60 protein-coding genes and 1 riboswitch (1 of these 61 running past the window's edge) are annotated in these 45232 nt (G+C 48.7%); of the genes, 56 read left to right on the top strand and 4 right to left on the bottom strand.

Annotation, left to right across the window (positions count from 1 at the left end; translation table 11 throughout):
* The 38 genes from BMW43_RS12895 to BMW43_RS12710 all read left to right on the top strand — a co-directional run.
* A partial coding sequence (locus tag BMW43_RS12895; RefSeq protein ID WP_500684730.1) for an EF-Tu C-terminal domain-related protein occupies positions 1-406 on the top strand: 406 nt, incomplete at its 5' end.
* A 179-nt stretch (positions 407-585) separates the two neighbouring features.
* Complete coding sequence (gene rpsJ, locus BMW43_RS12890) at positions 586-897, top strand: 30S ribosomal protein S10 (protein ID WP_054259337.1); 312 nt, start codon at positions 586-588, stop codon at positions 895-897.
* 14 nt (positions 898-911) lie between these two features.
* On the top strand, positions 912-1553 hold the full coding sequence (gene rplC, locus BMW43_RS12885; protein ID WP_091748140.1) for a 50S ribosomal protein L3: 642 nt from the start codon (positions 912-914) through the stop codon (positions 1551-1553).
* 76 nt (positions 1554-1629) lie between these two features.
* Positions 1630-2256, top strand: a complete 627-nt coding sequence (rplD, locus tag BMW43_RS12880) for a 50S ribosomal protein L4 (RefSeq protein WP_091748138.1) — start codon at positions 1630-1632, stop codon at positions 2254-2256.
* Positions 2256-2543 carry a 50S ribosomal protein L23 gene (gene rplW / locus BMW43_RS12875; protein ID WP_091748135.1) on the top strand — a complete coding sequence of 96 codons (288 nt, stop codon included), beginning with the start codon at positions 2256-2258 and terminating at the stop codon, positions 2541-2543. The genes rplD and rplW overlap by 1 nt, the downstream gene beginning before the upstream one ends.
* A gap of 30 nt (positions 2544-2573) precedes the next feature.
* Positions 2574-3401: a 50S ribosomal protein L2 gene (rplB, locus tag BMW43_RS12870; RefSeq protein ID WP_091748132.1), complete on the top strand. Its 828-nt coding sequence runs from the start codon at positions 2574-2576 to the stop codon at positions 3399-3401.
* A gap of 22 nt (positions 3402-3423) precedes the next feature.
* Complete coding sequence (rpsS, locus tag BMW43_RS12865; RefSeq protein ID WP_091748129.1) at positions 3424-3705, top strand: 30S ribosomal protein S19; 282 nt, start codon at positions 3424-3426, stop codon at positions 3703-3705.
* Between the two features lie 45 nt (positions 3706-3750).
* The gene (gene rplV / locus BMW43_RS12860) at positions 3751-4083 is read left to right on the top strand and encodes a 50S ribosomal protein L22 (RefSeq protein WP_091748127.1); all 333 of its coding nucleotides are present in this window, start codon (positions 3751-3753) and stop codon (positions 4081-4083) included.
* 21 nt (positions 4084-4104) lie between these two features.
* Positions 4105-4773, top strand: coding sequence for a 30S ribosomal protein S3 (gene rpsC / locus BMW43_RS12855; RefSeq protein ID WP_091748124.1), 669 nt, complete (start codon positions 4105-4107; stop codon positions 4771-4773).
* Entirely contained in the window at positions 4773-5231 is a 459-nt protein-coding gene (rplP, locus tag BMW43_RS12850; protein WP_091748121.1) for a 50S ribosomal protein L16, read from the top strand. The genes rpsC and rplP overlap by 1 nt, the downstream gene beginning before the upstream one ends.
* On the top strand, positions 5221-5424 hold the full coding sequence (gene rpmC / locus BMW43_RS12845; RefSeq protein ID WP_091748118.1) for a 50S ribosomal protein L29: 204 nt from the start codon (positions 5221-5223) through the stop codon (positions 5422-5424). The genes rplP and rpmC overlap by 11 nt, the downstream gene beginning before the upstream one ends.
* A gap of 91 nt (positions 5425-5515) precedes the next feature.
* A complete protein-coding gene (rpsQ, locus tag BMW43_RS12840; protein WP_091748115.1) occupies positions 5516-5773 on the top strand; it encodes a 30S ribosomal protein S17 in 258 nt (85 codons plus the stop codon).
* Between the two features lie 71 nt (positions 5774-5844).
* Positions 5845-6213 carry a 50S ribosomal protein L14 gene (rplN, locus tag BMW43_RS12835; RefSeq protein ID WP_091748112.1) on the top strand — a complete coding sequence of 123 codons (369 nt, stop codon included), beginning with the start codon at positions 5845-5847 and terminating at the stop codon, positions 6211-6213.
* An 18-nt stretch (positions 6214-6231) separates the two neighbouring features.
* A complete protein-coding gene (rplX, locus tag BMW43_RS12830; protein WP_091748109.1) occupies positions 6232-6570 on the top strand; it encodes a 50S ribosomal protein L24 in 339 nt (112 codons plus the stop codon).
* A gap of 26 nt (positions 6571-6596) precedes the next feature.
* Positions 6597-7136 carry a 50S ribosomal protein L5 gene (gene rplE / locus BMW43_RS12825; RefSeq protein ID WP_091748106.1) on the top strand — a complete coding sequence of 180 codons (540 nt, stop codon included), beginning with the start codon at positions 6597-6599 and terminating at the stop codon, positions 7134-7136.
* 15 nt (positions 7137-7151) lie between these two features.
* Positions 7152-7337: a type Z 30S ribosomal protein S14 gene (locus tag BMW43_RS12820; protein ID WP_054259351.1), complete on the top strand. Its 186-nt coding sequence runs from the start codon at positions 7152-7154 to the stop codon at positions 7335-7337.
* Between the two features lie 30 nt (positions 7338-7367).
* A complete protein-coding gene (gene rpsH / locus BMW43_RS12815) occupies positions 7368-7766 on the top strand; it encodes a 30S ribosomal protein S8 (RefSeq protein ID WP_091748103.1) in 399 nt (132 codons plus the stop codon).
* 25 nt (positions 7767-7791) lie between these two features.
* On the top strand, positions 7792-8340 hold the full coding sequence (gene rplF / locus BMW43_RS12810; RefSeq protein ID WP_091748100.1) for a 50S ribosomal protein L6: 549 nt from the start codon (positions 7792-7794) through the stop codon (positions 8338-8340).
* Positions 8341-8368: 28 nt separating this feature from the next.
* The gene (gene rplR / locus BMW43_RS12805; RefSeq protein WP_091748097.1) at positions 8369-8737 is read left to right on the top strand and encodes a 50S ribosomal protein L18; all 369 of its coding nucleotides are present in this window, start codon (positions 8369-8371) and stop codon (positions 8735-8737) included.
* Between the two features lie 17 nt (positions 8738-8754).
* Positions 8755-9255: a 30S ribosomal protein S5 gene (gene rpsE / locus BMW43_RS12800; RefSeq protein ID WP_091748094.1), complete on the top strand. Its 501-nt coding sequence runs from the start codon at positions 8755-8757 to the stop codon at positions 9253-9255.
* Positions 9256-9274: 19 nt separating this feature from the next.
* Complete coding sequence (gene rpmD / locus BMW43_RS12795; protein ID WP_091748091.1) at positions 9275-9460, top strand: 50S ribosomal protein L30; 186 nt, start codon at positions 9275-9277, stop codon at positions 9458-9460.
* A gap of 22 nt (positions 9461-9482) precedes the next feature.
* Positions 9483-9923 (top strand): 50S ribosomal protein L15, encoded by a 441-nt coding sequence (gene rplO, locus BMW43_RS12790; RefSeq protein ID WP_091748088.1) that lies wholly within the window; start codon positions 9483-9485, stop codon positions 9921-9923.
* Complete coding sequence (gene secY, locus BMW43_RS12785) at positions 9924-11180, top strand: preprotein translocase subunit SecY (protein WP_091748085.1); 1257 nt, start codon at positions 9924-9926, stop codon at positions 11178-11180.
* A 16-nt stretch (positions 11181-11196) separates the two neighbouring features.
* The gene (locus BMW43_RS12780; RefSeq protein ID WP_091748082.1) at positions 11197-11850 is read left to right on the top strand and encodes an adenylate kinase; all 654 of its coding nucleotides are present in this window, start codon (positions 11197-11199) and stop codon (positions 11848-11850) included.
* Positions 11847-12593: a type I methionyl aminopeptidase gene (map, locus tag BMW43_RS12775; protein ID WP_091748079.1), complete on the top strand. Its 747-nt coding sequence runs from the start codon at positions 11847-11849 to the stop codon at positions 12591-12593. Before BMW43_RS12780 ends, map begins: the two co-directional genes overlap by 4 nt.
* 11 nt (positions 12594-12604) lie before the next feature.
* Positions 12605-12892 (top strand): KOW domain-containing RNA-binding protein, encoded by a 288-nt coding sequence (locus tag BMW43_RS12770; protein ID WP_245732438.1) that lies wholly within the window; start codon positions 12605-12607, stop codon positions 12890-12892.
* A gap of 24 nt (positions 12893-12916) precedes the next feature.
* Positions 12917-13135: a translation initiation factor IF-1 gene (gene infA, locus BMW43_RS12765; protein ID WP_091748077.1), complete on the top strand. Its 219-nt coding sequence runs from the start codon at positions 12917-12919 to the stop codon at positions 13133-13135.
* 92 nt (positions 13136-13227) lie between these two features.
* The gene (gene rpmJ / locus BMW43_RS12760) at positions 13228-13341 is read left to right on the top strand and encodes a 50S ribosomal protein L36 (protein WP_054259363.1); all 114 of its coding nucleotides are present in this window, start codon (positions 13228-13230) and stop codon (positions 13339-13341) included.
* Between the two features lie 16 nt (positions 13342-13357).
* Positions 13358-13732, top strand: a complete 375-nt coding sequence (gene rpsM, locus BMW43_RS12755) for a 30S ribosomal protein S13 (RefSeq protein ID WP_091748074.1) — start codon at positions 13358-13360, stop codon at positions 13730-13732.
* A gap of 14 nt (positions 13733-13746) precedes the next feature.
* A complete protein-coding gene (gene rpsK / locus BMW43_RS12750; protein ID WP_054259365.1) occupies positions 13747-14139 on the top strand; it encodes a 30S ribosomal protein S11 in 393 nt (130 codons plus the stop codon).
* Between the two features lie 26 nt (positions 14140-14165).
* Positions 14166-14792 (top strand): 30S ribosomal protein S4, encoded by a 627-nt coding sequence (gene rpsD / locus BMW43_RS12745; protein ID WP_091748071.1) that lies wholly within the window; start codon positions 14166-14168, stop codon positions 14790-14792.
* An 89-nt stretch (positions 14793-14881) separates the two neighbouring features.
* A complete protein-coding gene (locus tag BMW43_RS12740) occupies positions 14882-15841 on the top strand; it encodes a DNA-directed RNA polymerase subunit alpha (RefSeq protein ID WP_091748068.1) in 960 nt (319 codons plus the stop codon).
* Positions 15842-15854: 13 nt separating this feature from the next.
* Positions 15855-16193, top strand: a complete 339-nt coding sequence (rplQ, locus tag BMW43_RS12735) for a 50S ribosomal protein L17 (protein ID WP_091748065.1) — start codon at positions 15855-15857, stop codon at positions 16191-16193.
* A 229-nt stretch (positions 16194-16422) separates the two neighbouring features.
* A complete protein-coding gene (locus BMW43_RS12730; RefSeq protein ID WP_091748062.1) occupies positions 16423-17256 on the top strand; it encodes an energy-coupling factor transporter ATPase in 834 nt (277 codons plus the stop codon).
* Positions 17247-18113: an energy-coupling factor transporter ATPase gene (locus BMW43_RS12725; protein WP_091748059.1), complete on the top strand. Its 867-nt coding sequence runs from the start codon at positions 17247-17249 to the stop codon at positions 18111-18113. The genes BMW43_RS12730 and BMW43_RS12725 overlap by 10 nt, the downstream gene beginning before the upstream one ends.
* Entirely contained in the window at positions 18107-18928 is an 822-nt protein-coding gene (locus BMW43_RS12720) for an energy-coupling factor transporter transmembrane component T family protein (protein WP_091748056.1), read from the top strand. Before BMW43_RS12725 ends, BMW43_RS12720 begins: the two co-directional genes overlap by 7 nt.
* A gap of 14 nt (positions 18929-18942) precedes the next feature.
* Positions 18943-19719, top strand: coding sequence for a tRNA pseudouridine(38-40) synthase TruA (gene truA, locus BMW43_RS12715; RefSeq protein ID WP_245732437.1), 777 nt, complete (start codon positions 18943-18945; stop codon positions 19717-19719).
* A 319-nt stretch (positions 19720-20038) separates the two neighbouring features.
* Positions 20039-21391, top strand: a complete 1353-nt coding sequence (locus BMW43_RS12710) for a sn-glycerol-1-phosphate dehydrogenase (RefSeq protein WP_091748053.1) — start codon at positions 20039-20041, stop codon at positions 21389-21391.
* Between the two features lie 247 nt (positions 21392-21638).
* Here BMW43_RS12710 and BMW43_RS12705 read toward each other — a convergent pair whose 3' ends face one another.
* On the bottom strand, positions 21639-22145 hold the full coding sequence (locus BMW43_RS12705) for a hypothetical protein (RefSeq protein WP_091748050.1): 507 nt from the start codon (positions 22143-22145) through the stop codon (positions 21639-21641).
* Positions 22146-22156: 11 nt separating this feature from the next.
* Positions 22157-24082 carry a BglG family transcription antiterminator gene (locus BMW43_RS12700; protein WP_091748047.1) on the bottom strand — a complete coding sequence of 642 codons (1926 nt, stop codon included), beginning with the start codon at positions 24080-24082 and terminating at the stop codon, positions 22157-22159.
* A 365-nt stretch (positions 24083-24447) separates the two neighbouring features.
* On the opposite strand from BMW43_RS12700, the gene BMW43_RS12695 reads away from it, so the two are divergent.
* From BMW43_RS12695 to BMW43_RS12665, 7 genes are all read left to right on the top strand, one after another.
* Positions 24448-24888 carry a PTS sugar transporter subunit IIA gene (locus tag BMW43_RS12695; RefSeq protein WP_177173590.1) on the top strand — a complete coding sequence of 147 codons (441 nt, stop codon included), beginning with the start codon at positions 24448-24450 and terminating at the stop codon, positions 24886-24888.
* Positions 24889-24890: 2 nt separating this feature from the next.
* A complete protein-coding gene (locus BMW43_RS12690) occupies positions 24891-25394 on the top strand; it encodes a PTS sugar transporter subunit IIB (RefSeq protein WP_091748041.1) in 504 nt (167 codons plus the stop codon).
* Between the two features lie 52 nt (positions 25395-25446).
* Entirely contained in the window at positions 25447-26244 is a 798-nt protein-coding gene (locus BMW43_RS12685) for a PTS mannose/fructose/sorbose/N-acetylgalactosamine transporter subunit IIC (RefSeq protein WP_245732435.1), read from the top strand.
* Between the two features lie 16 nt (positions 26245-26260).
* On the top strand, positions 26261-27091 hold the full coding sequence (locus BMW43_RS12680) for a PTS system mannose/fructose/sorbose family transporter subunit IID (protein ID WP_218140677.1): 831 nt from the start codon (positions 26261-26263) through the stop codon (positions 27089-27091).
* Between the two features lie 477 nt (positions 27092-27568).
* Positions 27569-28009: a 50S ribosomal protein L13 gene (gene rplM, locus BMW43_RS12675; RefSeq protein ID WP_091748032.1), complete on the top strand. Its 441-nt coding sequence runs from the start codon at positions 27569-27571 to the stop codon at positions 28007-28009.
* A 23-nt stretch (positions 28010-28032) separates the two neighbouring features.
* Entirely contained in the window at positions 28033-28425 is a 393-nt protein-coding gene (rpsI, locus tag BMW43_RS12670) for a 30S ribosomal protein S9 (RefSeq protein ID WP_091748029.1), read from the top strand.
* 163 nt (positions 28426-28588) lie between these two features.
* Positions 28589-28762, top strand: a riboswitch (cobalamin riboswitch).
* 15 nt (positions 28763-28777) lie between these two features.
* Entirely contained in the window at positions 28778-30214 is a 1437-nt protein-coding gene (locus BMW43_RS12665; RefSeq protein WP_091748165.1) for a PepSY-associated TM helix domain-containing protein, read from the top strand.
* A gap of 111 nt (positions 30215-30325) precedes the next feature.
* On the opposite strand, the gene BMW43_RS12660 is transcribed toward BMW43_RS12665, so the two are convergent.
* The gene (locus BMW43_RS12660) at positions 30326-31129 is read right to left on the bottom strand and encodes a transglycosylase domain-containing protein (RefSeq protein ID WP_091748026.1); all 804 of its coding nucleotides are present in this window, start codon (positions 31127-31129) and stop codon (positions 30326-30328) included.
* A 312-nt stretch (positions 31130-31441) separates the two neighbouring features.
* On the opposite strand from BMW43_RS12660, the gene BMW43_RS12655 reads away from it, so the two are divergent.
* Positions 31442-32158, top strand: coding sequence for an N-acetylmuramoyl-L-alanine amidase (locus BMW43_RS12655; protein WP_245732431.1), 717 nt, complete (start codon positions 31442-31444; stop codon positions 32156-32158).
* A gap of 198 nt (positions 32159-32356) precedes the next feature.
* Entirely contained in the window at positions 32357-33193 is an 837-nt protein-coding gene (locus tag BMW43_RS12650; protein WP_091748021.1) for a class III extradiol dioxygenase subunit B-like domain-containing protein, read from the top strand.
* 333 nt (positions 33194-33526) lie between these two features.
* Here the strand turns inward: BMW43_RS12650 and BMW43_RS12645 are convergent, their stop codons facing one another.
* Entirely contained in the window at positions 33527-34339 is an 813-nt protein-coding gene (locus BMW43_RS12645; protein ID WP_394349565.1) for a YitT family protein, read from the bottom strand.
* Between the two features lie 366 nt (positions 34340-34705).
* Between BMW43_RS12645 and argC the strand changes: the two genes are divergently transcribed.
* The 9 genes from argC to cdaA form a co-directional block, all read left to right on the top strand.
* Positions 34706-35737 carry an N-acetyl-gamma-glutamyl-phosphate reductase gene (gene argC / locus BMW43_RS12640; RefSeq protein ID WP_091748016.1) on the top strand — a complete coding sequence of 344 codons (1032 nt, stop codon included), beginning with the start codon at positions 34706-34708 and terminating at the stop codon, positions 35735-35737.
* Positions 35738-35799: 62 nt separating this feature from the next.
* Positions 35800-37008: a bifunctional glutamate N-acetyltransferase/amino-acid acetyltransferase ArgJ gene (argJ, locus tag BMW43_RS12635; protein WP_091748014.1), complete on the top strand. Its 1209-nt coding sequence runs from the start codon at positions 35800-35802 to the stop codon at positions 37006-37008.
* A 72-nt stretch (positions 37009-37080) separates the two neighbouring features.
* A complete protein-coding gene (gene argB, locus BMW43_RS12630) occupies positions 37081-37974 on the top strand; it encodes an acetylglutamate kinase (protein WP_091748012.1) in 894 nt (297 codons plus the stop codon).
* Positions 37975-38061: 87 nt separating this feature from the next.
* Complete coding sequence (locus BMW43_RS12625; RefSeq protein ID WP_091748009.1) at positions 38062-39255, top strand: acetylornithine transaminase; 1194 nt, start codon at positions 38062-38064, stop codon at positions 39253-39255.
* Between the two features lie 438 nt (positions 39256-39693).
* The gene (gene argF / locus BMW43_RS12620) at positions 39694-40629 is read left to right on the top strand and encodes an ornithine carbamoyltransferase (protein WP_091748006.1); all 936 of its coding nucleotides are present in this window, start codon (positions 39694-39696) and stop codon (positions 40627-40629) included.
* Between the two features lie 48 nt (positions 40630-40677).
* The gene (locus tag BMW43_RS12615; RefSeq protein ID WP_091748003.1) at positions 40678-41886 is read left to right on the top strand and encodes an argininosuccinate synthase; all 1209 of its coding nucleotides are present in this window, start codon (positions 40678-40680) and stop codon (positions 41884-41886) included.
* Between the two features lies 1 nt (position 41887).
* The gene (argH, locus tag BMW43_RS12610) at positions 41888-43303 is read left to right on the top strand and encodes an argininosuccinate lyase (protein ID WP_091748000.1); all 1416 of its coding nucleotides are present in this window, start codon (positions 41888-41890) and stop codon (positions 43301-43303) included.
* Positions 43304-43441: 138 nt separating this feature from the next.
* Positions 43442-44512 (top strand): branched-chain amino acid aminotransferase, encoded by a 1071-nt coding sequence (locus tag BMW43_RS12605; RefSeq protein WP_245732430.1) that lies wholly within the window; start codon positions 43442-43444, stop codon positions 44510-44512.
* A 308-nt stretch (positions 44513-44820) separates the two neighbouring features.
* On the top strand, positions 44821-45232 hold the 5' portion of the coding sequence (gene cdaA, locus BMW43_RS12600) for a diadenylate cyclase CdaA (RefSeq protein WP_091747996.1). It continues 410 nt past the right edge of the window; the window shows 412 of its 822 coding nt (coding positions 1-412); the start codon lies at positions 44821-44823; its stop codon lies beyond the right edge, outside the window.

Below are 45232 nucleotides of genomic sequence, written 5' to 3'. Positions count from 1 at the left end.
AATGTTCCGCAAACTGCTTGATTCGGCAGTAGCTGGCGACAACATCGGCGCTCTGCTGCGCGGCGTGGAAAGAAAAGACATTGAACGCGGTCAGGTATTGGCTAAACCGGGTTCGATTAAACCGCATACGAAATTCAAAGCAGAAGTATATGTACTGTCGAAAGAAGAAGGCGGCCGTCATACTCCGTTCTTTACGAACTATCGTCCGCAGTTCTACTTCCGTACAACTGACGTAACGGGAGTAGTAAACCTGCCGGAAGGTGTGGAAATGGTAATGCCTGGCGACAACATCCAGATGTCGATCGAGTTGATTACACCGATCGCGATGGAAGAAGGACTGCGCTTCGCAATTCGTGAAGGCGGCCGTACGGTTGGCGCCGGTGTCGTAACTGCTATCGACGCATAAGACGAAGTAAAAGGCTGTTTTACGGCCTGATGTAAGGGCGACCTGTAGGGGCGCCCTTATATCAGGAATAAATACAAAGTTCCTAGGCGATGACGTGGGAGGTTGCCCGCGTAGTTTGCGGGGAAATTTTCACGGAGAATGTCCGTTCAATGAAACCGGGCGATAAGGAGGAAATAGTAATGGCTAAACAACAAAAAATCAGAATTCGCCTCAAGGCTTATGATCACAAAGCATTGGATCAGAGCGCGGCAAGAATTGTTGATACTGCAAAAAGAACCGGTGCGTCCGTATCCGGTCCCATACCACTTCCCACGGAGAAAAATATTTTCACTATTTTGCGTTCACCCCATGTCAATAAAGATTCGCGTGAGCAATTTGAAATGCGTACGCATAAACGCTTAATTGACATCGTAGAGCCGACTTCGAAGACTGTAGACGCATTGATGCGCCTCGACCTTCCGGCTGGTGTGGATATCGAAATTAAGCTGTAGAGGAGGTGGCAAACATGGCTAAAGGACTTTTAGGAAAAAAATTAGGTATGACACAAATTTTTACTCCGGAAGGCAAAGTTGTTCCGGTAACTGTATTGGAAGCAGGACAAACCGTTGTGCTTCAAAACAGAACGGTCGAAAACGACGGCTATAATGCAGTGCAACTGGGCTATGGCGCTGTTAAAGATAAAAAGGTTACCAGGCCGCTGAAAGGGCATTTTGCCAAAGCCGGTGCAAAACCGGTGAGATTTATCCGCGAAGTAAGACTTCCTGCTGCTTCGGAATATACAGTAGGTCAGTTTATCGGTGCCGACGTGTTTAGCGCAGGTGAGCTGGTAGACGTAACCGGCACAGCAAAAGGCAAGGGATTTGCCGGCGGTATTAAACGCCATAACTTTAGACGCGGTCCCATGGCTCACGGTTCGAAATCGCATCGTGAACCTGGTTCAATCGGTCCCCGGATGAGCGGCGGCGGCGGTAAGGTATTCAAAGGTAAAAAACTTCCCGGCCAGATGGGCGGACAGAAGGTAACCGTACAGCGCTTAAGTGTGGTAAGAGTGGACAATGAACGCAACCTGATTTTGATCAAAGGTGCCGTTCCTGGACCTAAGGGAAGTTATGTTGTGATCAGAAATACCGTAAAACCTTCAAAATAAAATTTAGGGTTCGGTGGTTTACAGGCGTCAAGCCTGTAGATTCCGGGCCTCGAACCACGAAAGGAGGATGTGCTATATGCCGAAAGTAGCAGTATATAATATCGCCGGTCAACAGACTGGTGAAATAGAGTTAAATGAAAATGTTTTTGGCGTGGAAGTAAATGAAGCTGTTTTGCACCAAGCTGTGGTTATGCAACTTGCCAGTCAGCGTTTGGGCACAGCTGCTACAAAGACTAGAGGAATGGTACGCGGCGGCGGTAGAAAACCGTGGAAACAAAAGGGTACAGGCCGGGCTCGTGCCGGCAGCACCCGTTCCCCGATTTGGGTAGGCGGCGGTACCACGTTTGGTCCGCAACCCCGTTCTTACGCTTTTAGAATGCCTCGTAAACAACGTCGTCTGGCCATCAAGTGTGCACTCAGTGCAAAAGTGAAAGCCGAAGAACTGGTTGTTGTGGAAGCCATTGATTTTGCACAGCCTAAGACAAAAGACGTTGTGAAATTGTTGAGTGATTTTAAAGCGGTCGACAGCAAAGCGCTGATTGTTACCGGCGAAGCGTTGGAGAACGTAGAAAAATCGTCCCGCAACATTCGCGGAGTCAAGGCCATTGCTTCTACTGGAATCAATGTATATGATATTCTCTACCATGACAAAGTGCTCATCACGAAAGATGCGGTTAATCGCATCGAGGAGGTGCTGGCATAATGGCAAACGCACGCGACATTCTAATCCGTCCGTACATTACGGAAAAATCGACCGCTTTAATGGCTGCCGACAAATATACCTTTATTGTACCCTTGAAGTCCAATAAAGTGGAAATTCGTCAGGCTGTAGAAGAGGTATTTAAGGTAAAAGTGCTTGCTATAAATACCATCCGTGTTCCGGGTAAAACCAAACGGATGGGCAAAACGGCAGGCAAACGTCCTGACTATAAAAAAGCAATTGTGAAACTGGCTCCTGGCGAGCGTATCGAATTCTTTGAAGGTGTATAACCTAAAAACTGTAAAAAAGGAGGGGCAAACATGGCAGTAAAAAGTTTCAAACCCTATGCTCCGGGTAGAAGGTTTATGACTGTGGCTAATTTCGAAGAAATTACCACCGATAAACCAGAGCGTTCTCTTGTGGAACGACTGCAAAAACATGCCGGGCGTAATCAGCAAGGCCGTCTGACGGTAAGACATCAAGGCGGCGGCCATAAGCGCCTGTATAGAATAATCGATTTTAAACGTAATAAAGACGGCATTCCGGCAACTGTAGCAACGATTGAATACGATCCGAACCGTTCGGCCCGTATTGCACTACTCAACTATGCCGACGGTGAAAAACGTTATATCCTGGCTCCCAACGGGCTGAAAGTCGGAGATAAAGTGATGAACGGCCCGGAAGCCGACATCAAAGTAGGCAATTCGCTTCCTTTGAAGAATATTCCGGTCGGTACTCAGATTCACAATATCGAAATGAAAATCGGTAAGGGCGGCCAAATGGTTCGTTCGGCCGGTGCATCGGCTCAGTTGATGGCAAAGGAAGGCAACCATGCGCTGCTTCGTCTGCCGTCCGGTGAGTTAAGAAAAGTTCATGTGAACTGCAAGGCTACTATTGGCCAGGTTGGCAATTTGGAGCATGAAAATATTACGATCGGTAAAGCCGGACGTTCGCGCTGGCTTGGCATTCGCCCGGCAAACCGCGGCGTAGCGATGAACCCGATTGACCATCCGCATGGCGGTGGCGAAGGACGTTCGCCTGTGGGCCGCAAACATCCTGTTACTCCTTGGGGTAAACATGCTATGGGTGCTAAGACCCGCAGAAAGAAATCGTCCGATAAGCTCATCGTTAAGAGACGGACAAAATAGGTAGAGAAGGGAGGACAATTGAGTGTCGAGATCCACAAAAAAAGGACCTTATGTCCATGAAAGCCTGCTGAAAAAGGTTGACGCTTTGAATGAAAAAAGTGACAAAAAGGTTGTTAAAACTTGGTCACGCAGCTCCACCATTCTTCCTAGTTTTGTCGGACATACAATAGCGGTTCATGACGGACGGAAACATGTTCCGGTATATGTCACGGAAGATATGGTAGGCCATAAACTGGGTGAGTTTGCACCTACCCGTACGTTTAAAGGCCATGGTGACAACGAAAGATCAACATCGCTTAGATAATTGGAAGCTTGTTTAGTTAAAGAGTTGCCGAAAGGGGGCTAACACATGGAAGCGAAGGCAATTGCCAGATATATTCGCATTTCACCGCGTAAAATCCGTATTGTAATGGATTTGATTCGTGGTAAAAACATTGGTGAAGCATTGGCTATATTGAAATACACGCCGAAAGTCGGTGCCGACGTAATCGAGAAAGTACTGACTTCCGCTGTGGCAAATGCGGAGCATAATTTTGATATGAATTCGGATAAACTGTATGTTTCTGCTGCATACGTAGATCAAGGTCCTACTTTAAAACGTATTCATCCGAGATCTCGCGGGCAAGCTTTTAAAATTTTAAAGCGCAGCAGCCACGTGACAGTAGTTGTAAAAGAGAGATAACTGGCGAAGGAGGGAAACTAAGTGGGTCAAAAAGTTAATCCGCATGGACTTAGAATCGGTGTTATCAAGACTTGGGACGCCAAATGGTATGCCGACAAAGACTATGCAAAAAACTTGCATGAAGATATAAAAATTCGTGAATACCTGAAAGAAAAAGCGTTTGCTGCTGGCATATCCCAGATTCTTATAGAACGTGCGGCTAACCGCGTTAAAGTGACTATTCACACTGCAAAACCAGGTATGGTGATTGGCCGTGGCGGCGCCGGGATCGAGGAGCTTAAAAAAGGCTTAAGAAAGCTGACTGACAAACAAATCGATCTTAACATCGCAGAAATTAAACAACCGGAATTGGATGCTACTCTGGTAGCTGAAAATATCGCATCACAGCTGGAAAGACGTATCGCTTTCCGCCGTGCTATGAAACAGTCGGTAACCCGCACCATGCGTCTTGGCGCTAAAGGGATTAAAGTAATGGTTGGCGGACGTTTAGGCGGCGCTGAAATCGCCCGCAGCGAAAGCTACCGTGAAGGAAGCATTCCCCTGCATACATTGAGAGCCGATATTGACTATGGCACTGCTGAAGCTCATACTACTTACGGCCGCATCGGTGTAAAAGTCTGGATCTACAAAGGTGAAGTTTTGCCTGAAGTGAAGAAGACCGCTGCCGCTGTTGAAGGGAGCGTTGAGTAATGCTTTTGCCAAAAAGAGTGAAACATCGCAAACAATTTCGTGGTCGTATGAAGGGTAAAGCCAATCGCGGCAATACCGTCAGCCATGGCGAATTCGGCTTGCAAGCTCTTGAACCGGCCTGGATTACCAACCGGCAAATTGAAGCAGCCCGTATTGCTATGACCCGTTATATCAAACGTGGCGGTAAAGTTTGGATTAAAATATTCCCTGATAAGCCGATTACGGCAAAACCGGCTGAAACCCGTATGGGTAGCGGCAAAGGTTCACCGGAATACTGGGTAGCGGTAGTAAAACCCGGCCGTGTTATGTTTGAAATGGACGGCGTAACTGAAGAAGTGGCTAAAGAAGCTATGCGTCTGGCCGCTCATAAACTTCCTATTAAAACGAAGTTCGTCAAACGGGAAGAGGCAGAGGTATCGGCAGAGCAAGAAGTAGGTGGTGAAGTAGATGAAGGCTAATGATATCCGTGAAATGAGTGCGGCTGAACTGACTCAGAAGCTTTCCGGACTTAAAGAGGAATTATTTAACCTGAGATTCCAACTTGCTACCGGTCAATTAGAAAACCCGATGCGGATTCAGGAAGTAAAGAAAACCATAGCCCGCATCAAAACTGTACAACGTGAGCAGGAATTAAAGGCTGAGCAAGCATAAAGTCCAGTTGTGCACGGACGTTTTCAAATAATAAGACAGGGTTGTCTTCCAGGAGGCAATCGCAAGTAGGACGGAAGGAGGCTGTAAGGACGTGACCGAAAGAAACGAACGCAAAACCCGTATTGGTAAAGTGGTTAGCGATAAGATGGAAAAAACGGTTGTAGTAGCGGTAGAACGCTTGGTACCGCATCCGTTGTATAAAAAAGCTGTGAAGAAGACAGTGAAATTCAAAGCCCATGATGAAAACAATGAAAGCCACACCGGCGACACGGTGGAAATCATGGAAACTCGTCCGTTATCGAAAGACAAACGTTGGAGAGTTGTAGAAATTATCGAAAGAGCAAAATAATGTCGATCCGCGGGTGTCCGATGCGCGTTACGTGACCCTCGCACCTCGCATTTCGTGAAGGAGGGATAAAGATGATCCAACAACAGACAATCCTCAATGTTGCTGACAATACCGGAGCTAAACAGATCATGTGCATCCGGGTATTAGGCGGTTCTTTCCGCAGATATGCCAATATCGGCGATGTTATTGTTGCAGCAGTTAAAGACGCATCTCCAGGTGGTGTAGTAAAAAAAGGTGATGTAGTGAAAGCTGTCGTTGTGCGCTCCAAAAAAGGCTTGCGCCGTGCCGACGGTTCCTATATTCGCTTTGATGAAAATGCAGCAGTAGTTATAAAAGATGATAAAAGTCCCAGAGGTACCCGTATTTTTGGGCCGGTAGCGAGAGAACTCAGAGAGAAGGACTTTATGAAAATTATCTCGTTGGCACCGGAAGTAATCTAAGTTAGGAGGTGTCCGTAAGTGGCTGAAGTCAATAAATTGCATGTAAAAAAAGGTGACACAGTGGTTGTGTTATCTGGTAAAGATAAAGGTAAAAAAGGAAAAATTATCGAAGCTTTACCGAAGAAGAGCAAAGTTATTGTAGAAGGCGTAAACACTGTGAAACGTCATACAAAACCAAGCCAAAAACTGCCCCAGGGTGGTATTGTGGTTAAAGAAGCTCCTCTTAACTCCTCAAAAGTCATGCTGGTATGCTCCGCATGTGACAAACCTACCCGCATCAAAAAAAGCGCATTGGCGAGCGGAAAATCTGTGCGTGTATGTAAAAAATGCGGCGAGATCATTGATAAAGAGAAATAAATCACGTGGAAAGGAGGTAACTACACATGGCTAGATTAAAAGACAAGTACAAAAACGAAGTAGCTAAAGCGATGATGGAGAAGTTTGGCTACAAAAATGTTATGGAAATCCCTAAGATTGAAAAGGTTGTTCTAAACATGGGCGTAGGCGAAGCCGTAGGTAATCCGAAGGTATTGGATGCAGCAGTGAACGATATGACGATCATTGCCGGACAAAAACCGGTTGTGACCCGGGCGAAAAAATCCATTGCGGCATTTAAAATCCGTGAAGGCATGCCGATCGGTGCTAAAGTAACCCTGCGCGGCGAGCGGATGTATCAGTTTTTGGATAAATTATTGAACGTAGCTCTTCCCCGTGTGCGTGACTTCCGTGGTGTAAGCCCTCGCGCTTTCGACGGACGCGGCAACTATACACTGGGTGTAAAAGAACAGCTGATTTTCCCTGAAATAGAATACGATAAAATTGACAAACTGCGTGGTATGGACATTATTGTTGTCACAACAGCTAACACGGACGAAGAAGCCCGCGAGCTGCTGCGGTTAATGGGGATGCCATTCAGCGCGTAAGAAGGAGGGAAATTTGTGGCTAAAAAGGCGTTAATTGAAAAATGGAAAGCCGAGCCGAAATTCAAAGTTCGTAAATACAACAGATGCAAAGTCTGCGGCCGTCCTCATGGTTACTTGCGTAAATTTGAAATGTGCCGTATTTGCTTTAGAGAATTGAGCTACAAAGGGGCTATTCCAGGGGTAACCAAGGCTAGCTGGTAAACTAGCGGAATAGGAAGGAGGTTATATAATATGGTAATGACCGATCCAATAGCCGATATGCTGACACGTTTACGTAATGCTAATTCGGTTTATCATGATAAAGTGGAAATTCCTGCATCGAAGATTAAACAGGCGGTTGCTGAGATCTTAAAAAGCGAAGGCTTCATTAAAGATTTCGAAGTAATCAAAGACGATAAGCAAGGCGTTTTGCGGGTGAGCTTGAAATATGGTCCGAACCGTGAGAAAGTAATCACCGGTATTAAACGGATTTCCAAGCCGGGACTCAGAGTGTATGCTAAGAGAGATCAATTGCCGCGCGTACTGGGCGGACTTGGCATCGCTATCGTGTCCACGTCGCAGGGAATTATGACTGACAAACAGGCGCGCCGCGATGGACTTGGCGGCGAAGTGCTTGCATACGTTTGGTAATTTTTGCAGTTAGGAGGTGCAGTATATGTCAAGAATTGGGAGAATGCCGATTGCGATTCCGGCAGGCGTAACCCTCAAGATAGATGGCAACTTGGTAACCGTAAAGGGACCTAAAGGCGAATTGAGCCGTGCCATTCACAGTGATATGATTTTGGAACTGGAAAACGACACTCTTCTTGTCAAGAGACCGTCCGATGCTAAAGAACACAGATCTTTGCATGGTTTGACCCGTACTTTGATTGCCAACATGGTAACCGGTGTAACAACTGGTTTTACGAAAACACTGGAAATTGCCGGCGTTGGTTACAGAGCGGCAAAATCCGGTACGAAGCTGGCCTTGACCCTCGGATTTTCACATCCGGTGGAAGTGGAACCGCCGAAAGGTTTGAGCATTGACGTTCCTGCTCCGAACAGAATTATTGTTTCGGGGTCGGATAAAGAGGCAGTAGGCGCGTTAGCCGCTAAGATTCGCGGTTACAGAGAGCCGGAACCGTATAAAGGTAAAGGCATTAAGTATGAAGGTGAAGTAATTCGCCGCAAGGTAGGTAAAGCAGGCGGTAAAGGTAAGAAGTAAAATTCTTATATAGAAAGGAGTGAACACCTTGCTTCGTAAAGAAAACAAAAACGAGTCACGCCAAAAGCGGCATCGTAGAGTTCGTAAACATGTTATAGGAACTGCGGAAAGACCCCGTCTTAACGTTTTCCGGAGTTTGAGTCATATATACGCTCAGATTATCAACGATCAGACTGGGACAACGCTTGTTTCAGCCAGTACGGTTGACAAAGAAGTGAAGGGCCAAGTGGAATACGGCGGTAACATCGAAGCGGCTAAAGCTGTGGGAGCGGAACTTGCCAAACGGGCATTAGCTAACGGAATTACCAAAGTCGTATTTGATCGCGGCGGCTATATTTATCACGGCAGAGTGGCTGCATTAGCAGCGGCAGCACGTGAAGCAGGGCTGGAATTTTAGCAGAAGGAGGGACATGAATGGCCAGAATTGACAATGCAGGTCTTGAGTTGAAAGAAAAAGTAGTATTTATCAATCGGGTTGCTAAAGTTGTAAAAGGCGGTCGGCGCTTCTCATTCAGTGCTTTGGTCGTTGTCGGTGACGAGAACGGTCATGTAGGCGCCGGTTTGGGCAAAGCTTCCGAAGTGCCTGAAGCAATCAGAAAAGGGATTGAAGATGCTAAGAAGAATCTTATAAAGGTACCCCTGGTTGGCACTACCATTCCGCACGAAATCTTAGGAATCTTTGGTGCAGGCAAAGTGCTGTTAAAACCGGCTGCTGAAGGTACCGGTGTTATTGCCGGCGGTCCTGTACGTGCCGTACTGGAACTGGCAGGCATCCATGATATTTTGACAAAATCGCTGGGTTCGTCCAATGCTAATAACGCAGTACGGGCAACACTGCAAGGCCTAGAGCAACTGAAACGGGCTGAAAGAGTGGCAGAGCTTCGCGGCAAAACGGTTCAGGAACTTTTGGGCTAAGCCTAGAGGAGGAAACAAAATGGCAAAACTCAAAATTACTCTTGTCAGAAGCTTAATCGGCCGCCAGGAAGATCAGCGCGCTACGGTAAAAGCTTTGGGTTTGGGTAAGACCAATAGTTCGGTCATCCAAGAAGACAATGCGGTGATCAACGGTATGATCCGCAAAGTCGTACACCTGGTTAGTGTGGAAAAAGTACAAGACTAAATTCGAGAGGAGGGCGCTAACTGTGAAATTACATGAGTTATCTCCTGCGCCTGGTTCAAAAAAAGTGCGTACCCGTGTTGGCCGCGGACTTGGCTCCGGTCTTGGCAAAACTTCCGGTAAGGGTCATAAAGGCCAGAACGCACGTGCTGGCGGCGGTGTCCGTCCGGGTTTTGAAGGGGGCCAGATGCCGATTTATCGCAGACTGCCTAAACGCGGTTTTTACAACAAGTTTGCGAAAGAATATGCGGAAGTGAATATTTCCGAATTAAATCGTTTTGAAAATGGAACTGTCGTTGATCTGACTGCTTTGGTAGAAGCCGGTGTGGTGAAAAAGGTTCTGGACGGTCTTCGCATTTTAGGCAACGGCGAGCTGACCAAATCCCTCACTGTGAAAGCAAATGGCTTCACCAAAACGGCAACAGACAAGATTACGGCTGCTGGCGGAAAAGTCGAGGTGGTATAAGTGCTTTCGGCCCTTTCTAATATACTCAAGATTACTGAGCTAAGACAGAAAGTGTTATTTACGCTGGCTATGTTTCTGGTGTTTAGAGCCGGCACACATATTCCAGTCCCCGGGGTTAATGCCGCGGTTATTGAGCAGATGTTTACCCAGGGAAACCTATTCGGTCTGCTTGATTTATTTTCCGGTGGTGCATTAAGTAAGTTCTCGGTCTTTGCGATGAGTATTACGCCTTATATTAATGCTTCCATTATCATGCAGCTCTTGACGGTAGTAGTGCCGAAGTTTGAGCAGTGGGCCAAAGAAGGCGATGAAGGGCGAAAGAAGATTACCCAAATTACCCGTTATGGAACAGTGCTCTTAGGTTTTATTCAAGCCGTAGGCATGGCATACGGGTTAAGAGCCGCAGTTATCAATCCGGGGATTGGATCAATCCTGCTGATAGCTGTGACACTGACTGCCGGAACCACATTCTTGATGTGGCTGGGTGAACAAATCACCGACAAAGGGATTGGCAATGGTATTTCCCTTATAATTTTTGCTGGTGTGGTTTCAAGAATTCCTGATGGTATTTACGTTATGTACCAATACTTAACTGCGGGAACCATTCAATGGTACAATATCCTACTATTTATATTGATTGCTGTGGTTATGATTGTATTTGTAATTGCCATTCAACAAGGACAGCGTAGAATTCCTGTACAATATGCCAAACGGGTTGTTGGACGCAAAATGTACGGCGGACACTCTACTCACATTCCGCTGAAAGTCAATCAGGCGGGTGTTATTCCAATAATCTTTGCGTCATCCGTGCTCATGTTCCCGGTAACCATTGCCCAGTTTATAAATGTTCCCTGGGTAAAAACCGTGGCAGGCTGGTTTGCGTGGGGTACGCCGCTGCAGACGGCAATCTATGCGCTGCTGATCGTATTTTTCACGTATTTCTATACTGCGGTTACCCTGAATATATCGGATATGGCAGAGAACATGAAAAAACACGGTGGTTTTATTCCAGGCTTGCGTCCGGGGAAACCGACCGCTGACTATTTAGATCGTGTAATGACCAGGATCACCCTTGCTGGCTCAATCTTCCTTGCCATTATCGCCATAGTACCAAATTTCATAGCAGCAATTACCAATATTCAAGGGGTATATTTTGGCGGTACTGCTCTCCTGATTATCGTGGGGGTGGCTCTTGACACAATGAAGCAGATTGAGGCGCTGGTGCTGATGCGCCATTACCAAGGCTTCATGAAGTAAGAGAGGTGTAAAGTCGATGTATATCCTATTGATGGGACCGCCGGGGGCCGGAAAAGGGACCCAGGCGGTACAACTGGTAGAGGAGCTTAAGATTCCTCACATTTCTACCGGCGATATGTTCCGGGCAGCAGTAAAAGAAGGTACCGAGCTGGGCAAACAGGCGAAAGCCTGCATGGATGCCGGACAGCTGGTACCAGATGCGGTGACCATCGGTATTGTCAAGGAACGCCTGGCAAAACCGGATTGCCGTCGGGGTTTTATTTTAGACGGTTTTCCGCGTACGCTGGAACAGGCCAATGCGCTTGACAATACGCTGAAGGATCTGGGAATTGTATTGACCCGTGTGGTAAATATCAATGTTCCAACGGAAGAATTGGTCAGCCGGATTACCGGGCGACGGATCTGTAAGAGCTGCGGGGCGACCTATCATGTTGCCTTTAATCCGTCCAAGGTAAACGGTTCCTGCGATAAATGCAGCGGTGAATTGTATCAACGTGCCGACGACAGTGAAGACACAGTAACCAATCGCCTGCGTGTTTATACGGACCAGACGGAACCTTTGATTGGTTACTACCGGACTCAAGGGCTGTATTGTGAAATCAACGGATGTCAGCATATCGACAAGGTGCTTGCCGATATTATCAACTGTCTGCGGGGACAATCATCATGATTATTCTTAAATCGGACAGAGAGATCGGTTATTTACGCGATGCCGGTCAGATTGTCGCAGAGACCTTCGTTGAAATCAAAAAGGCCGTCAAACCGGGAGTTACTACCCTGGAACTGGATCAAATCGCCGAAAAATATATCAAAAGCCGTGGCGCGATTCCCGCTTTTAAGGGATATCACGGCTTCCCTGGCAACATCTGTGCTTCGGTAAACGAAGAGGTAGTACATGGAATTCCAGGATTAAGAAAGTTAAAAAGCGGAGATAATGTAAGTATTGACATTGGAGCGGTAATTAATGGATATAATGGGGATGCCGCGATTACGGTGCCTGTCGGTGAAGTCGACGCGGAAATGGAGCAGCTCCTAAAGGTTACGGAAGAGTCGCTCTATAAAGGGATCGAACAGGCCATAGCAGGCAATCGTCTCAGTGACATTTCCCATGCAGTCCAGTCTCATGCCGAAAAGTACGGTTACGGTGTAGTTCGCGATTACGTTGGGCATGGCATTGGACGCAATATGCATGAGGACCCTCAAATTCCCAATTACGGTAGTCCTGGCCGCGGTCCACGATTAAAATCCGGTATGACACTGGCAATAGAACCGATGATCAACGTGGGCACTTATGAAGTGCAGGCCCTCGATGATGGCTGGACAGTAGTAACGCTTGACAAAAAACCTTCTGCACACTTCGAACACAGCATTGCCGTTACGGATAACGGACCGGAAATTTTGACCAAGTTATAGGAGGCGCGGCTGTGCTAGACGATAAACAGATCGTTCTAGGCCAACTAGTAACAAGTATTGCCGGGCGCGATCATGGCACTGGCTATCTAGTGGTCGCAATTGACAGTTCATCTTACATTTATGTAGCGAATGGTCGCAACCATCCGATTGCCAAACCTAAAAAGAAAAACATCCGGCATGTCAAAGTTTTACAGTCTGTTGCTACGGTACTGACGAAGAAACTTGCTGAAGGCGAGACAGTTACTGACGAAGCTGTTCGTCAGGCTATTGCTTGTTTTTGTGAACCGGATATTTTGTGATAAGCGGACGAGGAGGGACAGTTTGTGTCCAAACAAGACGTAATTGAAGTAGAAGGTACGGTCGTTGAGGCTTTACCAAATGCCATGTTTCAGGTTAAACTGGAAAACGGGCATATTGTACTGGCACATGTATCAGGTAAAATCCGCATGAATTTTATCCGGATCTTACCTGGCGACAAAGTAACAGTAGAGCTTACACCGTATGATTTGAAACGCGGACGAATTACTTATCGTTTTAAATAAGATAGGTATATAAAATTAATTTGCAGAGGGTGTTTTAAGTATACAGCACCCGTTGCTGTAGCACTAAAACAGACTCAAGGAGGAAGAAGCAAATGAAAGTAAGACCGTCGGTCAAACCCATTTGTGAAAAATGCAAGGTTATTAAACGTCATGGCAATGTCATGGTGATTTGTGAAAATCCTAAGCATAAGCAAAAACAAGGTTAAGGGGGTGCATGTATAGATGGCACGTATTGCCGGAGTAGACTTACCGCGCGATAAGAGAATTGAAATTGCATTAACATATATTTATGGTATCGGACTTACTTTATCGAAAACAATCCTAGCAGCTACAAAAATCAATCCTGATACTCGCACGCGCGATCTTACCGAGGAAGAAGTAGCTCAGTTGCGTGAGGCAATTGACAAGGATTACAGAGTAGAAGGCGACTTGCGCCGTGAAGAACAGCTCAACATTAAACGTTTGATTGAGATCGGTTCTTACCGGGGAAAACGTCACCGTATGGGCTTGCCTGTCCGGGGACAACGTACGAAAACCAACGCCCGCACCCGCAAAGGTCCGAAACGGACTGTTGGCGCGAAACGGAAGAAAGCGTAAAGGAGGGATAAAGAGTGGTTGCTAAAAAAGTCGTTAGACCGAAAAGAAAAGAACGTAAAAATATCGAGCATGGTGTAGCCCACATCCGTTCGACCTTCAATAATACGATCGTTACCATTACCGATACAAAGGGTAATGCGCTTTCCTGGGCTAGTGCAGGTGGCCTTGGTTTCAGAGGTTCGCGCAAAAGCACTCCTTTTGCTGCACAGATGGCAGCCGAAACTGCTGCCAAAGCAGCGATGGAACATGGCTTAAAACAAATCGAAGTATTTGTTAAAGGCCCTGGCGCCGGACGGGAAGCTGCCATCCGGTCGCTGCAGGCTGCCGGATTGGAAGTCAATCTGATTAAAGATTGCACACCGGTTCCCCACAACGGATGCCGTCCGCCTAAACGGAGAAGAGTATAAGGATTTTGGGAGGTGCTGAATAAAGAATGGCTAGATATATAGGACCTGTTTGCAGACAGTGCCGCCGCGAAGGCGTCAAACTGTACTTAAAAGGTGATAGATGTTACAGCGACAAATGCGCGTTCTCCAAACGCAGCTATGCGCCTGGTCAACATGGTCAAGGTCGGAAGAAAGTTTCCGAGTATGGCATCCAGCTGCGGGAAAAACAAAAGGCACGCCGTACTTACGGTGTGTTGGAAGGTCAGTTCCGCACTTATTTTGACAAAGCGGACCGTCAGAAAGGCATTACCGGTGAAAACTTACTGGTATTGTTAGAAAGAAGATTGGACAACGTTGTATACCGTCTGGGTTTCGGCAGCAGCCGCAACCAGGCAAGACAATTAGTTCGTCATGGACACTTTACAGTGAATGGCCACCGGGTAAATATCCCTTCTTATCAGATAAAAGCCGATGATGTCATCCAAGTAAAAGAATCCAGCAAGGAATCACCGATTATGAAAGAAATGGCTGAAGGCATTGCCAGCAAGACCGTTCCGGCCTGGTTGGAACTTTCAGCGGCGGATTTGAGCGGTAAAGTAGTACGCTACCCCAATCGTGAGGAAATTGACATCCCGATTCAGGAACATCTTATCGTCGAGTTATATTCCAGATAACAACTGTAGGTAGTGCGAATTTTAATTTACCCTCAGCCGTGGGTTATAGCGTAACTTCAGCAGTGCGCAAAGAGGAGGGTCTTTTTCGGATGAACGATATCGAAAAACCGAACATCGAGATAGTAGAAATCAGTGAAGACAGTCGTTATGGAAAATTTGTTTGTGAGCCATTAGAACCGGGATATGGAACTACGCTGGGCAACAGCTTGCGCCGTATTCTCCTTTCATCGCTTCATGGGGCAGCGGTTACTTCGGTGAAAATCGAAGGGGTGCTTCACGAATTTTCTACCATTCCCGGCGTGCGGGAAGACGTTACCGACATTATTTTAAACCTCAAAGAACTGTGCATAAAAATGCATACAGACGAGCCAAAAGTTTTACGGGTGGATTTTACCGGTGAAGGTGAGGTTACCGCTGCGGATATCGTTACTGATGCTGACGTGGAAATACTGAATCCGGATATACATTTGGCTACCGTCGATGCCAGCGGTTCACTGAAGATGGAAATCACCGTAGAGCGTGGTCGCGGGTATGTTTCTGCTGATAAGAACAAAAAACCTGAACATGTGATCGGCGTTATTCCCATTGATTCCATTTTTTCGCCTATCCAACGGGTCAATTACAATACTACCGATACACGTGTCGGCAACGTGACGAACTACGACAAGTTGACATTGGAAGTGTGGACCGATGGCAGCATAAGACCCGAGGAAGCAGTAAGCAAAGCTGCGGGTATTATGATAGCTCACCTAAAATTATTCCAGAACATGGCAGGCATTCCGACGGAAGATGAAGGAGCGGAAGGAACCTTTACCGAAGCGCCGCAAGAGGGAGCTTCCAAGACTTTGGAAATGACCATTGAGGATTTGGATCTTTCGGTACGTTCTTACAATTGTTTGAAACGGGCTGGAATTAATACTGTGGCAGAACTGGTTCAAAAGTCTGAAGAGGATATGATGAAAGTTCGTAATCTCGGACGCAAATCAATGGAAGAAGTCAAAAAGAAATTGATTGAACTTGGTCTGGCACTAACCGAAGCTGAAGAGTAGGGGAGGGAAGAATGTGGCTTATAGAAAATTAGGACGTGACTCCAGTGCACGTAAAGCACTGTTTCGCAGTATTTTAACTTCCTTCTTTGCATATGAGCGTATTGAGACTACCGAAGCAAAAGCTAAAGAAATCAGCGGCTTAGCCGAAAAAATGATCACTTTAGCCAAGCGGGGCGATTTGCATGCGCGTCGCCAGGTATTATCGTACCTCATGGATGAAGATGTTGTTAGAAAACTGTTTGATACCATCGCACCGAAGTATGCGGAACGCCAGGGCGGATACACCCGCATCATGAAACTTGGTCCTCGTCGCGGCGATGCTGCACCGATGGCAATTCTCGAATTGGTATAAGAAAAAGACTTGGCATAGCCAAGTCTCTTAGGACGCGGGCATGAGCCTTAGTCCGTTCTATTATGATCGGAGAGATCAGGTGAAAAATGAAGGCGACCATTTGGTCGTCTTTGTTTCGCTTCGCGGTGTCGATGTTCGTTTGCTCAATACAATTAGTTTGAGCAGGCGAGCGCCGAACTCACGAAGATACAGCCAATGAATTGAATTGCTGAGACTGGGAGAGAGGAATATGCAGGCTTTTATTACGCTGGAGAATATGGGGCACACCTATACCGATAATGAAGGAAACCGGGTAGACGCCTTAAAAAATATCAATCTGACCATCGCCAAGGGAGAATTTGTTGCTGTCATTGGCACGAACGGTTCGGGCAAGTCCACCCTGGCTCGCCATGTGAATGCCCTGCTGCAACCCTCAGCGGGTTGTTGTTTTGTCAATGGTATGGATACGCGTCAGCCGGAGCAACTTTGGCAGATCAGGCAGACGGTAGGCATGGTGTTTCAGAACCCCGACAATCAGCTTGTAGCAACGCTGGTGGAGGAAGATGTGGCCTTTGGGCCGGAGAATCTGGGACTGCCGCCGGCGGAAATTTCCCGGCGGGTAGAGGAAGCCTTGGCCCAGGTTGGTATGACCGAGTACCGTCAGCACGGACCGCACCTGCTGTCGGGCGGTCAGAAACAGCGAATTGCCATTGCCGGCGTGCTGGCCATGCGTCCTAGCTGTCTGGTGCTGGACGAACCGACGGCCATGCTTGATCCACAGGGACGCAGTGAGGTTCTGTCCACTGTGCGCAAGCTGCACCGCGAGGAAGGGATGACGGTGCTTTATATTACGCATTTTATGGAAGAGGCCGTTACGGCTGACCGGATCATTGTCATGCATCAGGGGAGTATCCAGTTGGATGGCAGTCCGGCCGAAGTATTCAGTCAGGTGGCCGTATTGAAAAAAATTGGTCTGGATGTACCGGTAGCGGCGGAAGTAGCCCATCGCCTCAGGGAAAAAGGCTGGAAGCTTCCCGGTGAAATTATTACCAATGAAGCATTGGCGGTGGCATTATGTCCATAGTACTGAATCAGGTTACGCATATTTATATGAGGGGAACTCCCTATGAACGCACAGCTATCGCCGATATCAATCTGGAAATTAAACCCGGCGAATGCATTGGAATTATCGGTCATACAGGCTCAGGCAAATCGACGCTGCTGCAGCATCTGAACGGTCTTCTGTCACCCACCAGCGGTGAAGTGCTGTTAGAAGGCGTGAACCTCAAGGGAAAAGGACCGCAGATCCTGCAGGCCAAGCGAAAAATCGGTATGGTTTTTCAATATCCCGAGCATCAATTGTTTGAAGAAACTATTTTTGACGACATTGCTTTTGGGCCGCGCAATCTGGGGCTGAGCGAAGCGGAAGTGGAAAACCGGGTACGCTTGGCCATGTCTTTTGTCAATGTGGATTTTAACAGCTATGCCAAACGTTCGCCTTTTCAATTAAGCGGCGGTCAGATGCGCCGGGTGGCTATTGCCGGCGTCATTGCCATGCAGCCCAGCTATCTGATTCTGGACGAACCGTCGGCCGGTCTGGACCCTAAGGGCCGGAGTGAAATCTTTGCTCATATTAAGCAGCTATACCGGGAAACAGGCCTTACCCTTATCCTGGTTACCCATCATATGGAGGAAATTGCCGAAATGGCTACCCGCCTGATTGTTATGCAGAAAGGGCAGGTATGCCTGGACGGAGCACCGCGGGACATTTTCACCAAGCAACGGCAGGCTTTGGTCCAGGCCGGCGTGGAGGTGCCGCCGATTACCGCCTTGCTGCAAAGCTTAAAAAAACGGGGATTGGCGGTGGAGGATACGGTTATTACCGTGCCGGAAGGCATTGAGACGATTGCTGCCGCGTTAAGGAGGAACAAACCATGCTGACAGATATTACACTGGGGCAGTATTTCCCCGGTCAGTCGCCGGTGCATCGCCTTGACCCCCGGACGAAAATTATCGCAGTTTTGCTGATTATTTCGGCGATTCTCTTAGCAACGAATTACTCCTGCTATCTTGTTTTTCTGCTCTTTATTCTTGTGATCACCTGGGTGTCCGGCATTCCTTTTTTCATGCTGGTGAAATCAGTCAAGCCACTGTGGATGATTCTGGTTATCACGTTTCTGGTCCATGTTTTTTCCACACCGGGGAATCCGGTTGCCGCTGCCGGACCGTTTACAGTCACCGGTGAGGGAATCGCTCAGGGCATATTGATGACAGGCCGTCTGATGCTGCTGATTGTGGTATCGTCCCTGCTGACCTTCACTACATCACCGATCGCCCTGACCGATGCTATCGAGCGTCTGTTGAAACCTTTTCAAAGGCTCGGTGTGCCGGCCCATGAACTGGCGATGATGATGACCATTGCCCTGCGGTTTATTCCCACCCTGTTGGATGAAACCGACCGCATTATGAAAGCCCAGTCGGCGCGGGGAGCTGATTTTACCTCCGGTAACCTTGTGCAGCGCAGCAAGAATATGATTCCGCTGCTGGTGCCTTTGTTTGTCAGTGCTTTTCGACGGGCCGACGAGCTGGCTACCGCGATGGAAGCTCGCTGCTATCGCGGTGGCGAACAGCGGACCCGGATGAAGGAACTTGCCTTTACTGGCGGAGACCTGATGGCCTTTGGCGTTATTGTATTGCTGCTGCTTGCAGTAACCGTGCTGCGACTAAATTTTGGTGCCTCGCTGGCAGCGGTTTGAAAGGGAGGACCGGTGTGAGAAAGGATGTCATTTTTAACGAACCGGCGACCGGGGAACGCAATATTAAACTGACAGTTGCCTATGACGGTACTGCCTATCATGGTTTTCAGCGGCAGGCCAATGCCTGCGGCATTCAGGCCATCCTGGAAGAGCGGCTGGAGATACTCTGCAGCCATCCGGTCAAAATAACCGGCGCCGGGCGGACCGACAGCGGCGTGCACGCTTACGGGCAGGTAGTTAATTTCTTTACCGGAACCGGCGGCATTCCAACCGAACGGATTCCGGCCGCTATGCAGGGCCTGCTACCGCCGGACATTGTGATACGGGAAGCCTGTGAGGTGCCGGCCGAATTTCATGCCCGCTACAGTGCACAGAGCAAAGTATATGTTTACCATATTTATTGCCAGCCTGTTGCCAACCCCTTCCATCGTCAGTATAGCTGGCATATCCGTCAGCCGCTGGATCACAGCGCTATGCACCAAGCCACTCAGCTCATTGTGGGAACCCATGATTTTTCCGCCTTTCAGGCGGCCGGCGGTCCGGAACGCAATCCGGTGCGCACTATTCTGGAAGCAGCCTGCCGCCCGACGGGGGAGCTCATTGAACTTTCCTTTTGGGGAACCGGCTTTTTATACCACATGGTCCGCAATCTGGTCGGAACACTGGTTGATGTGGGGGCCGGGAAACGCTCACAGGCTGATTTCGCCCGGATTTTGGCGGACAGAGACCGTAATCAGGCGGGGATTACGGCACCACCCCAGGGGCTTTATCTGAAAGAGGTATATTATTAAATGACAGCAAGGGAGCTTCCTTTGCTGTCATTTCGTAATTCTATACTTTTTACAATTAGGAACGAACTGCGGATTTTCGGGAAATTACGCAGTTCGTTTATTTTTATTTACCTGCTATTGCCGTCAAACATGTTATGGCTGCCGATCGGTTATCCTTAAATTACGTTTTCCGTATGCAAAATATTTGGCTTTTAGGTTCATTCTGCTTTGATAAGATAAGAACAGGCTGAGGAGAGCAGAACGTATAGATTCAGTTCAAAAGGTGCGATTCGCACAACAATCCTCACGATATCTTATTTTTGAAAGGCAGGTAATATTTATGGCGAATGCTCGCAAACTCGCAGATTATCTGGGCAACCCATTTCTATGTTCTTGTGGCAGGACTCACTCCACAGCTTTGGAAGGCGTTACAGTTGGCGCCAAGGCAATGAATACCTTGCCGGCATATGTGAAGAAGTACGGTTTTCGGAAGCTGTTCGTTGCCTGTGATGAAATCACCTATGGCATAGCCGGAGAAAAGGTAATGCAAATTCTGCAAGAGGCCGGAATCAAAGCAAAGGCACATATTTTTACGGGGAAACGGTTTATCCCCGATGAGAAGGCTTTGGGTGAATTGATGATTGATGCCGACCGGGAATGTGATTTGGTCGTTGCCGTTGGTACGGGTTCTATCAATGATATGTGCCGTTTCTTCAGCTATCAGATGGGAGTTCCGTACGCCATTGTTGCCACCGCAGCTCCGATGGATGGCTTTGCTTCCTCCGGGGCTGCGCTAATTATCAATAGCATGAAGGTTACGATTCCGGCGCAGACTCCGCTGTTCATTATCGGTGATACCGATGTTCTCTGCGGGGCACCGCCGCGCATGGTTTCGGCAGGCTTGGGCGATTTATTGGGGAAATTCACCTGCCTCAATGACTGGCGTATTTCCAAACTGGTAAATGGCGAATATTATTGTGATGCGATTGTGAATCTGGTGACCGGGTGCATTGAAAATGTATTGTCAAACGCGGATCAGGTGGCTGGCCGTGACCCACAGGTTATTGGCGATATTATGGAGGGGCTGGTCCTCACTGGTGTAGCCATGAGCTTTATTGGTGACTCCCGGCCGGCGGCAGGTAGTGAGCATCATGTGTGCCACTTCTGGGAAACACTGGAACTACAGGAGGGGAAAATTCCGGTACTCCATGGCACCAAGGTTGCTGTGGGGACCGTTATGATTCTGAAAATGACCGAGTTTCTGCGTGAATCCAGACCGGACTTTGCGACAGCGCGCGCCAACGCGAAGCTGTATGATCAGGCGGCATGGGAAGAGAATATTACCAGGATTTACGGCGCAGCTGCCAACTCGATTATCGCACTCGAACATGACACCAGGAAGAACGAGGTAGCCGGCCGACTTGCCCGGATTGATGCGATTGAGGAAAACTGGGATGCCATCGTCAAGACAATGGATGACAATATGCCCAGCGCAGCCCGTATGATTGAAATTCTGAAAAGTCTGGATGCGCCTTATGCTCCGGCACAAATTGGGTTTGATTCCGGGCGTCTTTACAATGCGCTGGTATATGCCAAAGAAACACGGGCCCGGTACACTATGCTGTCCATGATAGCCGATCTGGGACTCACGGAAGTACTTGCGCAAAAAGTTGTCGATTTTGTAAACAGCTAAGGGATTTTAAAACTGTTAACTCAGCATGGCTTGATGGCCGAAGGTATTGCTGCTGCGAGTAAATCTCGTTAATGGCATACAATGAAACAACGAGGGCGTTTGCCCTCGTTGTTTATATTTTCAACAAATTGTCAGCGCGGCTAAACTATTCCACTTGGTTTTGGAATAGTTGAAATTACGGCGCCTCGCTTGGTGGCGACTCCGTAGCGTCATGCTGTACCGGACTTTCCGCCTCTGCGCGATGAAGCTATACATCTCTGGCAGTGGTGCGAGCCTTCTCCCGTTCACGGCGTAGCTTGTTACGTTTTAGGTTGCGGAGCAATTTGGGATTGAGAATGCTATTGCCTGTATCCAGTTGGATATCTTCAAATTCCTCGCCGTTGATTTGAGCAATATAGGCAGAAAAGGCTTCGCCCACATCGGGGCTGACAGACATACTGAAGGTGGCTGTGCGGGTAAGAAAGGAGGCGCGATATTGAAGTAGTGTGCTGGTCTCCGCACACTGCTCCAACTCATTTCGTTGAAGAATTATGGAACGCCGGATACCGGGAAGACCGCAGACTGCCAGGATGCGTTGATCGGTAATGACTACAATGCCGGGATAGTGCCCACGTCCTGTCCGAATATTTGCCTCAGCAGCAGCTAGTACCGTTTCACCGGGCAGGAGCAATGACTCGGCATAGCCGCTGGAGAAACGATTCAGCATGCCTACCGGCTTACCTTGCACGGCAAGGATTGCTTGGTTCACAGTCATCAGATAAGCCCTCATTTCGTTTTGGAATTTTCAACGATGGTCCCTTTTAGTAAACGAACAAAATTCTGATAGCTCGGATTGACCATTAGTTGTTCTGCGAAATAACGATTGGCAAAGACGGTGGACAGATAATTCCACAGGTGGAACGCCTTAGTATTATTCTTACCGATACAAATCATGAGTACCAGTTTCACCATATTTTTGTCTTTATCCCATTCAACCGGCTGCGGTAAAACCGCAACGGCCACAAAGGAATCAGGTGAAACTGCAGAAATCGGATGTGGTGCGGCTATGCCGTTGCCGAAAAAGGTGCTGCCAAGCTGCTCACGCTGTAATACGGCATTCTGCAAATCACCGTCTTCGATATGAAAATGCGCTGTTGCACTCTGGCAGAGACGACTTAAAATGGCTTCTCGATTTTCTCCGTGACTGACGAAGAATAGATCCTTATAGAAAATCGAGACGATATCGTCAATGTTTTTGAAGCCGTCTACCGCTAGTTTTAGATTGAGATAGTCCTGCTGGTTAGGAAAGGCATTGATGTAAAACGCGAGGCCCATATCATAAGATGCTCCCTTTTCCGTCGTCAGAAAAATGTCATAAAGATCCAGTTGTGACTCAGACATTTCGGTTGGCGATATGAAAGCCAGCTCGGCAATATCGTCCGACAGCCAGTTGAGCAAGGTTTGACGCAGTAGAATATTCTCGCTCTGCCGCATGGACGAGATGACCAAAATGCGTTTTGTGCCATCTTCCTTCTGCTTTTGCACCAGCGCACTGTATAGGTGGATAGCGATAAAGGCAATCTCTTCATCCGATACACGCTTATGGAAGATTTTTTGCAGATAGGCCGCAAAATAAATGCCCAAATCAAATCCTTGCGGGAAGGCCTGCCGGATATAATCCACGAGATGATTTTTGAGCTGCATATCATATTTAATCCGTACAATCAGCGGAGCGGTATGGAGTGCCAGCGCAATGCGCAGCTTTAAATTGTTGGTCAGATCAATATCATGGGCCTCATTAATTTCCTTCAGGGCTTCCAGTACCAGATGATCCACCTCGGTGGAAATCACATCGGTGTTGCCAAAATCCCCTTGCCCCTTCATATAAAGAGCGAAATAGTCGATTTCCGCTTCGGGAATACGGATGAAAAACACCTCGGAAATACGCTGGTAGACCTCGGTGGCAATTTCGCATTCCGGCGCCAGATTTTCGGTGATTTTGAGGTCCGTAGGCGTAATGAAAAAACAAGATTGCATACGGTGCAGGGCAACATAGATTTGCACAATCGTATTATTCAGCGTGGCCTCGGTGACCGGATGCTTGAAGGATACAAAGGTTTCTACCAGGATGTTCTTGATTCGATCCATGGTGCTGTTATCGTTGTTTCCGGAAAAAATTTCAGTGGCATTGGTGATCACCAAATTCTGATCCAGAATGCACAACCGCTTGCTCACCTCACTGCCGTCGATCATCACTTTATTGGAACTGCGCAGAAGCTCAAGGCCATATTTTTCGAGAATCTCCGACACATATTTCAAATCGTTGAGCAAGGTCGAGCGTGAGACATATATCTGGCTTTCGAGATCATACAGGGACATGGCGCGGTGCTGTTCTAAAAGCAGCAGCAGAATCTGATTGATTCTGCCGTTTTGATACATCGATGACGAGGTGAACTGCTTATAGTAGAAATCCTTGAATGCAGGGAATGCTGCATCATCGGTGATGGTGATGCGGCATCCCTTACGGGGAGCCGCCTGAAATTCTACACAGGATGCGGCTGTGAGTTCATTTTTTATTTCCTTGATATCATTTTGAATGGTGCGCAAGCTGACCTGCTGTTTCTTGGCAAAATGAGATGCGGTAACCCAGCTTTCAGCATTCTCACAGAGCTCCAAAATAATTTCAAGTTTTCGTAAATTCAAATTCAACATGAATATACCCTGCTTTCCTAATAACGGTGAGTAAACCGAGGCTTCCGTTAAACAATCTGCTCACTAGACTACACTATATTGTAGTAAGTATACCATGATAGTAAGTATATCATTAAAAATATAATTGTTGGGTTCGGTTTTTTGCGCATAATGGCGAAAACGTGAAAATCGAAATGCAGCAAGAATTACGAAAAATGATTACAAATCTTTTTGGCCTTATGGCAGGAAAGTGTATGATTAGGGGTGATGTGAATTTCGGGATTTAGCCGCAATATCTTTGTGCAATTCATTCAGGCAGGCATGGTATGATGATAACGAAATAAGCCATGCTACACGAAAATAGACAAGGAAAGGATGATTCGCTGATGGACAGTCCCAAATTCCGTGTTGTTTTGGTATCACACGGGGAACAGTCCCAGGGTATGCTGAATACGGTTCAGATGCTGCTTGGGCCGCAGAAGAACATAGCTGCTCACAGCCTATATCCCGAGCAATCGGTGATTGATTTGAACGAAAAACTGCAGGAAGAAATCGAACAGTATGGCTCTGAAAATATCATTTTTATGAGTGAGCTCATACATGGCTCTCCGTTTAACGCAGTTGTATCGTTGACACGTGAGCATCATATATTCCACATTACGGGAATCAACCTCGCGATGCTCATGACAGCTTTGCTGATGCGTGACAGGGAAGATGTAACGGCACAAGATATCTGTGAGGCCACGATTGCAGCAGCAGAGGGCAGCTTTGCAGATGTTGGGAAAATTTTGGAGGAGTCGACGGAAGAAGAAGAGGAGGAGGATTAAGTATGAGAAATGTGGTATTGGCTCGCGTAGACGACCGCCTGATTCATGGTGAAGTGGTGACTGCATGGACGCCGACAATGCAAGGTAATCGCATCATGATTGTGGACGACGAGGTAGTAAAGGACGCTTTCAATGTGCGGGTGGTTAAGGCATTGGCACCGGTCGGCACCAAGGTAATTGTCTATGGTGTTGAAAAGGCGGCGGAAAAGCTGATGGTTCCCGGCGTGGAGGGCGAGCGGATCATTATCCTGGCCAAAACTCCGATTACCTTCAACCGATTAGTTAAGGCAGGTGTTCCGCTGAAGGAGGTGAATCTGGGAGGTGCCGGTATCCGTGGCGAACGGCAGCCGTTTATCAACAACGTTGCGCTCAGTCCGGACGAGGTGCTCGCCTGTGAAGAGCTCAAGAAAGCCGGCGTGCGTGTGTACTATCAACTTGTTCCCGAGCAGGGTGTCGTCGAAATTGACGGCGCGCTCAAAAAAGCTAAGGAAAACTTTGGTCTGTGAGAGTTTGTAAGAAAAAAAAGCAAGAAGGAAGGATGAGGAAGCTATGACTTTAATGACGGCAATTTTGTGCGGCATCCTGTACTGGCTGGCCGAAGCCAATCTGCCTTTTGTGGGTTTATGGACACTGCAAAGGCCGTTGGTTTGCGGATTCCTAACCGGTTGGATTCTTGGGGATCCGGTTACCGGTGCTGTCGTTGGCGGCACAATCAATCTGGTGTATTTAGGCTTTATTTCCGCCGGCGGTTCGATGCCTGCGGATATGGCACTGGCCGGCGTTCTGGGTACTGCGTATGCAATCACCGGCCATCTCGATGCAAACACGGCACTGGCGATTGCAGTTCCGCTTGGACTATTAGGTACGATTGTATGGTATTTGCGTATGACCATTGACTCTGTTTTTGTTCACCTGGGTGACCGGTGGGTTGCCGAGGGGAAGTTTAATCGGCTATACCTGTCAAATATAATCCTCCCGCAGATCTTCTCCGCGGTGATATGTGTTATTCCCTGTACACTTGCGGCTTACTTCGGTGCAAATTATATTCAATCCTTTATTGAAATGTGTGCAGGAAAGCCGCTGCAAATCTTCCAGATTATCGGCGGATTGATGCCTGCCCTTGGTATTGCGATTACCTTGCAGTATATCTTCAAAGGTGAAGCGCGTATCTTCCTGTTCCTAGGATTTATGATTGCCACAGTTTCCGGGCTGACCTTGATTGAGCAGGGTATCCTTGGACTGTTGGCGGCGATCCTCTATATTCAGGTAACTGGTAATATGACTCCGGCGGCAGCATCGGCTGGCGGTGCATCCTCCGAGAACTACGATCCGGACTACGATCCGGACGATGACTGAAGAGAGGTGGGACAGCATGGTTAACAACGAACAGAAGCTAATTCCAAAAAACGCTCTGATCCGAGCCGCCCTGATTTGGGAAACTTGGGTTCAAACCTGCTATAATTACGAACGTATGATGGGGATGGCGTGTGCCCATACATTCCTCCCGGTTGTGAAATATCTGTATCCGAATAATAAAGCAAAGCAGATTGATCTGATGACGCGCCAAATGGAATTTTTTAACGTCCATCCTGAGTTCGGTTCTTGTATTCTCGGCCTGGCCATTTCGCTGGAAGAAGAAAAGGCAATGGGCAAGGAGATTCCGAACGAGTTTATCACCAATATAAAAACCTCCTTGATGGGTCCGTTGGCGGGCATCGGCGATACTATCTATCAGGGCGTTCTGATTCCGATTCTTCTGGCATTGTGTATTGATATCACCCGTTCCGGGACCGGAAATATATGGGGTGCAGTAATTTACGCGGTGGTCATGTTCGCCATCACCTACATTCTCTCCGTGGGAAACTTTATGTTTGGCTATCATGCGGGCAGTGATGCCATCATGGATTTCCTCGAGCGAGGGATACTGAATAAACTGCTCAAGGGTGCCTCTATCATGGGCTGCATGGTTATGGGCGGACTGATCGTAAACTATGTTAAAGTGACCTGCGGTCTGACCATCACCACTTCGGGGGCGGAGTTCTCGCTGCAGAAAAGCCTGTTTGACGCGATATTGCCCCATATTCTGCCGCTGGCCGCTACGATGGGTGTGTATGGTTTGCTGCAAAAGAAATGGACATCGGTCCGAATCATTATGTTGATGGTTGTAGTCGGCGTTGTCGGAGGTTTGTTTAATATATTATAAATGAGCACTTATGGAGCGTCATGAGGGAAGTTTCATCTTTGAGCGGCTTTCGATAACGAGAGCCGCTCAAAAACTTGTTATACTAGTGTCGGCGGTCTTAAAACAGTAAGAGAATGGCGAGGCTATTTTTCGCAGCGCGAGGTGAGGGGAGGAGGCATACCGTTAGTATGTTGACTGACGACAACGAAACGGTGGGGAAAATAGACCGCCAGTATTCATTGGATTAATGTTGACCAGGTACTAATTGCACAGGAGAAACATTAATGGTATTCATGTCGAATAGTATTAATGTTTCATTTTCCCAAGAAGAAAGAGCATTTCTGATAAAAAATGCAAATTATCCCTCGATAATCCTTGACTTTACCAGTCAGATTGATTAAAATGTTTTTATGAGATTTATGCCATGTATTCCATTAGCCCCGGAATTCAGGTTCAGAATCTAACCAACCCGTAACTTTTGCAACAAGGAGGGATACTATGAAAACAACATTTATGGCAAACGCAGCCAACGTAGAACGTAAATGGTATGTTGTAGATGCTGAAGGCAAGACTGTAGGTAGATTAGCCGCTGAAGTAGCCAAAATTCTTCGCGGAAAACATAAACCGACTTTTACTCCGCATGTTGATACAGGAGATCATGTCATCATAGTAAACGCAGCTAAGGTAGCGTTTACCGGTAAAAAATTGATCCAAAAAACATATTTCCGTCATTCCGGTTATCCAGGAGGTACTACCTTCACCACTGCCGGAAAAATGCTGGCTGAAAAGCCGGAAAGAGTCCTGGAAATCGCTATTAAAGGCATGTTGCCGAAGAATAGCCTGGGACGTCAAATGTACCGTAAATTGAACGTGTACAAAGGTGCTGAGCATCCGCATGCCGCTCAACAACCGGAAGTACTGGAACTTGATATTAGATAATACCGGAAAGGAGGAACATGAGTATGGCATTAGTTAGCTACTACGGCACAGGCCGCAGAAAAACTTCGGTTGCCAGAGTTCGTCTGGTTCCGGGAGAAGGCAACGTGATTATCAACGGCCGTCCGCTTGTTGAATATTTTGGTTTAAAAACTCTTGAACTGATTGTAAAACAGCCATTAAATCTTACTGAAACGATTGGTAAGTATGATGTATTGGCTAAGGTAGAGGGTGGCGGTCCTTCCGGACAGGCAGGCGCCATTCGCCACGGCATTTCCCGTGCTTTACTTAGAGTGGATCTCGAGTACCGCCCGTCTTTGAAACAAGCAGGCTTCCTGACTCGTGACCCCCGTGAAAAAGAACGCCGCAAATACGGTCTTAAGAAAGCCCGTAAAGCATCGCAGTTCTCGAAACGTTAATTTTATTCAAAGCAAGACCCGCATCAACTCTGGTTGGTGCGGGTCTTTTTCTATTTGCCGGAATAGGTTAAGCTGTTATTTTTCAACAATTTTACTGCATAAAGAATACTTAATGAAGTACCAATTGACATTTCAGAAAAAGTGCAGTATAGTAAGCGAGAAAAATAACAGATTTGGAACAGGTGCAATTGCGCTTAATAGAGAAGCCGGTACAAGCCGGCACGGTCCCGCCACTGTAAGGGGAGTCGCTCACAAGATGCCACTGGATATATTTCTGGGAAGGTGTGAGCCGACGAGGAACCTGAGTCAGGAGAACTGCCTGTTCAACAATCGCCGCTATGACCTGCGAGTGATGGGGAGGGGGATTTGGTTTGTTTGCAGTTTTTGCATGAGCCTTTTTCTTTGCATATGTGTGCGGAAAAGGCTCTTTTTTATTTTCAAGTCAGGAGGAAAAATTATGCGTTATTGGTATAAAATTCACCGCTGGATTGGTTTCATTTGCCTGCTGTTCTTTCTATTGCTTTGTCTTACCGGGCTGCCGTTATTATTTAAGACGGAAATCCATGATTTTAATCTTTTAGACAAAGAAAATATGCATCCCGCCTCAGATTACGGGCAAATCTGGAGGGAAGTAGACGCCGGGGAAAAATTAGTGAAGGAAGGCTATTCCGGCAAGTCGATACGAAGTATTTCGGTTCAGCCCGATGAGGGAAGAATACTATTTCGGGTTCAGGACAAAGACAGCAACAAGCCGGTCGCTGCCCGGTTAAGCATGGGCGGCGAGCAGCTTGCCTATTATCCGTCAGACCATACCCTGCAGCCCTGGCATCAGGAGAAAGTAAAATATCCCTGGCTGGCTGAATTCATGCATGAGATGCATCGTCTGCATATGTATCTTGGTATGGGCAAGGGCGGGATGGTGTTTTTAGGCTTCATGTGCTTTTTGAGCCTGGTCTCGGTTGTGTCCGGCTGCGTGCTTTACGGGCCGTTTATGAGGCGAAGCCCCTTTGCCCTTATTGGCAAGCGCAGTTGGCGGGAGCGGTGGTTTGGCTGGCACAAGTTTTTGGGCATTGCAACGGCTGTTTGGGCAATTATTTTATGTTTTAGCGGCGTTGTTATTGTTATTTTTTCACTCAGCTACGGTTTGTATATTCAGGATTCGAAGACGGCGGTGAAGGACTATTGGCAGTCAGCTCCGGCGGCGGGAAAACATCTTTCCCTGGCTGAAGCCAAAACTTTTGTAATGGAAGCCTTTCCTGACGATGTGATCCTTTCGCTTGATTTACCGGATAGAAGGCAATCGCCGGCGGCTTATATTTTCTACATTACACCGGCGACAGAGAATCCGCTGGACTTTCTGGGGCAGCTTGTTTTTATCCCGGACAGAAAAGGTATGGAGCCGCAATATTTCACCAAACCTTTACCGGATTATTTGTTTTTTGCCGGCTATATGCTGAAACTGCACATCCACAATCACGAACTGCTTATTTTAAAGATTCTATGGGCTCTTCTGGATATCGCGCTCATTTTTGTTATTCTCTCCGGTCTGCTGGGGTGGCTCAGGAAAGGTGAAAAAATAGAACGCTCTTCTGTTGCCACGCCATCGCTCAACCGGCCGACAGCATCAACCTGGAAATGGCCGGGCATTCTGGCCGGCTTGAGTCTGCTGGGCCTGGTTCTTCCCCTATACGGAACAGTGGGGGAATTTGCCGGCACCATTGCCTGGCTGGCTGTAGCCTTGCTAAGTATTTTCTTATGGCGGGAAAGAAATTCCCAAGGGAACGCCTAATTGATACTTACTGCAAATTTTTCAATCAGATTTATATAGGTAAACAGAAAAAAGCTGGAACAGTGATATTACACTGATTCCAGCTTTAAGAATAATACCGGCATTGTTTTTCTATTTTGCCAGGACAATGGGTTGCAGTTTGGCTTCCTGGGCTGTATCCGGCCCGAGGTAATTGTGTTTGACCATGGCGCCTAAGACAATGGCCTGTCTTCTTTTGGCTGCCGCAAAATTGACGTATGGCGAATTCAGCGAGGGAGCATTGGGCAACCCGGCCAGCATGCTGCATTCGGCCAGATTCAGTTCAGCCGGCTTTTTACCGAAATATTCCTGGCTGGCCTGACCGAGACCGTAATTGCCTGAACCGAAATAGATGGTGTTCAGATACATTTCCAAAATTTCATCTTTTGAGTAGCGAAGCTCCATATCTAATGACAGGAGTGCTTCTTCCAGCTTGCGGCCCATAGTCTGTTCATGGGAAAGAAAAAGATTCTTCACCAATTGCTGGGTGATGGTACTGCCCCCTTCAGCAATGGCACCGGCCTGCATATTGACCAGCATGGCCCGCAGGATTCCCTCCACATCAAGCCCTACATGCTGGTAAAACCGGTTGTCTTCCACGGCAATGATGGCTTGTTGCATAGTAAGGGGAATCTGATTGAGCGGGACATAATTCGTTGTGTCCAGTTTATCGCGGACGGCGCTTTTCAATGCCGCCAGCCGGTATAGTCTGCGCCATAGTCCCGGTGCATCGGCTGTTATGGCGGCATCCTTCATTTGTGATACCTGCTGTGATACTTGTTCGGAGACCAATCCTTTCGTTGGCGGCAGGACGGAAACCACGTTGGCGCCGCCGGCCCACCAGAAGGAGGCTAGGAACAGAATCAGAAGAAACAGGAAAAATCGACCTTTGCGCATATATCCTCCTACTTAAGCTAGTACCTTATCAACCCTAATCCTGTGAATAATGACGGTCTATTTTCCGCAAGCCTTCGTTGTCGTCAGCCGGCATACTAACGGTATGCCTCCTTCCTCCGCCTTGTCTCGCGAAAAATAGCCTCGCCATTATTCTTACAGTTTTAGGATTGACAAGGTACTGATAGGTTTCTGCTATTATTTTACTCTACTTATCCCTTTTTGGCCATATGTGGCTAAACTACGCATAGCCCGACGCCCCGGTGAGTATGATGATAGGGAGAACTGGCTGGTTATTGGGGATGGAGGGTGAGCATGTGGATTTTGTCCTTAAAGCGGAAAAACTGGCAGCCGCTTTTGTTGTTTGGTGCGGCTGTGCTGGTGCTTAATTATTTGGCTATCCGTTTTTTAGCGGCCGATTCGCTGGAAAATGTCAGCCTGGAAAGTTTGCGGGGAAGGCAGATCGCCATAGATCCGGGGCATGGCGGCATTGATACCGGCGCCAGCGGTTATGGCGTGGTCGAAAAGGAAGTCACTCTGGCCATTGCCGGGAAGGTGACAGCCTTGCTGGAGAAAAACGGGGCTACTGTGTTTATGAGCCGGCAGGAGGATATTGACTACTACACCCGTGGCAAGGGCGGTAAACGGAATGATCTTCTGACCCGGATCGAGCTAATTGAAAAGGCGAAGCCGGAGCTGTTTGTCAGTATCCATTGCAATGCGATCAAAGGGCCTGAGCAGTCCGGAGCCCAGGTGTTTTACAGTCCTAAATTCGAAGTCAATAAGCAAATTGCCGAGACCATGCAGCAGGCGTTAAAGAATTTTCCTCCCGGCAACCGTCGCCAGGCTAAGCAGGATATGCACATTCTTATTCTCAACGCGATTAAGGTACCTGGCGTGCTGGTGGAAACCGGTTATCTGACCAATAAAAAAGAAGCGACCCTGTTAGCCGATCCCGTTTATCAGGACCAACTGGCCGAACATATTGTTAAAGCCTTGGCGTATCATTTCAGTCAGAATGCGGGACAATAAACATGAACTGTGTAGTGGCAGGTTCATATGTTAGTCAAAGGACGCAGGACGAATTTTCATCTGCAAGGCGGAGGAATGAAGCGTAGTGGCTCCTACACCGATTGACGACAACGAAGCAAATGGAAATTCAGACAAGTAATTTGATTGAGATATGAGCTTGTTACTACACTGGGTGATATTCGGGAGGAAGCGATTCTAATGAATAATTTAGTGGCCTGTGCATTGATGCCCCATCCACCGGTTATGATACCGGAAATCGGCAGAGAAGACATACAGAATCTGGCGGCTACTGTTAAGGCAGCCGAACGGGTGGCGCAGCGGATAAAGGAAAATAACACACAGACGGTGGTCATTTTAAGCCCCCACGGACCGGCTCTGGAAGATACGATCTGTGTCAGCATTCACCCGCGCCTCAAGGGCAATCTGGCTGACTTTGGGGCGGCGGAGGTTATGCTGGCTTTTGAAACCGACGGTCTTTTGACAAGACACATCCTAAAAAAAGCCGCAAGGCTGGGTGTGAACGTCATGGAGCTAACCGACGATCAGGCCAAAACACACCAGCTTTCCCTGGCCCTTGACTATGGCTCGCTGATTCCTCTCTACTATCTGCACAAGGGCGGTTTCAAGGGGCAGCTTGTCCATTTGTCGGCCGGCGGGCTGCCCTATGAGGAAATGTATACCTTTGGAAAAGCGGTACAGGCGGCTATTAAGGCCGTGGGCAAAAAGGTGGCGGTCATCGCGTCCGGTGAGCTGTCCCATCGTCTGTCGGACAAGTCGCCCCAAGGGTACAGCCCGCAGGGAGCCGAGTTTGACAAACAGGTGTTGGCGGCAGTGGCCAGCTTAAACAGTAAGGCTGTTTTGACAATGGACAAGGAACTGGTGGCGGAAGCCGGGGAATGCGCGCTGCCGCCTTTAGCGTTTTTGATGGGCGTGGTTGGCGGCCTGGACATGAAGGCCGATGTCCTGGCCTATGAAGGGCCTTTCGGTGTCGGCTACGGAACGGTATTAATCCAGCCATTGGACAAAATGAATTAATCATATAAAAGAAAAGGACCTGCTGACCGGAAGTGCGCGGATAAGCAGGTTCTTTTTGTTATAAGGGTATACCGCTCGGGGGTTAGGGCGTGTTTTCAAACTATCCGAAACACTCGCTGAAGGCGCTTTTTGCGCTATGGATCATTCCGTTAGTTTGAAAACACGCTCCAGGTAACCACTGATTAATTCACACTGCGCGTCCTGACGGAGCTTTTTCCGCCTGGCTGCGTCAGCAAAACCTTGAAATAGGGGCCGCTATTCCTGCGGTTTTACTTCCTTACCAGACGAAAAAATCTCTCGCCAGGCCAACAGGTTCATTTAATCAGTGCTTACCTAGTGAATGGCTTTCTTTTTCACCCGGCCGCCCATTACATCATGGACATCGGTGATGGTGACAAAGGCTTCCTCGTCTTTTTCCTGGACAATTCCTTTTAATTTAGCAATTTCTAAACGAGTCATAACCGAATAGAGAATCTTCTTGGGCGCACCGGTATAGCCTCCTTCCCCGTGGAGCACCGTTACGCCACGGCCGAGACGGGCCATTAGAGCAGAGGAAATTTCCTCCGGATTCTCAGATACGATGATAACTCCTTTAGACTCATCTAAACCTTCAATCGTAATGTCGATCACTTTGAAAGCGACAAAGTAAGCCACCAGGGAATACATGGCTTTGTCCCAGGTATAAACCAATCCGGCGCTGCCTAAAATAAACAGGTTAAAGAACATAATGATTTCGCCTACGGAAAAGCCGGTTTTTTTATCCATGATAATGGCGATAATTTCGGTCCCGTCCAGCGAACCGCCATAGCGGATAATCAGTCCGACCCCGACGCCGACAATGATGCCGCCGAAGACCGCCGCTAAAAACAGGTCGGTGGTCAGTTGCGGTACCGGGTGCAGTATGGAAGTCCAAAACGCCAGCGAAAGAACAGAAAATAAAGTGGACAAGGCAAAGGTCTTACCGATTTGCATATAACCGAGGTAAAAAAAAGGCAGATTCAGCAAGATGAGAAAGATACTCATCGAAAAACCGCTTAGGTGGCTGGCCATAATCGAGATGCCAACAATGCCACCGTCAATGATCTGATTGGGAATCAGAAATTCTTCCAGGCCGATAGCGGCAAAGATAGAGCCGAGGAGCAGCATGAAATACTTTTTACCGTAACGGACAAATGGTGAGGCTGGTTGTTGTTTTACCAATAATATCATCCTCCTTTGTTAACACGCTCTGTATATATAATTATACTATATAAATCGGTGTGAGTCCTGCCTGGTTTGCCGGCAGATTTTTTTCTCTGTTATAGTGTGTACTCAAAGACTCCCGGTTAAACCTCGGTTTATCCCTCAAACAAAGCTGAAAATACAATGGTTGCGGCTTCCCTGCGGACAGGCCGGTGTGATAAGATTAGGATTAGATGCAGGTATGACAAAATAATAAAATACAAAATACATAAGCCTGTTGCATCTTTATTCAAATAGATGTATAATTATTAATATGAAGGAGGGGAAAGTATGAAAGTCAGCATTATTGGTGCCACCGGCTATACAGGAGAAGAACTGTTGCGTATTTTAGCCAACCATCCTCAGGCCGAGATTGTTCATATCACCTCGGAAAGTCAGACCGGCACCGCCATTGAGTCGATATATCCCCATATAACAGGGTTTTATGATAAAACATTGGAAAGTATGAAGGACCTGGATAAGCTGGCCGACAGCGACGTTGCTTTTATTGCCCTGCCGCATGGCCATGCCATGGAAGCCGGCAAACGGCTGTCAGCGCAAGGCGTTAAGATCATTGATCTGGGTGCCGACTATCGCTTCCGTGACGTGGGCGTTTATGAACAGTGGTATAAGGTACCCCATACGCATCCAGAGGCCAATGCCGTATACGGACTCACCGAACTGAATCGCGACGCCGTTAAGGAAGCCACCATTGTTGGCAATCCGGGCTGCTATACCACGGCCAGCATTTTGGCTCTGGCGCCCCTGGTTAGCTGCCAGCTGATTGAACTACATACGATCATTGTCGATGCCAAGTCAGGCGTCTCCGGTGCCGGCCGCAGCCTGTCACTGGGCAGTCACTTTACGGAAGTGTTTGAAAACTTGAAAGCCTATAATATCGCCGGCCACCGCCATACCCCGGAAATTGAGCAGGCGCTCAGCCTCCTGGCCGGTGAAACGGTAATCCTAAGCTTTACGCCCCATTTGGTGCCGATGGCCAGAGGCATCCTCAGCACCTGTTATGCCAGCCTGAAAGCCGGCGTGACGGCAAGCCAGGTCGACGAGGCATTCCAGAGCCTGTACCAAAAGGAGTACTTTATCCGACTGTTGGGACGGGGCGGATATCCGTCAACCAAACAGACGCGCGGTTCCAACTTCTGCGATCTGGGCTGGCATATCGACAGCCGGACCAACCGGGTGATCGTAGTATCAGCCATTGACAATCTGGTGAAAGGTGCCGCTGGTCAGGCCGTACAGAATCTGAATGTCATGTTCGGTCTGGAGGAACGTACCGGTCTGGAGCAGGCACCGCTTTATCCCTGATAAGTAAGAAGCCCATTATAGTAGCGGACGGACCGCCGTCCAGCATGAGGAGGCATACACATATGTTGAAAGAAATAACTGGAGGCATTACGGCCCCGCAAGGGTTTAAAGCGGCGGGGATTAAAGCAGGCATTAAAAAAAGTGGCAAAGAAGACGTAGCCATTATATACAGCACTCAACCGGCGGCAGCGGCAGCCGTATTCACTACCAATATCATGGCGGCGGCGCCTGTTGTGGTGTCACGCAAGCATGTGGCCGGCGGCAAAGCTTCAGCGTTTATCGTTAATTCGGGTTGCGCCAATGCCTGCACCGGCGAGCAGGGCATGACCGATGCTGTGGCTATGGCTAATATTACCGCGGAGGCTCTTAACGTTACACCGGAAGAAGTGCTGGTGGCTTCCACCGGTATCATCGGCGTGACCATGCCGATGGACAAAGTAACGGCCGGGATTCACTCTGCCGTCAAGGCCATGTCGGTCGAAGGACATCAACAGGCGGCTCAGGCCATTCTGACCACCGATACGTTTTTGAAAATTTGCGCCTATGAGTTCGAACTGGGCGGTAAGACCGTTCGTATCGCCGGTATTGCCAAAGGCTCCGGCATGATTCATCCCAATATGGCCACCATGCTGGGTTTTGTTACCACCGATGCCGCCATTAGTGCACCGGCATTGAAGCAGGCACTGACCGAGGCGGTCGGGGTATCGTTCAACATGGTGACGGTAGACGGTGATACCAGTACCAATGATATGGTCGGTGTTATGGCTAACGGTCTGGCGGGAAATCCGGTGATAAACGATACGACAGGCGACGACTATCAAGCTTTTAAAAGCGCTCTCACCACGCTCTGCACCACGCTGGCCAAACTGGTGGCCCGTGACGGCGAAGGGGCTACCAAATTCCTGGAAGTTAATGTTTGCGGTGCCGCTTCCTTCGACGATGCCAAAAAGGCGGCCATGGCAATAGCCAAATCGCCGCTGGTCAAAACGGCCTTCTTTGGCCAGGACCCTAATTGGGGACGGATTCTTTGCGCCGTAGGCTATTCGGAAGCGACGGTAGTACCGGAAAAAACCTCGCTGGCTATCGGCGGAATTACCATTGTGGAAAAAGGCCTGGGTGCCCAGTATGACGAACAGGCATTGCGGACAGTGATGGCGGATCACGATATTGTGGTCCAGGTAGACCTGAACGTCGGTCCGGCCAAGGCTACCGTCTGGACTTGCGACTTCTCCTATGAATATGTGAAAATCAACGGAGAATACCATACCTGATGTATAACCGGCTCTGGCAGAGCCTTGGGCATCTGTCTGGGCTGGTTTTTCCTATAAAGGAGTGTTGATGCAATGATTCATTCACCGGAAAGAACGGCGGCGGTACTAATCGAAACGCTGCCTTATATGCAGCAGTTTGCCGGCAAAACGGTAGTTATTAAATACGGCGGCAACGCCATGATTAACGGCGAGCTAAAACAGCAGGTTATTAAAGATATTATTCTGATGAAATGCGTCGGTATGCGCCCGGTGGTCGTCCATGGCGGCGGTCCGGAGATTACCGGCTTTTTGAAACAGCTCGGCAAGCAGTCGTCCTTTGTCAGCGGCCTTCGTGTAACCGATGCGGAAACGGTGGAAGTGGCTGAAATGGTGCTGGCGGGAAAAATCAACAGTGAAATTGTCTGCCTCTTAAACCAGCAGGGAGCCAGGGCCGTTGGTCTTAGCGGCAAAGATGCCGATTTGGTGATCGCCGAAAAACATTTGGCAGAAATATATGAGAACGGCGAGGTAAAAAAAGCCGACATCGGTTTTGTCGGCGATGTAGTCAAGATCAATGCCGGGCTGCTCCATACGCTGCTTGACCAGGATTATATTCCGGTCATTGCACCGATCGGCCGGGGCATTGACAACGCCACCTATAACATCAACGCTGACTATGTGGCCGGGGAAATCGCCGGCGCACTGGAGGCGGAAAAACTGATGCTGTTGACCGATGTGGAAGGTATTTACCGTGATTATCACGATAAGAGCACCTTTATTTCCACGCTGACCTTTGAAGACGCCCAGGGCATGATTCAGGACGGCATCATTGACGGTGGCATGATTCCAAAGGTTGAGGCTTGCATCCGGGCCTTGTCGGGCGGTGCGGTGAAGGCGCATATTATTGACGGCCGGCAGCCCCACTCGCTGCTGCTGGAAATATTCACTTCCGCCGGGATCGGCACGGAGATTGTAAAGAATCGGTAAAGACAATTGGCAAACGGTTAGACAGGGGAACCGCCAGGATGCGCGGTGTGAATAAATCAGTGGTTCCCAAAGGAGGGAATATCGGAAATGGATCAACAGACGATCATGAAAACTGATGAGCAGCACTATATGAAAGTGTTTGCCCGTTATCCAATAGTGTTGTCCCATGGTGAAGGGCCGTATGTGTACGATAATAGTGGCAAGAAGTATATTGACTTTTTGGGCGGTATCGCCGTCAATATTTTAGGGCATGCCCATCCCAAGCTGGTGGCGGCCATCGCCAAACAGGCCGGGCGGCTGATTCATTGCTCCAACCTGTACTATACCGAGCAGCAGGCGACGCTGGCTCAAAAGCTGGCGGAGCAAAGCGGCATGGACCGGGTGTTTTTTGGCAACAGCGGCGCGGAAGCCAATGAGGGGGCCATTAAACTGGCCCGTAAATACGCCAAGACCATCAGTCCTGACAAGGTCGAAATTATTACGGCCTATGATTCCTTTCACGGCCGGACGCTGGCGGCGCTGACCGCCACCGGTCAGCCCAAATACCATGAAGGCTATGAACCGCTGCCGGGCGGCTTCCGGTATGTCCACTATAACAATCTGGACGAACTGAAAGCGCTCATGTTGGCGGCAAAGACCTGTGCCGTCATGCTGGAACCCATTCAGGGCGAGGGCGGTGTCAATATGCCCGAACCGGGCTATCTGGAAACTGTCCGGGAGCTTTGCGACCAAACCGGTGCCCTGCTTATCTTTGATGAAATTCAGACCGGTATGGGCCGGACGGGCAGTTTGTTCGCCTATCAGGCTTTTGGCGTAAAGCCCGACATTGCCACGGTGGCCAAGGGCTTGGGCGGCGGCGTGCCAATCGGCGCTTTTATGACCACCGAAAAAGTGGCGGCTGCCTTTGCGGCCGGTGACCACGGCAGCACCTTCGGCGGCAATCCGCTGGCCTGCGCCGCGGCCAACGCCGTACTGGACTGCATTGAGGAGGAACAATTGTTGGCGAATACCGTTGCCATGGGTGAATACCTGTTGGGTGAGCTTGTTAAATTGAAAGAAAAGTATCCGGCGCTGATTACCGAAGTGCGTGGCAAGGGCTTGATCCTGGGCGCCAAGCTGACCTGTCCGGGCCGGGACATCGTCAATAAATGCCTGGCCCAAGGCGCCATCATCAATTGCACCGCTGGCGACGTACTGCGTTTCGTACCGCCATTGAATATCAATCGCGGCCATATTGATGAGGTTATGACCACATTGGATAAAGTACTGGCAGCAGAGTAGGGCATGTCTTCAGGGAAATTTAATGCAGTATGGCGGAACATCCGCCGGAAGATGGCTATGAACACTGATGTCAACACGCTCTAACAAAGCTGACGGAAGGTTGCTGCGAAGGAAGTATTCTTAGCGGCAACCTTCGCGGATTTATAAGGAGCAAAACGGGAAAGCGTTTTGCCAGGGAGTAGTTTGATAACCCTAATCTAATGAAGGATAACAGCCTTTCCTTGGTTTAGAGTTGCCAAGCTGTTAGTGGTCTGTCCACTCTGAAATCATAATGACTTTACGGGTCTTTTTCCGCAATGCGTCGGCTTACATATGTCCGATGTGTGTGCCTTCTTCGCTTTGCCTTGCGGAAAAATTCCCGCGAATTCTTTTACGCCTTCAAAGTAGACAGATCACTTGATATATTTGTATAATGAGATAAAGTGGGGGTTATGTGCCATGGGCATAAAGAATAAGGATTTATTGTCGATTCACGATTTGTCGGTTGCCGAGGTTTTTGAGATTCTCGAGCTGGCCAAAGATTTGAAGGAAAAACAGCGGCGCGGTGAGCAGCATCACCTGCTGAAGGGCAAAACCCTGGGGATGATTTTTGAGAAGTCGTCCACCCGGACCCGCGTTTCCTTTGAGGTGGGCATGTGGCAGCTTGGCGGTACGGCTTTGTTTCTAAGCGACAGAGACCTGCAAATCGGCCGCGGGGAACCGATCAAGGATACGGCTCGCGTCCTGTCGCGCTATGTTGACGGCATTATGATCCGGACCTTTGCCCATGACAAGGTGGAAGAACTGGCCCGCTATGCCACTATTCCGATTATTAACGGGTTGACCGATTTATTGCATCCCTGCCAGGCGTTGACCGATATCTTTACCGTGCAGGAATACAAGAGCGAGCTGAAAGGCCGCAAAATGGCCTTTATCGGTGACGGCAACAACATGGTCCATGCCTTGATGCACGCCTGTGCCAAGGTCGGCATGCATTTCGCCGTAGCGACGCCGCCTGGCTATGAGCCGCAGGCTGACATGATCGCACAGGCCAAGCAAGACGCCGCCCTGTACGGTACTCAGGTGGAAGTGGTGACCGACCCGCTGCTCGCGGCCAAGGACGCCGATGTGGTATATACCGATGTCTGGGCCAGCATGGGACAGGAGGCTGAGCAACAGGCCAGAATGAAAGCCTTTGCCAGTTTTCAGGTGAACAGCCGTCTGATGCAGGAAGCCAAACCGGACGCCATTGTACTGCATTGCCTGCCGGCTCACCGGGGTGAGGAAATCACCGAGGAAGTTCTGGAAGGACCGCAGTCGGCCGTATTTGACGAAGCGGAAAATCGTTTGCATGTGCAGAAGGCGATTATGGCGTTATTAATGGGGAAAAAATAAAGAAAAATCCATAGTCGGATACATAAGTAAATAGGGGGATTTTGAAAAATGAGCAGTATTAAAAAAGTGGTTTTGGCCTATTCAGGTGGCCTGGATACGTCGGTTATTATTCCGTGGCTGAAAGAAAACTATCAGTGTGAAGTTATTGCTATGTGCGCCGATGTCGGACAAGGTGACGAGCTGGCACCGGTCCGGGAAAAAGCGATTAAATCGGGCGCCAGCAAGGTATACATTGAAGATTTGACCAAACCTTTTGTGGAAGAATACGTATGGCAGACACTGAAGGCAGGCGCCATTTACGAAGGCAAATACCTGTTGGGCACTTCCTTTGCCCGGCCGATCATTGCCAAGGCGATGGTGGAAATTGCCGAGAAGGAAGGCGCTGACGCCATCTGTCACGGTGCTACCGGCAAAGGCAACGATCAGGTACGCTTTGAATTGACCGTAAAAGCACTGGCTCCGCATTTGCAGATTATCGCTCCCTGGCGGCTCTGGGACATCCGTTCCCGGGAAGACGCCATTGATTATGCTGAAAAACACGGCATTCCGGTACCTGTCACCAAGAAAAGACCCTACAGCATGGACCGCAATATCTGGCACTTAAGCCATGAAGGCGCCGACCTGGAAGATCCCTGGAACGAACCGCAGGACGATGTTTATATGGTTACCACAACGCCGGAAAAAGCGCCTGATAAACCGACCTATGTGGAAGTTACTTTTGAAAAAGGTATTCCGGTAGCGGTTGACGGTGAAAAAATGGACGCCGTGGCTTTATTGGAAAAACTCAACGCCCTGGGCGCCGCCAACGGCATCGGCATCACCGATATAGTGGAGAACCGTTTGGTAGGCATGAAATCCCGCGGTGTATATGAAAATCCGGGTGGATCGATTTTGTACTATGCCCACCGGGAATTGGAATATTTGACCCTGGATCGCGCTACGCTGCATTACAAGGAACAAGTGGCTGTCCGCTACGCCGAGCTGGTTTATGACGGCATGTGGTTCTCACCGCTCCGGGAAGCGCTGGACGCGTTTGTCAATACCACCCAGCAGACGGTCAGCGGTGTGGTCCGGCTGAAACTGTATAAAGGCAATATCATCAGTGCCGGTGCCAAATCGCCGTACTCCTTATATCATGAAGGCTTTGTCACTTTCGGCCGCGACGAAGTATACAACCAGAAAGACGCAGAAGGCTTCATCAACCTCTTCGGTCTGCCGTTAAAAGTCCGGGCGCTGATGCAGAAGGAGAATGGATAGTATGTCAAAGCTTTGGGGCGGACGTTTCGCCAAAAGTACCGACGTGATGGTGGAGGAGTTTACCTCCTCCATTTCTTTTGATCAGCGGATGTACCGGGAAGATATTGCCGGCAGCATCGCCCATGCCCGCATGCTGGCTAAGTGCGGCATTATCAGCGCCGGAGAGGCGGACACGATCATTGAAGGGCTTACCGCGATTCTTGCTGAGATTGAGGCCGGACATTTTTCCTTTGAAATTTCCCTGGAAGATATCCATATGAATATTGAAAAACGGCTGACCGAACGGATCGGGGCGGTAGGCGGCAAGCTGCATACTGCCCGCAGCCGCAATGACCAGGTGGCGCTGGATACCCATATGTACCTGAAAAAGGAAATCCGGCATATTGCCGGACTGATCATGGATATGCAGCAGGCTATCCTGGACGTGGCCGCTAAATATCCCCACACGGTTATGCCCGGTTATACTCATTTGCAGCGGGCCCAGCCCATATTGTTCTCCCATCACCTGCTGGCCTACTTCTTTATGCTGGGCCGGGACTTTAACCGCCTGCAAGGCGTGTGGGAACATACCGATATCATGCCGCTGGGAGCCGGCGCCCTGGCCGGGACTACCTTCCCGATTGACCGGCACTATGTGGCCGAGCAGCTCAAATTCAGCCAGGTGTACGAAAATAGCATGGACGCGGTAAGCGACCGGGATTACATTATGGAGTTCCTTTCTTTCGCTTCCATTTTGATGATGCATTTGAGCCGGATCAGCGAAGAAATCATTCTCTGGTCTTCCAGTGAGTTTTCATTCATTGAACTGGACGATGCCCATTGTACCGGCTCGAGCATTATGCCACAGAAGAAGAATCCCGATGTGGCGGAATTGGTGCGCGGCAAGACCGGCCGGGTATTTGGTCACCTGATGGGAATTCTGACGGTGTCCAAGGGACTGCCGCTGGCCTACAATAAGGATCTGCAGGAGGATAAGGAAGGACTGTTTGACGCCATTGACACGCTGAAATTCAGTCTGACCACCTATGCTTCCATGCTGCGCGACATGAGGGTCAATGAGAACCGGATGCGCCAGGTGCTGCGCAACGATTTCTCCAATGCCACCGATATGGCCGATTATCTGGTGAAAAAAGGACTTCCTTTCCGCCAGGCTCACGAAGTGGTCGGCAAGGCTGTCGCCTATTGTATTGAGCATAACAAATGGCTGATGGATGTGACGTTAGACGAATTCAAAGCCTTTTCCGAGCTGTTTGAAGCGGATATTCTGGAAGCCATCAAGATTGAAACCTGTGTTGATGCCCGTAACTCCTATGGCGGTACATCGTCCACGCAAGTGAGACAAGAGCTTACAGTTGCCCAAAATATGATGAATAAAGAACGAACAACACTTGACATGTATACAAAAGGCAACATATAATGAATAAAAACGAGTAGCTTCGCGGTAATTTCATATTCTGAAAGATATTGAGGCTGGTTAAAGACCAAAGCGGGCGGTACGCCCCGGATCTTTAACCAGCCTCTGGCTCAAACTAAAAATAAGTAGGGGGCTTTAATAATGGCAGTTCCAGTAACCATGACAGAGATTTTGCGCACCATACCGTCGGAAGAACAGTTGGGGTTTGGCACGATTTTTACCAATCACATGTTTGTTATGGATTATGAGACGGGAAAGGGCTGGCATTCGGCCAGAATTGTGCCGTATGAGGAGTTTGAGGCTTCTCCCTCCAACATGACCTTGCACTACGGGCAGGCCATTTTTGAAGGGATCAAGGCCTTCCGGACCGAGGACAACCGGATTGTTGTCTTCCGGGTGAATGACTATCTGAACCGCTTCAACCGTTCCGCCGATCATCTGTGTATTCCGCGGATTAATGTGGAAGAAGTGAAAGCCGGACTGTTTCAGTTGCTGGAAACCGAGAAGGACTGGGTTCCCCATAAGCGCGGCACCTCGCTCTATATCCGGCCGTTCATTATTGCCACCGATCCGTATGTAGGTGTTAAGGTATCCGACACCTACCGCCTGTTTATCATTTTGTCGCCAGTCGGCGCCTACTACGCGGCGGGCTTTAATCCGGTCAGCATCAAGGTGGAGGATAAATACGTACGGGCTACGCCGGGCGGCCTGGGCGAAGCCAAAACGCCGGCCAATTATGCCATGAGCCTGAGAGCTCAGGTGGAAGCCAAGAAGGAAGGCTTTACCCAGGTGCTGTGGCTTGATGCCATTCATCGTAAGTACATAGAAGAAGTGGGCACCATGAACATTCTGTTCAAAATCAACGGCGAAGTGATTACGCCGGCTTTAAACGGCAGCATCCTAAGCGGCATTACCCGCCGGACGGTGCTGGAGGTGCTCAGGGACTGGGGCATCAACGCGGTGGAACGTCAGATTTCCATTGAAGAAGTGTACGAAGCCCACGCCAAGGGGACGCTGGAAGAAGTCTTCGGCTCCGGTACGGCAGCCGTCATTTCGCCGGTTGGCGAGCTTTCCTGGAAGGGACATAAGATAACGATAAATAATAACCAGACAGGAAAATTGGCGCAGCGGTTATTTGACTATATCACAGGGCTGCAGCAAGGTGGGGAGTCGGACAAATTTGGCTGGGTCGAAACGGTAACAAAAGGATAAGTTGCTCTTTAGCAGCAATATCTCCGGTGCTAGTGGTCTGTCCGTTCTGAAAGCGTAAAATAATTCGCGGGAATTTTTTGCAAGGTTTTGGCGGAGAAGGTGCGCATATCATATATATGTAAACCGACGACAACAAAGCATTGCGGAAAAAAAACTGTGAAGCAATTATGCTTTCAGAGTGGGCAAACCACTGGACCGGAGATATTTTTTTATAAACTCGCAAAATTGGCTAAAGGTTTTTCCTGATACTGGGTAGAATAATGTAGTGAACTATTTATTTTATATATAATTAATAAGGGGTTTATGGTATGCTGCTGCAAATTCGGGGGATATTATCGACAATCGGTCTGTTGGACATTGTTGATATTGTGTTGGTAGCCGTCGTGCTCTATAAGCTGTACGTGATGATTAAGGACACACGGGCGCTGGCACTGGTTAAAGGACTTATGGTATTATTAATGGCTACATTAGTCAGTAAATGGCTTGATCTCAATGTTATCAACTGGCTGATGCAAAAGACGATGACGGCTTTTCTGGTGGCCTTGCCGGTGGTGTTTCAGCCTGAGCTTAGGCGGGCGCTGGAGCAATTGGGGCGGGGCAATGTGTTTCGCAAGCGGGTCTTTTTAAATGAAGAGGAAGCGGAGCTGTTGGTCGACGAAATGGCCAAGGGCATCGCCGTATTGTCCAAAAATAAAATCGGTGCGTTATTGGTGCTGGAGC

Origin of the sequence: Propionispora vibrioides (genome assembly GCF_900110485.1) — a bacterium.
GTDB lineage: Bacteria > Bacillota > Negativicutes > Propionisporales > Propionisporaceae > Propionispora > Propionispora vibrioides.
The sequence above is the reverse complement of the archived record's forward strand: the minus strand, read 5'-3'. Positions and strand labels throughout refer to the sequence as shown.

What these genes read in the sequence shown, in the direction of transcription:
- BMW43_RS12740 (WP_091748068.1), top strand. Translation starts at nt 14,882, where the DNA reads ATGAACGATATCGAAAAACCGAACATCGAGATAGTAGAAATCAGTGAA.
- rplW (WP_091748135.1), top strand. Translation starts at nt 2,256, where the DNA reads ATGGCAAACGCACGCGACATTCTAATCCGTCCGTACATTACGGAAAAA.
- BMW43_RS12705 (WP_091748050.1), bottom strand. Translation starts at nt 22,145, where the DNA reads ATGACTGTGAACCAAGCAATCCTTGCCGTGCAAGGTAAGCCGGTAGGC.
- BMW43_RS12650 (WP_091748021.1), top strand. Translation starts at nt 32,357, where the DNA reads ATGAATAATTTAGTGGCCTGTGCATTGATGCCCCATCCACCGGTTATG.
- BMW43_RS12655 (WP_245732431.1), top strand. Translation starts at nt 31,442, where the DNA reads ATGTGGATTTTGTCCTTAAAGCGGAAAAACTGGCAGCCGCTTTTGTTG.
- rpsM (WP_091748074.1), top strand. Translation starts at nt 13,358, where the DNA reads ATGGCACGTATTGCCGGAGTAGACTTACCGCGCGATAAGAGAATTGAA.
- BMW43_RS12690 (WP_091748041.1), top strand. Translation starts at nt 24,891, where the DNA reads ATGAGAAATGTGGTATTGGCTCGCGTAGACGACCGCCTGATTCATGGT.
- rplB (WP_091748132.1), top strand. Translation starts at nt 2,574, where the DNA reads ATGGCAGTAAAAAGTTTCAAACCCTATGCTCCGGGTAGAAGGTTTATG.
- argB (WP_091748012.1), top strand. Translation starts at nt 37,081, where the DNA reads ATGATTCATTCACCGGAAAGAACGGCGGCGGTACTAATCGAAACGCTG.
- map (WP_091748079.1), top strand. Translation starts at nt 11,847, where the DNA reads ATGATTATTCTTAAATCGGACAGAGAGATCGGTTATTTACGCGATGCC.
- rpsD (WP_091748071.1), top strand. Translation starts at nt 14,166, where the DNA reads ATGGCTAGATATATAGGACCTGTTTGCAGACAGTGCCGCCGCGAAGGC.
- rplE (WP_091748106.1), top strand. Translation starts at nt 6,597, where the DNA reads ATGGCTAGATTAAAAGACAAGTACAAAAACGAAGTAGCTAAAGCGATG.
- rpmJ (WP_054259363.1), top strand. Translation starts at nt 13,228, where the DNA reads ATGAAAGTAAGACCGTCGGTCAAACCCATTTGTGAAAAATGCAAGGTT.
- BMW43_RS12680 (WP_218140677.1), top strand. Translation starts at nt 26,261, where the DNA reads ATGGTTAACAACGAACAGAAGCTAATTCCAAAAAACGCTCTGATCCGA.
- argH (WP_091748000.1), top strand. Translation starts at nt 41,888, where the DNA reads ATGTCAAAGCTTTGGGGCGGACGTTTCGCCAAAAGTACCGACGTGATG.
- rplV (WP_091748127.1), top strand. Translation starts at nt 3,751, where the DNA reads ATGGAAGCGAAGGCAATTGCCAGATATATTCGCATTTCACCGCGTAAA.
- argF (WP_091748006.1), top strand. Translation starts at nt 39,694, where the DNA reads ATGGGCATAAAGAATAAGGATTTATTGTCGATTCACGATTTGTCGGTT.
- BMW43_RS12730 (WP_091748062.1), top strand. Translation starts at nt 16,423, where the DNA reads ATGCAGGCTTTTATTACGCTGGAGAATATGGGGCACACCTATACCGAT.
- rpsJ (WP_054259337.1), top strand. Translation starts at nt 586, where the DNA reads ATGGCTAAACAACAAAAAATCAGAATTCGCCTCAAGGCTTATGATCAC.
- rpsE (WP_091748094.1), top strand. Translation starts at nt 8,755, where the DNA reads ATGGCCAGAATTGACAATGCAGGTCTTGAGTTGAAAGAAAAAGTAGTA.
- BMW43_RS12725 (WP_091748059.1), top strand. Translation starts at nt 17,247, where the DNA reads ATGTCCATAGTACTGAATCAGGTTACGCATATTTATATGAGGGGAACT.
- BMW43_RS12660 (WP_091748026.1), bottom strand. Translation starts at nt 31,129, where the DNA reads ATGCGCAAAGGTCGATTTTTCCTGTTTCTTCTGATTCTGTTCCTAGCC.
- BMW43_RS12625 (WP_091748009.1), top strand. Translation starts at nt 38,062, where the DNA reads ATGGATCAACAGACGATCATGAAAACTGATGAGCAGCACTATATGAAA.
- BMW43_RS12780 (WP_091748082.1), top strand. Translation starts at nt 11,197, where the DNA reads ATGTATATCCTATTGATGGGACCGCCGGGGGCCGGAAAAGGGACCCAG.
- rplD (WP_091748138.1), top strand. Translation starts at nt 1,630, where the DNA reads ATGCCGAAAGTAGCAGTATATAATATCGCCGGTCAACAGACTGGTGAA.
- BMW43_RS12645 (WP_394349565.1), bottom strand. Translation starts at nt 34,339, where the DNA reads ATGCTGCTCCTCGGCTCTATCTTTGCCGCTATCGGCCTGGAAGAATTT.
- rpsH (WP_091748103.1), top strand. Translation starts at nt 7,368, where the DNA reads ATGGTAATGACCGATCCAATAGCCGATATGCTGACACGTTTACGTAAT.
- rpmC (WP_091748118.1), top strand. Translation starts at nt 5,221, where the DNA reads ATGAAGGCTAATGATATCCGTGAAATGAGTGCGGCTGAACTGACTCAG.
- BMW43_RS12685 (WP_245732435.1), top strand. Translation starts at nt 25,447, where the DNA reads ATGACGGCAATTTTGTGCGGCATCCTGTACTGGCTGGCCGAAGCCAAT.
- BMW43_RS12710 (WP_091748053.1), top strand. Translation starts at nt 20,039, where the DNA reads ATGGCGAATGCTCGCAAACTCGCAGATTATCTGGGCAACCCATTTCTA.
- BMW43_RS12720 (WP_091748056.1), top strand. Translation starts at nt 18,107, where the DNA reads ATGCTGACAGATATTACACTGGGGCAGTATTTCCCCGGTCAGTCGCCG.
- rpmD (WP_091748091.1), top strand. Translation starts at nt 9,275, where the DNA reads ATGGCAAAACTCAAAATTACTCTTGTCAGAAGCTTAATCGGCCGCCAG.
- argC (WP_091748016.1), top strand. Translation starts at nt 34,706, where the DNA reads ATGAAAGTCAGCATTATTGGTGCCACCGGCTATACAGGAGAAGAACTG.
- BMW43_RS12695 (WP_177173590.1), top strand. Translation starts at nt 24,448, where the DNA reads ATGGACAGTCCCAAATTCCGTGTTGTTTTGGTATCACACGGGGAACAG.
- BMW43_RS12665 (WP_091748165.1), top strand. Translation starts at nt 28,778, where the DNA reads ATGGGGAGGGGGATTTGGTTTGTTTGCAGTTTTTGCATGAGCCTTTTT.
- rplM (WP_091748032.1), top strand. Translation starts at nt 27,569, where the DNA reads ATGAAAACAACATTTATGGCAAACGCAGCCAACGTAGAACGTAAATGG.
- BMW43_RS12700 (WP_091748047.1), bottom strand. Translation starts at nt 24,082, where the DNA reads ATGTTGAATTTGAATTTACGAAAACTTGAAATTATTTTGGAGCTCTGT.
- rplF (WP_091748100.1), top strand. Translation starts at nt 7,792, where the DNA reads ATGTCAAGAATTGGGAGAATGCCGATTGCGATTCCGGCAGGCGTAACC.
- rplP (WP_091748121.1), top strand. Translation starts at nt 4,773, where the DNA reads ATGCTTTTGCCAAAAAGAGTGAAACATCGCAAACAATTTCGTGGTCGT.
- rplC (WP_091748140.1), top strand. Translation starts at nt 912, where the DNA reads ATGGCTAAAGGACTTTTAGGAAAAAAATTAGGTATGACACAAATTTTT.
- argJ (WP_091748014.1), top strand. Translation starts at nt 35,800, where the DNA reads ATGTTGAAAGAAATAACTGGAGGCATTACGGCCCCGCAAGGGTTTAAA.
- BMW43_RS12615 (WP_091748003.1), top strand. Translation starts at nt 40,678, where the DNA reads ATGAGCAGTATTAAAAAAGTGGTTTTGGCCTATTCAGGTGGCCTGGAT.
- BMW43_RS12605 (WP_245732430.1), top strand. Translation starts at nt 43,442, where the DNA reads ATGGCAGTTCCAGTAACCATGACAGAGATTTTGCGCACCATACCGTCG.
- rpsI (WP_091748029.1), top strand. Translation starts at nt 28,033, where the DNA reads ATGGCATTAGTTAGCTACTACGGCACAGGCCGCAGAAAAACTTCGGTT.
- rplN (WP_091748112.1), top strand. Translation starts at nt 5,845, where the DNA reads ATGATCCAACAACAGACAATCCTCAATGTTGCTGACAATACCGGAGCT.